Here is a 57,671-nt window from a genome sequence, read left to right on the forward strand (position 1 = left end):
ACAGGAATGTTCTATTCAAATGATGGTCAAACTCTATACATAGCAAACTTAGGAAATGATCTTTTGAAATTAGACTATAAATAACTGTGCCCAACAATGGCTATAAGTAATTGCTAGTACTCGCCTACTTACAAGAATCAAATGACCTTATACGAATTTAACATACTTAGCCTTGAAGAAAAACAAGCAACTGTTTGGGATAGGGGTACATTCTTAGACAACTACATTACCAAAGACATTCGCATTAACTGTTATGCCATTGATAAATTTTTTGTTGAGCTTGTTTATGATGCAGGACATAACACTATTACAGAAGTAAGAAGTTTTAAATACGGTAATAGTCTTGATAAGTATGCTCCAAAGTTTTAGCTAATCAATTTCTTTGCAATTGGAATGTCAGCTGGAGCAAGTTTCCAATTCAATAAATCATTTGGTTTTACCCATTCATATTTATCGTGGTCCGTGAGTTTAAAATTAGAAGTTTTATAAATGCATTTATATACTATTAATTCTATGGAGAATTTTTCATAATGATGTTCAGAAATAGTGAAGAAACTTTCTATTTTAACTTCCATCTCTAGCTCCTCTTGAAGCTCTCTAATGAGTGAATTTTCATTTGTTTCATAATCTTCCACCTTTCCTCCAGGAAACTCCCAATAGCCTTCTAGGAACTTCCCTGGCTTTCTTCTACATAATAGAATTTTATTATCCTTATAAATTACTCCGCAAACAACCTTAATCAAACCCATGGCTTTTTCTATGGTATGAAAGATTATTGGTATCAATCTGATGTTTCTTATCAACCAATAAATCACCTGTCACTTCCCCCATCAATTTATAATCATCTGTAATAGCAAAAGAGCCTTTATCAAACATGACATGGTGATTTGGGCACATGCAAAGAAGGTTTGCAAGGCTATCATCCCCATTATGAGGTTTTCCTAATGGACGAATATGTGCTCCTTCAGAATAAAACCCACTTGGAGTTTTTATAGCCGTTCCGCAAACTTGACATTTATATTTATATAGGTTTTTAACATCAAGTGCAATCTTGGTATCTCGTACTATCCGTAAAACTGTTCCTGCTATTCTTTTTTTATCTCGAACACCGTGGTCCAATTCAGTTTCCTCTGCTGACTTTCTAGTATCGTTGGCTCCAGAATAAACTAACCTAAACCTACAGATTTTGTGTCCGCTTTTACCTTTTTCTTGCCAAGCATCAACCACACTATATAAACCAGCATATGTGTAACCACTTTTAGGGGAGAAGTCTGAATTATGCTTATGTCCTCGAATAACTCGAACAGGTAAACCTTCATTCATGCATTTAAGTAATCCTGCATTTCCTCTATTACTCCAAGATTGGTCCGCAACTTGCTTTCCTGTTTTGGGGTCATTACCACCTGCTCCTGTATATATTATTTCATCACCTAAATCTTTATCATCTTCATAACCACCTGAAAGTACAATTGCCGAAGTTCCTTCATTTCCATTACCATCTATTCCAGCACCCCAGCTTCTATGAAAACTTGTTGGCATCATTTCTTTTCGTCCTTCAAACCAATGTCCTTCTTCAATTCCAGGAATTTCACCGAATACTATTGCTCTAGGCATATCGTTATATTAAATTCTTAAAGAGTAAATTTAGAGAAATAGCTAACACTACACAAACCTGCTGGGTGTTTAATTAACTTAATAATATTTCCAAAATAACCCTATATTTAAATCATCATTACGAACCTCTTAAATAAGGTAGCAACCTGCAATAACAAGCAAAGGTGCTTTAACAATGAGCCATTATAAAGGAAAAAAGTGTTTTTTATTACCTCTTTCTTATCAATAGCTTTATTTAATCGTCATGGTAATTGATATTTAAATTATTTATTATGGACAATCAACTCATTAAATTAAAAGTAAAACAAGTATCCTCTGGGAAGCATAATTCCTTAAAAATTAAGGAGACCTTTATTGAAGCTTGTATAAAGCTAGATACTTCCATTTTTGAACCATTGATTGATGAAGACCAGTATTTTGAAGACTTAGATAAGTATAGATTTTTAAACTCAATGAAAAGTCAATTTGACTATTTAAAAAGCATCGGAATAGAAGAGGTCAAATTGGTAATGGGAACATGTAAAATGTGCTATGTTGGAGAGAGAGTATATGAGTTTTACATTGAACCTAATCAAGGTAAGCCAGCTTTTGCTTATAATATCAAAGAAGAAGATGGGAAAATAAATGATATTTTCAGATGTAACTATAGTGATGGTTATGAGCGAGATGCACATAATAATAGAAATCCAGATATCACATACCTTTTTTAATCAAAGCATAAACTAATAGTTTATGCGTTAACTATTCTTTAATATATCATTATACTTAGAAAGAATCTTATTTGAAAAATAAAAAATGGATATACGCACTCATGATTATTGTTCTTGTTGGAGCAACAAGCTTGATTCTGTTATATAAGAACAACGTTTTTTACAAAGTTGGAGATGTGGTGGACAGCTTTAATGGTATTAATGTGTATTACAACGCAAGTGTTAGTAATGTGGAAGGTAGAAATCTATCGAAAGATAATTACAACATCGGATTAAAGTATCAGTGTGTAGAGTTCGTAAAACGTTATTATTATGAGTATTTAAATCATAAAATGCCTAATAGCTATGGACATGCTAAAGACTTCTTTAATACAAAGCTTAAAGATGGAGAATACAACAAAGACCGAAATCTGATTCAATATTCAAATCCTAGTTTAAGTAAACCAAAGGTTAATGATTTAATCATTTTTGGGGCAACTAGATTTAATAGCTATGGACATGTGGCTATTGTCTCTAAGGTTATGGGTAATGAAATTGAAATCATACAGCAAAACCCTGGTAGGTATGGTAAATCTAGAGCAACTTTTGAACTTGTAAAAACCAACAATAAATGGAAAATTATTAGTAGCTCAGTTTTGGGAAGATTAAGAAAACCGTAAGAGGCAATAAATAATAAATATAAAGTGAACACCTACTTTAACTAAAAATTTTACTTAAAAACAGAAAACTGTAATTATGGTAAATGTGTAATACGCATGTAGAGAGCGTTTTTTAGGGCATTTTTTATTGCTAAAAAAAGCCAAAATAAGCCTTTTCTTGATACCTTGTCTTTCCTGCAGATAAACAAAAACTAAATATCATGGAAAGACAATTTTCAATAAAAAGAGCATTTCTGGATTTACTATTTATCAAAATTCAGCTTGAGAAGATATTCAAGGGAAATCAGAAATACAAGGAGCTAATAGATTTTATGATGTCCAATGATTTTTTAGAATCTGACGAACCAATACCTTCTTTAAAACAAATTGGTATCGACTTGGATTTAAAGCCCTATACTTTGAGAAAACTAATACAAGACTTATATAATGAGGTCTTTGATATTGAAAAAGAGAATTTCCTGGTATTTAATAAGACTGAAATATATTTCGACCTAAATTATTTTGAAAATGACAGAGGGTATTTTAAGTGCAATAATTTACCATATCTGCCAAGGGTAGGTGAAAATATTGATATTCCTTTTTTGCACGCACAGGTAGGTACAAACTATTTTTATGTAGACCATATTCGTCATAGTTTTGAGGCTGATATTCAAAGAATATTCATAAGCCTGAAATCAGGAATGTACAATAAGTACTTTCATTATGAAAAGTATAAAGCTTTTGAAGAAAGGAGAATTAGTTCTCATGACTTATTCTATAAAAATGATGTCACTATCAAGAGGAAATTGGGATTAAAATAATTTTAAGAAGATTAATTCTAAATTGAAAAAAACTTGTAATATACTGTAGGAATATACAGTGTAATTTTTATCTTTATTCCAGGCGTTAGTTTAAATAAGGCTCTATCTATCTCTCAAAGTTATGAGAATTAATATAGTTTGTGACTAATGTCATAAATTAACTATAGCAATTAACCTACATTTAGCAATCTTACTTTAATTTAAATATAGTAATGAGCAAACAACCAAAACCTGACTCGAAAAAATATACCGACCTAATATCTGAAATAGAAAAGGGTCATATTAAAATCCCAAAATTTCAAAGAAACTTTATTTGGAGTATAGATAAAACCGCCAAACTCCTGGATAGTATTTTAAAGGGGTATCCAATCGGTACATTTATACTATGGGAAACTAATGAGAGGTTAAATGATATCAAAAACATTGGGAATCTAAATTTACCTCCTGTTCCAGACGATATTAAGGTGCAATATGTTCTTGATGGTCAGCAAAGAATAACGTCCTTGTACGCAGCTTATTTAGGGGCACAAATACAAAAGGAAGGAGAGAAAAAAATTACGGATTATTCGGGAATTTATGTAGACTTGGAAGAAGATATTTATAGTAATGACCAACAAATTGTTGTCTCTGAAAAGCCTAATCAAGTTTATATTTCTTTAAATGAAGTATTAAATTTTAATGATAATTTATTGACCATAAAAGAGCGGTACTCAGACCAAGATTTTAAAAAAATTCACGAATACTCTCAAGCTTTTTCAACTTATGATTTTTCAACAATAGTATTAAGAAAGGAAGATATTGATTCTGCTATTGAAGTTTTTACAAGAATTAACACAGGAGGACAGACGCTTACTCTTTTTGAAATAATGTCGGCAAAGACCTATGATGAGGGACAAAATTTTGATATGGAAGATAAGTATCAAAAATTGCTTAAAGAGCTTTCTGCAATTAAATATGATACCATTTCAAGTTCTGTTATACTTAGCTCTCTTGCACTTGTTTTAAGTAAGAATAAAGAATGCAAACGTAAGGTTATTTTACAGCTAGATAAGCAGAGAATAATTGACGCATGGAACAATCTAATCTCCGCACTTAAAGAGAGCATTGATTTCTTCCGTTCAGTATATAGGATTCCCGTATCCGCTATTCTTCCATATGATTCGTTATTAATTCCTTATGTTTATTTTTTCTATATAAATAAAGAACGTCCTCAAGGAGAGCAAATCAAATACCTAGAGGAGTTTTTCTGGAGAATTGCTTTATCCTATCGTTATTCAAGTGCCACCGAATCAAAATTAGCACAAGATGTAAAAAGAATAGATGAAATAATATCTGGAAAAAGACCTATTTATGATGACTTTAAAGTCTATTTAACCTCGCCTAAAGATTTGATAGAAACTAGTTTTAGTGCAGGTAGCAGCTATTGTAAAGCCATTCTTTGCTTATTAGCTTACGAAGAACCTAAGGATTTTCAAGATAATGGCAAGGTAATTTTGGACAATTCTTGGTTAAAAGCCGCCAATAGTAAAAACTATCATCATTTCTTTCCAAGGGCTTACTTGAAAAAACATAATATTGGAAATGCAAACAGCTTGGTTAATATCACTTTGGTGAGTGCTGATATAAATAAACGTAAAATAAAGGCAAAGGCTCCTTCTGTTTACATTAGTGAGTTTAAAGATATTAACGATGGGCTTTTACCTACCCTTAAATCTCATTTGATTAAGGGTATTAGTGAGTTTGGTATAGGCAGTGATGATTATTCCATTTTTCTTAGGGAAAGAGCAACATTGATGTATAAAAAGCTTTCCGATAGAATTGATTTAAAACATCGAGTGAGTTCCAAGGAGCAGGGGATTAAGGAATTGATACTTACAGGTGAAAGTGATAAATTAGAATTTAAATCCACTTTAAGGTATGATTTAAGAGAAGGACAATTGAATAAGAAGCTAGAAAGCGTAGTTGCAAAAACTATATCTGCATTTCTGAATGCTGATGGTGGTATTTTGATAATTGGCGTTGATGATGATGGAAACATACTAGGGTTAGATAAAGATTTAAGTACACTAAGCAAACAAAACTTAGATGGATTTGAACTTTATTTGAAACAAGTTATTAAAAAGTTCCTTGGTGGTAATTTCGAAAAACATTTAAAAATCACTTTTCCAACAGTTGAGGAGAAGGAAATATGTTTAATAAATATTTCAAAATTCGGAAAGCCTGTGTTTTTAAATTTTGAGGGTAGAGATAGTTTTTATGTTAGAAATGGAAATTCTTCTATTCCATTAAATAGAGAAGAGCAGAGCAATTATGAAAAATTGCATTGGAATTAAATACATCAATGAGATTATATAGCTTGCAAAATTTCCTCAGCACCAGAGCTTTTAACTTGTGTCATGAAAACGACCTAAACTCTTTTGGAGACCTAATTAAATATTATTTTGAAAATGGTAATTTTTTAGCCTTAAGAAGGTGCAGAGAAGATTCTAATAAAGAGCTGATAGATTTATGTGAGAAGTATAAGCACATGTTTTTAAGAAACCAAAATAAAAAGGTTGAAGAGAACACTTTTGAAAAGATAGTGTTAAATCTTTCACCTAGTAGGAGAGACCTTATTGAGAAATTTATTGAAGTTAATTCATCCCAGTTGTCTCGTAGAAGCCAGAATGCTCTTCGACTTCATTTAAATGGAAACTTGACTCTTGCTTCTATATGGGCTAAAATATTATCAGTAAAACCCTTTGATTACAACAGTATTGAAAATGCAGGAACCAAATCAATTTCCGAAATAAAACATTATATAGAAATTATAAAGGATTTTATAATTAATACATATAATGAATCAGGTACTACAAATTTTAAATTGAAATCTTCTTTTGAAGAATTATTAGAAGGGTTGTCAGAAATACATATCAAACCTATTAATAGTTACATAAAATCCAATTTTAAAAACCTTTCTGTTAGAAGTAGTAATGCCTTGAGAAAAATGCTTAAGGGTGAAATTACCTTTTACTCATTTAGGAAACATATATTTTCAGTTAACGATTTTGATTTTTTAAATATAGATAATGTTGGGGTAAAATCGGCATCGGAATTAAATCAATTCACTGACAGGTTAAGGGAATTTATTAAGGAGGTTTCCACCAAATCAAATGAAAAGGAATTAAGGAATAAGAATAGAAATTTATTCTTTAAATATAACTTTGGTATTGAGAATATTCCTATCAATATTATTGAGAGCAATTCTTATTTCAAGGTTTGCGATTATATTCTCAAGTGTGATAATTTATTTGATTCAAAATTTTACCAGATTATAATGTCTGGAATAAAGATTTACAATGGTCAGAAAATACTATCCAACGAAGAAATAGGAATTTTGGTTAACCTAACTGCTGAAAGAGTTCGGCAGCGAAAGGAGACGTGCTTACATAGCTTACTTTCAATATTATATCCCTTAAAAAAATTAGATTATACCTTTAATCATTATAATTTAAGTTTAGAGCATGAAATAATATGTATAAGTAAAGAACAAGCAGAATTAATAAATAAAACCAGTAACACTAATTTTAATCAAAATTTTTGTGGTCTATTACTAGCCCCTTACTTAGATGATTCAATTGATATACTTGGCGTTCTAGAAGATGTTTTTCAAGAACGAGAAATAACTCATCGTAACAGACATGAATGGAAAAATATATATCTTATTAAGAAAAAACTAAATGTATTATTTGACTTTGTCAAGTTCCTAGATGAAATATCTTTAAAACTTCGTGAGCGTAATGAAGCAACGTACAACCTTTCGATGGAGAGTTGTTTTAACAAATTTAAAAAATGCGACTTCACTGAATTAAAGAAACAAATATTTATGGTTTGTGAATTTCTATTGATTTATGAACTAGGTGTTTTTTTTAATGAGGAGAACAATATTGTAATTCGTAGAAACACAAAATTAAAAGTTCATGAGTATGCTTATAAAGCATTAAAGAAACTTGATAAACCCTCTAAAGTAAACGATATATATGAATGTGTTATTCTTCAAAATCCAGATTATAAAACTAGCGTAGAAAGCATAAGAGCTTCAATGAAAAGAGAACATGGATTTGTGCCTATAGGAAGAACCAGTGTTTATGGATTAAAAGAATGGGAGGATGAAAAAATAAATTTTAAAGGAGGAACCATTAGGGAAATAGTTGAAGCTTTTTTAACAGGGCAACCTAAGCCAGTTCATATAAAAGAAATAACAAACCGTGTTGTTAAGTATCGACCCAAAACCAATGAAAATAGTATTATGACTAATTTGAAATTAGATGAATCAAATACTTTTTCATTTTTTAAGGGAGCTTATATTGGTATAGCCAATATGAAATATGGAGAGGAGTTTGAGTTAATTATTGAGTCCGAAACTAAACCAAAGCGAACTTGGATGGAAAGTTATGATAGCATTAGCAGTTTTGTAAAAACCTATAACAAGTTGCCTTCATCAAACAATTGTCCAGAATCAGAGCAAGTGCTTTATAGATGGCTATATGTGCAAAGAAAAAAATTAAAGGCTGGTGAGCTTAAAATTAAAAGAGCTTCATTAATAAAAGACTTGATTAAGAATTATGATTATGAAATAAACACAAGAGAACGTCTAAAATTTAGTCTTAATGACTTATATGGATTTGTTATTTCATATAAACGCTTGCCTAGTCCATCTATTGATGAAGAAAAACAATTATATCATTACTATTACAGGCAAAGAAAGTTATTTGATACGAAGAAGATGAGTACATATGATAAGAATTTGTATTCTTTAATTTTGGCTGAGTTGGACGATAATCAATGGTCATTATTTTAAGATGGATGAAACAAAAAACATAAAAGAAGAAATTGAAAAATCCATCAAAAAAGGGATTGCCTTTTTTCAAAAACTGTCAAGAAAACAAAAGGACAAGATTTTAACTTTATTACGTAGGGTTCAAGAAATACAGAATTCAAATTTAAGCGGCACGGAGAAAGCTAAAGAAATTAAAAAGATTATGTGGACAAAACAATCCGTTAAATCTAAGCTTTTTATAGGAGGATTTTTAGGGACAATTATAGGTATTGCTGTTTTTGGAACAGGGGGAATTGGTATAGCAGGTCTTGGAGGTGCAGTGGGAATCTGGGGCTTCTTAGCAGGAACTGCTGGTGGAGTTATAGTATCCTCACTGATACAGAATTTTGAAAAAGATTTTAATAATGATACTAAAGAAAATTAATTCAGAATTATTTGAAATAGATCTAGAGATTAAGCAAATTATTTTTGGAAATACATTTATTGATAAATTAACTGGATATGACAAAATCAATTATACGACATTAAAAGTTAAATGCACTGATTGCACAGTAATGATTTTTAAGAATGATATTAAATCCTTCTTTGGTATAAAGCCAGGTGATTGTTTTATAGTTATTGCTAAAAAATGGAAAGAGAATGTTTATAACTTTATAAAGTTTTCAGAAAAAGACGCTTCTAAATCAAAGATGTTAGATAGTAAAATCCTTTCAGCCTATGATAAATACATGGATGAGTTTTTTGATGAATTAGAGAAACATAATACCTATGAAGATAAAATGGGAGGAGGTTTTTCTTTTATTGACTTAAATGAACCTATGATGGATTATCCAAAATTTAAAGAATTGTATTTGAGTGGATATAAACCTAGAATAATGAAATGGTTTGGATAAAAGATTAAAAAATGAATACTTTTTTCCTTATTTATATTTTGAAGAAAGGCTACTATGTTTTCTGATTTAGATGACTGGCTTTAATAAAGATTGAGTTGTAATGAACGAACTGAAGAAAATAGAGAAGAAATGGAAAAATCAGTTCAAAGATTCTGATTTGGTGAAAGCTGGAATTTATCAACCGAATATTGCCAATCAGTTATTTCATGGTTTTGACGACGATTCTATTCATTTTAAAGATTTTCCTGTTGGTTTTGAAGATTTTAATGACGACTACAACCATTCTAATCCCCTAAATGAACTTGACACCGTTTTAAAATACCTATCCTTTATTGGTATCACTTTAACAAAAAGTAAGGTGGAAGATGTGATTTCTTCTGGGAAACATGATAGCCATACGTTTTTGAAAAAAACCTACTATTTACTTAAGCAATTATCACGGTATGGGGAAGATTTGAATACATCTGACCCTTATTATGACAATATAGGAGATTTATTTTTCTTTATGAGAATTGAAGGTAGCGAAACAGAAGCTAATCAGCAATTATCACTTTTTGAAGAAGTTGAACTTCCAGATTTTTATAATAAGTATATAGAACTACCAAAGAATTATTCGAATGATACAGTAGCTATTAATTTATTTAAAGAGATTGAAAAGTCTAACGAGTCCTATTTCATTACTGGTAAAGCAGGGACGGGAAAATCGACATTTATTCACTATTTCACTAAGGAAACCTCTAAAAATACTTTATTATTTGCTTTTACTGGGATAGCAGCAATAAATATTGGAGGACAAACATTACACTCTTTTTTTGGATTTCCCTTCAAACCTCTTTTACCTAAGGACAAGGAAATAAAAAAATACAATCCCAATTTTCAGAAATATAAAATATTACAAAAAGCAGATACCATAATTGTTGATGAAGTTTCAATGTTGAGGTCTGATTTATTAGAGGCTTTAGATTATTCATTAAAAATAAATGGAGGTGAGCAAAATAAGCCTTTTGGTGGCAAACAAATGTTATTTGTTGGAGATGCCTTTCAGTTACCTCCTATTGTAGAAAGAGGTGATTCTATACAAAAACATGTTTTTTCTGAAATATATGATAGTGAATATTTCTTTGATGCTCCAGCTTTCAAATCACTTCAACCTAAATTATTTGAACTTGAACAGGTTCATAGGCAATCAGAAGAGAATTTTATAAATAACCTTAATAAGATAAGAACTTATGAAGCTGACTCAAATGTTCTAAATTTCTTTAATAGAAAATATAATCCTCATTATTCTCCTGATATTAATGATTTTGTAATGATGCTAACAAGCAATAACTATATTGCTAATGAGGAAAACAATAGAAAATTATTCAAAATCCCCTATGGATTAAAAAGCTTCCAAGCTACAATATCTGGAGATTTTAAGGAAGACAGGTATCCAACTCTAGCTACATTAGAATTAAAAAGAAATGCACAAGTAATGTTTGTGAAAAATGATTCTTACTCAAATGGTAGAAGATGGGTTAATGGAACCATTGGAAAAGTAAACTTCATTAAAGAGAATAGTATTGAGGTTGAGTTAGCTAACGGACAAACATATGAGGTTGAGAGAGAAACTTGGGAAAATAGAAAATATCAATGGGACAAATCTAAGAGTTCAATTACATCTAAAGTTATAGGCACATTCACTCAATTTCCATTAAAATTAGCCTGGGCTATTACAATACATAAAAGTCAAGGATTAACTTTTGACAAGGTAAATATTGACCTGGGAAGCGGAGCATTTGTAAATGGTCAATTATACACAGCTATTAGTAGATGCAAAAGCATAGAAGGTTTAACTTTAAAAAGAAAAATAACAAATTCTGATATTATTGTTGATTCTAAATTAGTTGAATTCAATAAGTCAATTTCCAGAGGCAAAATAAATGATTTTAAAAGCCCCTCTTTTCTAAATAAGACTATCAAAAATGTATTTGATGTTTTCGAAAAAACAATTTCATCATCTAAAATAACAAAACCTAAAACTAAGCTTACCAAATATAGGTTAAATTCAGTTCTTGATTTTGGCATATACGAAGGAGAACAACTTGAAAATGCATTAAAAAAAGAGCCTAATTATATCTTAAATTTATTAGAATTAGAACATTTTGTTATAGCTCCATCTACTATTGAAATTATAGAAAAGAGGATAATAGATTTTAAAATTTCACTTGAAAAAATTGAAGAAATGAAATTAAAAAACAACTTATACTTAGAACAGAACAATTTATAATTTATGAAGGATAAAATTATTAATGAACTTACCATCTTAAGAAAAGAGGTGGATTTGTTGGAGAAGAATCAATCTTTTCGCAGAAAACCAGCGGAACCTACTAAGCCATACAATTATGAGTTCAAAATTATAAAAAAACCAAATTTTCTTGATTTGAAAGGTTTCGGTTGTGGGGCATCTATTGTTTTAGTGCTTACTCTTTTTATTAATTGGGTCTATTTTGATAGCAATTATGGCGTTGAGATTTTTTTTGTACTATTATCTATATTATTAATATACTCTTTATATCAGTATTCTGAAGCCCAATCTAGATTCAAAAAAAGATATAATAATCATAAAAAAGCAGTAGCCGATTATGAAAAGAAACTAAAGGAATATTTATTAGAAAAAGAGAAATATGATAGTTATGCAAAAAACAAAGAAGCATGTGAAGCAAAAAAAAGAGCTATTCAAAACAAAATCAAAGAACTTTATAAATACTGCTCGTTAGATGAGAAGAAAACCTATACAAGAGAATTTTTGCGAACTGAATATTATGCTCCAGAAAATACATTAAAACGCAGAACAAAAATAACCTCTGATAACCTTTTAAGGAATGACCTTGATATAGCTAATTTCTTGATTTCGAAGACAAATGAGGGCAATTCGGATAACAAAAAAGTAGTCAATATAATTAGAACTTACAGTGCGATATGTGCAGGTTTGGCAATTCAGCCTCTACCATTTGCAGATATATTTATCCTAACCCCAACTCAAGCCATTATGGGGAAGCAAATAGCTGATGTTAGAGGTTATAAAATAACTGAAGAAAGGAGTACGGAAATAATTAAAGAAATTGGTGGTGTTATTGGTTTAGGTGTAGCTGCCCAACAATTGGTCATTGGTGCTTATAAAACATTTCTACCTTTCATGGGAGCGGTAACAACAATTCCTGTTGTTTATGGATTAACATTTGGTATTGGAAAGGTTATGGATTATTATATTATAACTAAAAAAACTGGTAGAATTCCAGACAAAAATGAAATGAAGAAAATATTTACAAGAAGTAGCAAAGAAGGTAAGGAAGAAGGAGAGAAAAGGAAAAGTGAAATAAAGAACAATCGTAAATAATGGCGTTATACTGGGCGAAATTTCTAGAATCTAATGGAAACCTATATAGGATAAACACACGAATCTATCTGAACGATATTCAAGCACCATTAGAAACAGATAAATGTATAGGAGCTGTGGTTGGTAAAAATCCAGGAAGTGCAAAACCCAATGAAAACAATCAACTTGGCAAATTAAGAGAAATTAACCTTGAAAATGATAAGCTATTACCAACAGTAAGGAATATTATCCTAAAGTCTGTGGATTTCATTAAAAAAGGAGACTACATCCAGGTTTTGAATTTGTTTTACTTGTGCAATCCTGATTTGAACGAAGCCATATCTGAATTCAACAGAACTGAATCTCCTCTATTTTGTCCTAGTGAAAGCAGTAAATTTAATTGGGTTTGGTTTCTTTGGGGTGGCAGTAATACAGATTTAAACACACTTAAAACTAGATTCAAATCTATTAATTCACCTAAGCCATTTTTTTATGTGCAGAAGGAGAAAGTCCTTAAGCAATATGTACCTTTAGAAAATGATAAAGCTAGACACACTCAAGGAATGTCTCATGCAGATGTAATACCGCTTTTAAATAAAATAATAAACATTTAATAACATGGAAGAGTTTATTGAAAGAGTACATAGGCTGATTGACCAATGTTGGGAGAGTTTTACGGAGAAGGTTGGGAATGGCTTAATAGAAATAAACAAAGAGGCTTCAATGCAACTTCAGTATGCCTACTTACTAAAGAATTCTTTAGACCTCTATTTATTTAATGCAGATGAGAGTATAAAAATTGAATTAGAATCAGGCATACCAATAAATGGACGATTAAGAGAGTGTGATTTGCAGATTCATATAATTAAAGACTCAAATAAGTGCATATTGCCCATTGAGATGAAATGTTACAAAACCTTAAGTGCAAGTGGTAAACCACGAGGGGCTCAAGATTTATTTAAGTTTGGAGTTTATGAAGATTTAGAATTGCTTGAATCCTATGAGTCCGAAACAGAGAACAGAATGCTTGGAATTGAATTAGTTATGACAGACCATATAAATTTTGCATTTCCAAAAACTAAAAATGGAAAAAGCTGGGACTATGATATCTCCGATGGTAATATTATAAATAACGGTATTACACTTAATACACCTATTGGAGGTGTCCCTAAGACATTAGTTCTTAATTATAATTATAAATTTAATTGGATTAATAAAGGAGAGTATTTTTTCATGAAACTGAAAGGAACAAAAACATTAATTAAATAATAAATTATGGCTTGGTCAAAAAAATTTAGCAGTTGCCAATCATGCGGAACCAATGAATGGAATCATTTAGCAAGAGGATATTGTAAAAAATGCTACCCCTTAATTAAGGATTTAGAAACTATTAAGTGCTGGGATGTAAATAAGAATAAAACACTAATAACAGTTAGGGGAGTTAATCCAAAACCACATATAAATGACTCCCAATTCAAGAAGTATCAATCTAATTTTATTAACCAAATAGAATCTAGATTAGGCTTATATAAGTTATATAATAAAAGTAATGTTGAAGGTTTAGATATTGAAGGCTGTTTCAAAACAATTGCCGAAGATTATTGCACAGGTTCAAATAAAAGTTCTGATTTTCATGGTGCAGTGACTAAATATGATTTAAAGTTTAATGCTAGACAAAGAAAATTAATTTATAAAGACTTGTTATTATTAAGAATTAATAGGCAGTTCCGAGTAAATCACACACAAATATATTTTGATAATTACTAAATTAGAAACATTCTACAAAATAAAAAAATTAAAAATATTTAATTAGAAATGCTCTACAATAATATTTTTTACATATCTTTGTGAAAAATTTATTTAGAAATAGAGCATTTTTATGTTACGAAAACTTGGAAATATTTCAGAAATACAGTTTGGTTCTTACGACAAGCCTCAGAAAGAGGGCTCTGTTAAGTATCTGCATGCCAGTCATTTTGATAAGCTTTACAAGCCAAGCAGGTTTGAAGAAAGCTTTGTGCGACTAGATGGCAAGAATGATAAGTTTCTGCTACAGCCCAATGATGTTATTCTAGCAGGTAAGGGTCATCGTACTTTTGCCTGGGCTTACAATCCAGATTTTGGGCAAGCTATTCCCTCTTCCCTATTTTACATTATCAGAACTAATCCAGCACAGGTATTAGGTAAATATTTAGCACTGTACCTAAACTCAGAAAAAACACAATATACACTGAAACTTATTGGAGCAGGTGCTACTATCACTTCTATTCCAAAAAAGGAATTAGAACAGATAAATATTGCTATTCCACCTATTGAGGAACAACAAAAAGCAGTTAGCCTAATATCTCTATTAGATGAAAATATTCAATTCACCCAGGAATTACTTAACAAAAGAACAACCCTCAAGAAGGGACTCATTAATAAAATAATTAGCAACCAGATTAAATTCAAATAAAATCATGAGCAAAAAGTTAACACAACAAGAAATTAACAATAAGGTATGGGCAGCTTGCGACACCTTTAGAGGCACCATAGATGCCACACAATACAAAGACTATATATTAACCATGCTCTTTATCAAGTACATCTCTGATGTGAACAAAGAAAAGAGAGCGGATTATATGAACAAATATAATGGTGATAAGGAGCGTGTAGAGCGTGCAATGAAGCATGAACGCTTTAAAGTGCCAGAAGACAGCTCTTTTGATTACCTCTATGAACATAGAAATGAGGACAACCTTGGAGAGCTAATTAATATTTGCTTAGAAAACATTGAAGACGCCAACCGCTCTAAACTGGAGAAGGTTTTCCGTAATATAGATTACAATTCAGAACCTAACTTAGGGCAAACCAAAGACCGAAACCGTAGACTAAAACATTTGCTTAATGATTTTGTAGGTCTGGATTTAAGACCATCTAATTTAGAAGGCAATGACGTGATAGGTGATGCTTATGAATACCTTATTTCCAACTTTGCCTCTGACGCAGGTAAAAAGGCGGGGGAATTCTACACTCCTTCACAAGTATCTACATTGTTAGCTAAACTAGTGGAGCCAAAAGCTGGAGACCGAGTGTGCGACCCTACATGCGGTTCTGGTTCTTTATTGTTAAAGGTAGCTGATGAAATAGGCAGTAAAAATGTGTCTTTAAACGGTCAGGAAATTAATGGAAGCACCTGGGCATTGGCACGTATGAATATGTTCTTACACGAAATGGATAATGCCGATATCGAATGGGGAGACACACTTAATAATCCATTGTTAAAGGAGAACGATGCCTTAATGAAGTTTGATGTGGTTGTGGCAAATCCACCTTTTTCGTTGGATAAATGGGGAGCCGAAAATGCCAGTGCAGACAGATACCAACGTTTTCACAGAGGAGTACCACCAAAAAGCAAAGGGGATTATGCTTTTATAACGCATATGATTGAAACGTTAAATGAGCATGGAAAAGCTGGTGTTGTTTTACCTCATGGTGTTTTGTTTAGAGGCAGTTCTGAAGGTAAAATACGGAAGCAGTTGATTGATGAAAACCTGCTTAAAGCTGTTATAGGCTTGCCTGCAAACCTCTTTTTTGGAACAGGCATACCAGCTACCATTTTAGTATTTGATAAGAACAAAGGCAATAATACCGATATCTTGTTTATAGATGCGAGTAATGAGTACGAAAGTGCTAAAAACCAAAATAAGTTAAGTGAAGCTAATATTGATAAGATATTTAGCACCTATAAGAATTGGGAGACGATTGATAAATATAGTTATGTGGCGACATTAGAGGAAATACAAGAGAATGATTACAACTTAAATATTCCTCGTTATGTAGACACCTTTGAAGAAGAAGAACCTGTTGATATTAAGGCTACACAAGAAAAAATAAAAGCTATAAAACAGCAGATTGAGGAAGTGGAGAAGAAACTTGAGCAACACTTAACAGCATTAGGAATATGAGTAGTTTACAAGAATATTTTTTGGCTATTGATGACAAAATTAAGGGGTATATGCTGGAGATTGCAAGTTTGCATGATGTAAGTGTAAAGTTTACGGGTTATTATATTGAAAACAATAGAAGAACTGGAAGCTTTCCTCCTCAACCTTTTTATAAAACCTATAAAGAATATAGGGAAGAATGTCCTTATGATGATGTTACTCATATTAGATACTTTTTTGAGTTAACTAAAGGAGATAAGAAACACATAGCGACAGTACATTTAGGAGCACCAGATTTTTATGAAATCCACTTTTCTATCGAAGAGTTAGGTGGCGGAGTTGAAGTTAGAAATCCAGAAAGCTTACATCTTTCTGATTTTTCCCTATTGATATCATATGTAAAAAAGAAGTTTGATTATTCATGAATGAGACCTTAAAAATACATGCTGAAGAACTCGGAACCAAAATTGGTTTTAAGAAGACAAAAATAGGCTGGATTCCAGAAGATTGGGATGTAAAAAGTCTTCGGGATTGTGCTGAAATATTAGATAATAGAAGAAAACCTCTCAATTCTGAAGAAAGAAAATTAAGAAAAGGTGATATTCCGTATTATGGAGCAAATGGTGTAGTGGATTACATAGATGGTTATCTTTTTGAGGAAGATTTAATTTTAATTGCTGAAGATGGAGGTTATTTTGATGAGTTTCTAGACAGACCTATTGCCTATAGAGTAAAAGGAAAGTCGTGGGTAAATAACCATGCCCATGTTATAAGAGTTAGACAGAATTTTTCATATGATTTCATTTTCTATTGTTTACAGCATAAAAATATTTTAAAATATCTAAATGGCGGCACAAGGGCAAAACTTAATAAAGGGGAACTGGTAAAGTTACCAATCCAAATTCCATCATTTCTAGAACAACAAAAAATTGCTTTTATTTTATCTATTTGGGATGAAACAATTAGATTAAAAAAGGAACTATTAAATTCTAATATTCTACTTAGAAAAAGCTTAGAGCAAAATTTACTCAGTGGTAAAATACGCTTAAAAAAATTTGTTGAATGCAATGAAAAAGTCAAAACAAAAATCGGCGACCTACCTAAAGATTGGGAATTAAAACCACTTTCAGAAGTTTTAATTAGAGTTAAAGAAAGATTAGTTCCAATTAGTACTGAAAATTATCGTCAAATAGGAATTCGTTCTCATTGTAAAGGGATTTTTTATAAAGAGGAAGTCTCTGGACAAAGTCTAGGAAACAAATCTGTATACTGGATACAACAAGATTGTTTTATAGTAAATATTGTTTTTGCTTGGGAACATGCTATTGCAAAAACCACAATTAATGAAGTTGGAATGATAGCTTCACATCGTTTTCCAATGTATAAACCTAATGAGAGTTTAGAATTAGATTTTTTACTATACTTTTTTAAAACTGCAATGGGAAAACATCTTTTAGGGCTTGCTTCCCCTGGTGGAGCGGGACGAAATAAAACTTTAGGTCAGACTGAATTTATTAAACTCAAAATGCCTATTCCTTCATTAGATGAGCAAAAAAATATTATTTCGATTCTAAACACTTCGGATAATAAAATTGAGCTGCTTAAACGAGAAATTCGAGCTTTAGAAGAACAAAAAAAAGGCTTAATGCAACAGTTGTTAACGGGTAAAATTAGAGTTAAAGTATAATTATGGAATTAAAAGATATATATGGTGTTTGGAGGCATTCACATGGTAATGTAATTACTGATTTTGCAATTCGAACATTTAATAACGATACAGGAAGAGGTTTATCAAGATTTGGTATTCATGGCACTGATGATGCTGGAAACCAAATTGATTATGCCTGGGAAGGTGCTATAAAGGGAATAGTTGATAATCAAGATGGTACATTCAATATTACGGTGGAGGGCATACGTTTTTCAGTTGACAAGCCCCAATATCAAGAGTTAAAGGTTTGGATGCTTATGGATGAAGTAATGACATTAGAACTTGGAAATGGAGATAGAGTAGATTTTGAACGAATTAGATAGATAAATAATAATACATATGGAGGACATATATAAATACAATATTTACATTGATGAAAGTTGTCATTTAGAGAATGACAATCAGCCATTGATGTGCATTGGATACACTAAAATAGCTTCAGAAAATTATTCTCAATATAAAGAAGCAATTAAGGCAATAAAGCTAAAACACAAGTCTCCAACCGAAATAAAATGGAATAAACTTTCGTACTCTCGAATCGGACTTTATAAAGAGCTGATTGACTATTTTTTTGAAAGTGAGATGCAGTTTAGAGCTATTTTAGTCAAAAACAAGAATCAATTAGACCATTCGAAATATAATAAAGGCGACCATAATTCTTTTTATTACACTTTAGTTTTTTTACTATTAAGAAATCCTTGGGTCAATTACTTGGAAACGCCTCATAAAGTCATTTTAGATATAAAGGACACACGTGGAAAAGAACGTTTAAACAAACTGGATACAAGGCTAAATCTAGAATATAGAGAAAAGTATAACAGAAATTCGCCCTTTAATTTTTTTCAACATATAAGGTCTGATGAAAGTGAGTTTTTACAACTAGCAGATTTTTTTATTGGTGCTATAACTTACAAGGCTCGAAAGCTTCATAAAAAAATAGGTTCTTCACAAGTAAAAAAGGAAATAATTACCTATTTGGAGCAAAAATCTGGGTATGTTATTCACGATGGCACCCCTCCGTTTGAAGAAAAGTTTAACATTTTTGATTTTCAAATCCAAACCCAAAAGTAAGAGATGATAGATTATTTTGAGGAAGAACACGAATTGGATTTGGTTGAAGATTTATTTGAATATCTCGACATGGATGAGCCTACTTCAGACCAAATGTATAGGCTTTATGGAGTATTTAAAAAAGATTTGATTGATGAGCCTATTTATATAAATGAAATTCAGGTAGCTTATGATAAAAGAAAATCCAGACACCCTTTATTTCGTAACAAACCTGTAGGTTTTGAGCACGTTTGCACAAGAGAAAGCAAGCATTCAGGAAAAAGAAATTTTGACCCTGAGAGAGCAAATAAAATTCATTGGATTAAACCAGTTATACATTATAAAGAGGATGCTCGTATACGATATTTTGAGCGTGTACATGCTAATGGTAAAAACCAACAGTATTACTGGTTGCATGAGAGGGATTATGTAGTCATAATTCGTGAAATAACAACCTCTCTACAACTGGTTACAGCTTTTAAAGTGGATATTATTGAAAGAAGAAGGTTCCAAATTTGGTACGATGGATTCCAAAATTAAAGACATAAAAAAACCTCACTTCGTAAGTGAGGCACGTATCTTAAGGCAATACGACTGATGCAACAAGTGCTAAGCCAAGTCCTTTACCCTTTGGGTATTGACAGTACAAATTTAAACAAAATAATATAAAAAACAATGTTATTAACATTTTTGTTAACTATTAGAGTTCAAAAATAATACCAAAGCAGGATGAACACACCATCATTTTTAGAAGACCATATCTCACAAATACCAGCGATACAAATGCTTATAAATATGGGATACACCTATGTATCACCAGAGCAGGCATTAGAGTGGCGAGGTGGTAAAAAATCCCAAGTATTGTTTGAGAATGTACTTCAAACTCAACTGGACAAGATAAATAGTATCCAAAGAAAGGGAAAGACCTATAAATTTTCAGATGCAAATATAAAATCAGGCATTTTAGCTTTAAAAGACTTACCTATTCAAGATGGTTTTCTAAATGCTAACGCAGCATTTTATGACCTAATTACCCTTGGTAAAGCCATGGAGCAAACTATTGATGGTGATAAGAAGAGCCATACCCTACAATACATAGATTGGGAACACCCTGAAAACAACGCCTTTCATGTGACTGAGGAATATAGTGTATTAAGAGAAGGTCGCACAGACACCTACAGACCAGACATCATTTTATTTATTAATGGTATCCCAACGGTTGTTATAGAATGTAAGAGTCCATCTTTAGGAGGTACAAAAAGCCCTAATGAATTGGCTATAGAGCAACATATAAGAAACTTTAGTAAAACAGGAATTAGGTCGTTATATCAATATTCTAATTTATTGTTGAGTATTGCAACAAATGACGGTAGTTATGCAACGACTGGAACCAGTAAAGAATTCTGGTCTAAATGGAAGGAGCAGTTTCCAAATAAGGATGATGAGTCTAATTATTGGAACACTCTAACGGAACTTAAAAATAAACCTATTGAGCCAGAAGTTAAGGACGACTTATTTGCAGAACGAACCTTTGGTTTTAATTATGCCAGACGGTATTTTGATGGTTTGGAACAGGAAGAAAGAGCTTTAACCAAGCAAGATGAATTGTTATACAGCATATGCCGACCAGAGCGATTAATTGATATTATAAGAAACTTCACCATATATGATGAGGGTATCAAAAAAATAGCTCGTTATCAGCAATATTTTGCTGTTAAGGACACATTGCAACGAGTTACAGGATTTGACAATACAGGTAAACGAGAAGGTGGTGTTATTTGGCACACGCAAGGCAGCGGGAAGAGCCTAACTATGGTCATGTTAGCTCAAATGATAGCTTCAAGTTCGGAGATATCTAACCCGAAAATTTTATTGGTTACAGACAGAATTGATTTGGATGACCAAATTTCAGATACCTTTAAAAAATGCCAGAAGGAAGTTAAGCAAGCCAGAACAGGTTCTCATTTAACAGAGCTTTTAAATGACAATAGTGATGCTATTATCACAACAATCATTAACAAATTTGAAGCAGCCGTTAAGCAATCTAAAAAACCATTCTTATCGCCTAACATTTTTGTGATGATTGATGAAGGACATAGAACACAGTATGGAACTTTTAATGTGAGTATGCAGCGTGTATTCCCTAATGCTTGTTTTTTAGCCTTTACAGGAACACCGTTGATGAAAAAGGAGAAAAGCACTGCCAAGAAGTTTGGTGGTTATATAGGGCTTCCGTATACGGTAAAAGATGCTGTTGAGGATGGTGCTGTGGTGCCGCTTCTTTATGAAGGTAGACACAATTTAATTACTGTTGATGAAGACCCTATAAACCGTTATTTTGATAAACTAGCGGAACCGCTTTCAGATTATGGTAAAGCAAGCCTCAAAAAGAAATTCAATACTATAAATGAGCTTAACAAAGCAGAGAAAGTCATTTATGCCAGAGCCTGGGATATATCAGAGCATTACAGAGGATTTTTTCAAACTCAAGGTGATAAGTATAAACCTAAAGCTCAATTGGTTGCTCCAAGCATTAAAACTGCCTTATTATATAAGAAATATCTAGATGATATTGGAATAGTTAGTTCGGAGGTTATTGTAACGCAATCTGACCAGCGAGAAGGTACAGAAGATGGGTTTTACAATACTAATGAAGAAAAGCGAATGGAGGACACCTATTTTGATGCCATGATTGATAAATATGGCGACCTTAAGCGTTTTGAGAAAAGTGTGATAACACAATTTAAAAAAAGAGAACATCCAGAAATCTTGATTGTAGTCGCTAAGCTTTTAACTGGATTTGACGCACCAAATAACACTGTGCTCTATTTATGCAGAGCGTTAAAAGAACATACCCTTTTACAAGCCGTTGCAAGAGTGAACCGAGTATACCCAGGTAAGGATTACGGCTATATAATTGATTACTATGGTAACCTTGAAAACCTGGATAATGCATTAAGTACCTATTCAGGGTTGACAGATTTTGAAGATGATGACCTTGAGGGTACGTTAACAAATTTAAACGAGGAGGTAAAAAAATTGCCTCAAGCTCATTCTGAAGTTTGGGATATATTCAAAACCTTAAAAGATAGAAATCTAGAGCCAACTGCTTATGAAGAATTATTAGCTCCTGAGGATATTAGGAATAAGTTCTATGAGAAGTTAACTCATTTTGCCAGGTTATTAAAAATGGCATTATCCTCAGTTGACTTTGTTACTAATACAGATACTAGAAAAATTGAGATGTATAAGAGAGATGCCAAGTTCTTTTTGAAATTACGTGTAGACGTGAAAAGAAGATTTAACGATGATTTATCCTATAAGGAATTTGAACCACAAATTCAGAAATTGATTAACCAACATATTTCAACGGAGGGAGATATTTTAATAGTTACTGAGGAAGTCGATGTATTAAACAAAGAAGCTAGAGAGGCAGAGTTAGAAAAGATAACTGGTAAAGCAGCTCAGGCAGACCATATTGCTTCAAGAACTATCAAGGCAATCAATATGAAAATGCAAGAAGACCCTGTATATTACAAAAAGCTTGCTGACTTGATTAAAGAGACTATAGAAGAGTATTATCAAAAGAGAATTTCCGAGGCAGAATTTCTTAATAAAGCTAAAGCTCATGAAGAGAAGTTCCTTCATGGTCGGTCTGAAGATGCACCAAAAGAATTGGCTAATAATGATGCAGCATTGGCTTTTTACAATTTTAGTAAATCTATTTATGATAATTCTGAATTATTAAAGTCTTCATTCCATATTGAAGTAAGTTTATCCATTGACGACACTGTTAAAAAGCATATATATATTAATGGTAATAAAATAATTGACTGGCACACCAATGAAGATATAGCAGGAAAAATAAACATTGCTATAGGAGATGAATTGTATGAGCTTATGAAAAAACATGAGTTGGATACGGACTGGAATAAAATAGATAGTTTGATAGAGCAGTGTTTAAAAGTTGCCATTTTAAAATACAAGTAGATGAAAGATAAAGTCACTTATGGCACTACTGTTATTGAATATGACTTGGAGTACAAGCCAAGAAAAACTCTTGGCATTAAAGTATATCCTGATAAAACGATAAAAGTGTTGGCTCCAGAGGAAACCTCTATTGAAAAAGTTAGGGAAAAGGTTAAGAAAAAAAGTTCCTGGATACTAAAGCAACAAGACTTCTTTTTATCCTTTCATCCATTAACACCCCCACGAAAGTTTGTTAGTGGTGAGACGCATCTTTATTTAGGAAGGCAGTATAGATTAAAACTTCAAGACTCATCAAGGCAGAAGGTCAAATTAACTGGAAGACGAATCCATGTTTATGTGAAGGATAAAGAAGACAAAAAAGCAATTGAGAGGCTCTTAAAAGGCTGGTATAAGGATAAAGCAAGCAAACACTTTAAAACCCTATTTAATGAGCTTAAATCACTCTCAAAAAGCTTTTACGAAAGTGAGCCACAACTTACTTACAGATGGATGAAAAAACGTTGGGGAAGCTGTGATAAAAATGGTAAGGTTCATTTAAATTTAGAACTAATCAAAGCACCAAAAAAGTGTATAGAATACGTCATCGTGCATGAGCTTTGTCATTTAAAATATTTAAATCATAGTACCGCTTTTTTTGAACTATTGGAAAAGGTATATCCTGATTGGAAAGCAACTAAAGATAGGTTGGAGCGGTTGATGGTGTAATAATAATTATCAAATATTTAGAATAATGAAAAAAATCATCTATATCGATATGGATAATGTTTTAGTTGATTTCAAATCAGGAATAGAACAATTAGATAATGAAACCATTATGGAATATGATGGCAGGTTGGATGAAGTTCCCAATATATTTTCACTCATGGAACCCATACCTAGAGCTATAGAATCAGTTCATAAACTTTCAGACAAATACGACTTATACATACTTTCAACAGCTCCATGGTTAAACCCAAGTGCTTGGATACATAAGCTCAAATGGGTGCATCAATATTTTGGCAAAGAGAAAGACAGCTTATTCTATAAAAGATTAATTATATCCCATAACAAGAACTTAAACGCAGGAGATTATCTAATAGATGACAGACCAAATAATGGAGCAGAGGATTTCAATGGTAAATGGATTCACTTTGGAAGCCAGGATTTTCCAGATTGGGATGCGGTGACAGAGTTTTTATTGAAATAATAAACTATAAATGAAAGTTTGTATTTTACTGAGTAAAAATTAAATAATCTAAAACCTAAATGAAAAAGTTATTTTTATTGTTGTTTATCCCAATTCTTTCTTATTCGCAGGATGATATTGAAAGGTATAAATTGTATCCGACTGAAAATATGTATACATTCATAAAACTTGATACCTCAAATGGATTATTGTGGCAGGTACAATATGGGGTTGGAGATGTTGACGCATTTCAAAGCGTATTAAGTGACTGGAAAATTTCATTGAGTGTTGAGGAGATTACTGAAGAATACAATGAACGTTATAAATATTGGGAAGAAAATTATGAGAATAATACTGAATTAAGTTCGGAAGATATTGAATATTTTAAACCCCAAGATTTAGATGTAAGATTAACTTATGCACATATTGCAAAAATTGGTAGATATAAATTATATCCAACACAAAATATGTATAATTTTATTCTACTTGATGTAATTGATGGATATACTTATCAAGTACAATGGAGTATTGATAAAGATAAAAGATTAGTTTTACCTATTAGATAAATAATTAATTATCAATTTCTTACAATTCCGTTATTCGTAGATTTTATCTGTGACACATACTTCTCCTCTAATTCTATAATTATGAGAGATGGAGGTTTTCAAGCTATTATCCATTGCTTAACTTCAAAAAATACTATAATAAAAGGCAAGAAAGGTAACTCATATCTTAAAGTTTAGTTAAGCAAACAGCTTTATATTCCTTTATTAAAAGTATAGTTATTTACTAATTTAAGTTACCCTTCTTACCTCTCTCGAGTTACCTATTGAATAAAGAAGTCATATGATTAAATCGTATATTCCAATCTACAAGTTCGTCATGTATGGTTGCTTCGAAACCATCTGAATAATGAAGCCAGACATCTTCGATAAGCTCTAACTGGTCTTCTGAAAATATTTCTTTTGCTTTAAATTCTTGCCTATCTACTAGGTTGAGCACTTTAAGAAAGGTGCATGTTAATTGTGCGATTAAATCTTGTCTTTCCATCTTATTTAATAATTAAACGTTAATACTATAATTGTTTTATGTTATTTATAAATTTTATATTTCATCTTAGCTTCAAAGCCTAATTCTTCTCTCAATTTATTATTCATGAAATCATAAACTTTTTTCATATTATCTTCGGTAGTAATAATACAGTCATGTAAGGTTAATATTGGAATTTTTCTTCTGCACATGTTATTCAATTGTCGTGCAACAATATAAAGCATAAAATAGCTTTCAATTTGCAGCATCATATGAGAGAAGTATTTGTGATTCTCTTTTTTTAAAGCCATTATGAAGTAATTTATAGTTGGGAATTTCTTCCAAAAGAATATCTCTTCAACTAGAAATTTATTTGGTTTTGCATTGAACATAGACAACATGTTTTTCTTCACTACTGTTTCTAAATCCTTCAGGTCTCCATCAAATTCTCTTCCGCAAATTTTCTTTACGTTTTTCAAATAATACTCATCTGGTTCTAGTTTACCTATAATGTAATGAGCCTTATGAAAATCCTCAATAAAACCCTTGTAAAATGCCCCAGATAATATCTGTTTACCGAAAAGCTCAATCTCTTTCATATCAAGCCCTACGGAATTTTTTACTGACATATAATGAATAAAGTAGGCTTTACTACAAGTAATAACATTATTGATATGAGTATTATTAGTACTTATATTGGATAATAAAAAGTATAAGAAAGTAGGAACAGAAGAAGAGATGTCGATTTCGGCTAACCGTTTTCCGTCATAACGCAAGAACTTCCGTAAGTCTTTAGGGAAAGTGGTTATATTAGTATGTACTCGCCCATCCGTTTTGGGATTATAGCTTATAAAATACTCTTCATTTTGAAGGCTTAACACCTTAACGAAGTTTATGAGTTGATTTTTGTATTTTCTATCCCTTTTGTATTGGTCTGACAAGTATTTTAAGGCATCTTCAGTCTTTATTTTTAGCCTATTGGGGTCAATGTATCCGATTAGGAAATTATACGTTTTTTTGAGCTTATTTGGGACTGTAAATTCGGACTTTGCTTTAATTTTATTTATTAGACATTTATCTTTGAGGATAACTGTTTTAAGTGTTCCTTTTTCATAATAAGGTGCAAGCTTATAAGAATAACAAACTCCCTCTCTATAATCTTCTCTCCATAATATATTTCCTGCTCCTGGGAAATTTTCACACAGATATCTCATGTGTTTACGATAATTTCGATTCAGAGATTGTAAGTCATCTGCACACTGTTGAATATAAATATTTTCAAATTTTATATTGGGGTTATCCTTTTCTTGGAACTTATACGCAGTTTGTTTTAAGATATCGCTAATTACAAAATAGACGAAGTCCAAATTAAATTCAAAGTCAGGAGGATATTGCTTTAATCGCTCTTCTAGGTTGAGTCTTTTTGGTATTATTATATGGTATTCTTTCATAATTTACAGGTTTACAAAAGACATAGGAAGTGCAGGGTAATGTGAAAACACTACTTAAGTCTTATGATTATTAAAATTGGATATTGTTAAGAGTTGGTGCGCTAAAGGCACTCCCAATACAATAAGAAGTTGTATTGCTTATCCATTTAAATTAAGTGCTTACTAGCCTATAATTTCTAATAAGTCAAAATTATCCTGAATGTTAAATGTTAAATTCATCATGAGTCAAAGGTCTATAATTTGTGCCATGGACTTAATTGTATCGGCTTAATCTTTTTGGATAACGACGCATTGAGTCTATTATTTAGCTTTTTTTATATCCCATTTTTCTTAACATCATTTTCTCGGTCATATTAATCAAATCGTAAATATTCATTAACACATCCGTTATATGTGTTATATGTTTTGAGTCAATTAATTTTTGTTCAATTATGTATTGACAACCTGAGCCAAACTCAGCCACATTATCGTTCAGGATATTCCCTGTAATCCCTTTTTTGGATATTTCGAATATTGCATATTCTGATATGCCTAATTGATTAGCAGCAATAAAAAAATGTTGCATAGGCTCTGTGTATACGAATATTTCGTTGCTGTTAGAACGTAATCCAGATTTAATTATACTGGCTTTGTTTTTAATTGGTGAAATGTGATAGTAGTTCATAATTTATTTGTTTTAAATGTTAATAATTATTTTATTTAAAACAACAAGAATAGAAGTGATAGGATTAGTCTATGTTTTTGACGAATGTCCGCATTCTAAGCCACCGTGGATTGACCCTTACTCGGTTGGCACACAATTTAATGTGTTCTTGATGCTATGTAGTTGCAATTTATACTCTCGCTAGAGTGATTAAATTCTCTTTATCTATACATAAGCACCTCCTTCCATCGCATCATCAATATCCTTTCTTTTGTAATACACTCTGCTACCTATTTTTGTAGCTGGCAAAATACCCTCCTTATTATACTTCCATAATGTAGCATAAGAAATTTTAAGAAGGTCTTTAGCTTCATCTCTTGTTAGATAGTCCCTTTCATTACTAATTTGATTGTCAGTTAAATTATTTATTGGTGGGACAACTGACAAAACCACCTCTCTAATTAATTCAATAAACTCTTCTGTAGTTAATTGAAAAATATGTTGCTTATTACTCATTATATTTATTTTTATTATTAAACAATAAGCCCAGTTAGTTTTTCCTGAACTTTTTAAAAAGTTTTTGATGCACCTAAAACTTGTCTTACAAATATCCCTCTTAATATTGAAGTTAGCAATTTTTCTAAAAACTTTAACATACTGGTTTACAAGGCATTCCATCTCAGCTAAGATGAAAATCAGAGTTCATTACAAAAACATCATATATAATTGATTACCTGATATTTACATGAAATTTCCACCTTAGCTAAGATGAAAATTGGAAGAATTAACTAATTTAAGTCCATCTTAGCTAGTATGAAGTAAATATTTTAACAATTTGAAATAATATCTTACAAATATAAAGTAAGATAATACAACAAAATATTTGAAATTCTTCTAGCAGACCCATAAATAATAAAAAAAGGACTAAATAATAGTCCTTATAGGTAGTTGTTGAATATAAGTTTAGAAGCTTTTAAATAGGAATAGATGAAACCTGAAATGCATCTGTTGAAGTTATTTGTGAAACACGTTCTACTTTCGGATTTCGAATATATTTCATGAACTCCTTGAGTGTAGAATGACCTGAGAGTTCAAGTATAGAATGCACAGGAACTCCAGACTTATATTTTAATGTACAGAAGGTACGGCGTGCCGAATGCCCTTGTATTAATTGATGTTTAGGTATATGATTAACTTTTCGCTTCCCTCCCCTTGTGATTTCTACCCTAATCTGTGAATTAATTTTAGCTTTTTCGCCAACTATCTTTACATAATCATTTAACTTTTGTTCAGTAATCTTAGGAGGCAACATTCCACCATACCTTTGATTCATAATTGTTTCAATAACAGGTGTTATCTTACACAAGACCTCTTTTTTAGTTTTTTCTTGCTTTATCTTTATATATCTCTCCTTTTCGTGATTAACAATTTCTTGCTCTCTTAAATTATGGTAATCGCTAATCCTCTGACCAATCTCGCAACCAATAATAAAAACATCCCTTGCCAATTCCAAATGAGGAGATTCGCTTAAGTCTAATTCATACATGCTTTTTAGTTCAGCTATCTCCAAATAAATAGCTGTAGTAATCTCCGTTTGAACCTTAAACCTCTTATATTTTAAATTGGTATGGTATTCTTCCATCAGGGCTGCCCCCATAAAAACTTTTAGATTCTTAATTTGTTTCCCAATGGTATTGAGAGAATAATGCTTTTTCTCTTTCTTCCTAAATTGATAAGTCCTTGAGTTCATAAATTCAATAAAATCTGAATAGAACTCATTATCTAAATCAAAATCCAAAATACAACTATACTCTTCTTCATAATCCTTCAAATGCCCTAATGTCTGTTCATAGGATTTGATTGTATTATTCCTGTAGCCATTAACCGCTTTTGGTAATTCTTTTTCTTTTTGCTTAATATACTTTACTATATAGGGAATTAATGTTATAATCTCTTCTTCTTTGTCATCTTGAACTTCTTCCTCCTCATTTCTGAAATCATCCAAACAAGCTTTCATAATTGGGTTAGTCAGAGGAATTTGATTCGAATCACAATTTTTCACAAACTCCTTTAAGACCCTAGTAAAATCATCTATCCTTCCATTTATGGTATCTGCATTCTCGACTGCACGAACATTTTTAACTTTCCCCTTATCACTAACCCAATAATCTGGTTTAACCGAATAACCTATGGAATATTTGAATCGCTTTTTTCTCCCATATGAGTAGTCAAGAAAAATGGGCTTTTCTGATTTAGTTGATTCTTTAAGTCTGAAAACTGGTTCAGCTCCTTTAGTCCTTTTTGCGTAATTCATACAAACTATCTTTTCACAAAGATAATAAAAGAGATAACATTAGGGACAACATTAGGGACAACATTTTTGAATTCATATGAATTTAATAAATTCAATTAAATTTAAATATCCTTATATTTGCTGGGTTAATTATAAATATTAGAAATACTCAAAGCATATAAAATTCATAATTGTAGTACTGGAGGTACCACTTTAAAACCCTGAAACAGTAATGTTTACAGGGTTTTTTGTTTTATACCAAATACTTAATAATTCTGTTTCTTTTTTTACCGTTAAATATTATTTTAGCAGTATTGCTATGAGAATAACCTGTAACAATTATAAATCCAATGTTTCATGAAAAAAATAGTTTATTCACTAATAACATTACTTATAATTAGCGCTTCCTGTAAAGAAAACAAACAAAAACTCGATTTAATAACTGAAAAATTATATAAGAATCAACCTAATATAATTTTTATTTATGCTGACGATTTGGGTTATGGCGATGTAGGCGCATACGGAGCTACAGAAATAAAAACACCTAATATGGATAGATTAGCAAATGGAGGTGTTCGTTTTACTAATGGCTATGCATCTTCTGCAACATGTACCCCCAGTAGGTATGCTTTACTAACTGGAACTTATCCATGGCGAAATAAAAACGCCAAAATATTGCCGGGAACGGCACCACTTCTTATTGATACTGCACAAGTTACTATTCCTAAAATGTTAAAAGCTAATGGCTATCATACAGGCATTGTTGGAAAATGGCATTTAGGCTTAGGCAGCGGAAACCTTAATTGGAATAGCCATATCTCGCCAGGGCCCAATGAATTAGGCTTTGACTACAGTTATATTATGGCAGCCACCCAGGATAGGGTACCTACGGTTTATATAAAAAATGGTAATGTTGACAATCTAGACCTTAGTGATCCTATTGAAATCAATTACAACAAAAATTTTGAAGACCAACCTACAGGTAAAGACAATCCAGAACTATTAAAAATGAAATGGCACCATGGCCACGATAACTCCATAGTAAATGGCATCTCCAGAATTGGCTTTATGAAGGGTGGAGCATCGGCGAAATGGGTCGATGAAGACATGGCAGACACCTTTCTAAAAGAAGCTCAAAACTATATTAAACGCCAAAAGCATAACCCGTTCTTCCTATATTATGCCTTACAGCAACCTCATGTACCCCGTACACCACATGAAAGGTTTGTAGGCTCATCAGGTATGGGACCACGCGGTGATGTTATAGTTGAAGCTGATTGGTGTATTGGAGAACTATTAAAAACCTTAGAAGAGGAAGATTTAATGGATAACACACTTATTGTTTTTTCTAGCGATAATGGCCCTGTATTAAATGATGGCTACTATGATGATGCCGTGGAAAAATTAGGCAACCATAAACCGGCTGGAGTATTACGTGGAGGCAAGTACAGCCTTTTTGAAGCTGGCACAAGAGTTCCTTTTATAACGTATTGGAAAGGACATATAGAACCAACGGTATCTGATGCTTTGATTTGTCAAATAGATCTATTATCGTCTTTAGCTAAATTATTAGAAAGTAAGACTAGTGTAAAAGACAGTGAACAACTTTTAGATGTCATTTTAGGAAAAAGTAAAAAGGGTCGGGAGAATTTGGTTATTGAAGCAATTTCTAGAACAGCGTTGAGGAAAGGCGATTGGGTAATGATACCTCCTTATAAAGGCCCTACCAAGATTACGTCTGTAAATATTGAAATTGGTAACTCTAAAGAATTTCAGCTGTATAATTTAGTAGAGGACATAGGTCAAACCAATAACCTAGCCCAAAGTCATCCTGAAAAACTGGCTGAAATGGTAAAGACTTACGAAACTATTATAGGAATGGATTTTTCAAACATAAAAAAATAGAAACAAAACAATTGCTTACAATCTTGCATAAGTAACCTTACATGATTTCTATTTCAGCTACTAGATCTGTACTTGACACTAAAGTTTGGTATACCACACAATATCTTTCCGTTAATTTTAAAAGCTTATCTATTCTGTCTTTGCTTTCGGAGGTGCTCAATTGAAAATTTAAACGGATGTTCTTAAAACCAACTTTTGCTTCTTTATCAACACCAAGGGTTCCGCGAAAATCCAAATCACCTTCAGCCTTTACCCTACCACCAGCCATGTCGAACTCTAACGCCGTAGCAACCGCACTAAGAGTAACACCTGCACAGGCAACCAATGCCTCAAGAAGTAAATCTCCCGAGCATGATTGCATACCTGTTCCACCTGTAGCGGGATGAAGTCCAGCTTCAACCATAGCTTTTCCAGTATCGACCTTACAAGAAATTCCCTTACCAATTTCACCACTGGCCATTAAGGTAATTAATGCTTCATCTGAATTTTTACGATATTTTTCTTTTATGGGGGCTTGTATCTTTTTTAATTCTGCGGCTTTCATTTATATCTAAAATATTTATTTATTACAAAACTAAGATAGAAAATGTGAGTGAATTTTCATTATCCCTATTCCTTTACCAAAAATGTTGTTTTTTTCACAATTTCTACTGTCGTTTTGACTTAGCTTAGGTTTTTCAAAGGGTTTTTTAATAAAAATTTAGTAAAATTGCAACTCGCTTAATCTAATTAAACAGCTAAAAACAATAATAATGAGTAATTATCACATAAAACATTTAGAGGAATACTACCAAGTGTATAGAAAATCGGTGAGAGAACCAGAAAATTTTTGGGAAGAAGTAGCTGAAGAACATTTTATGTGGCATAAAAAGTGGGATAATGTGTTACGTTGGGATTTTACAAAACCAGAAATTAAATGGTTTGAAGGTGCACAGTTGAACGTTACCGAAAACTGTCTTGACAGACATTTACCTACACGTGGAAACAAAACAGCCATTTTATTTGAACCAAACGACCCAAAAGAGGCCGCAGAACATATTACCTATAACCAACTACACGAACGGGTTAACAAATTTGCAAATGTTTTAAAAAATCATGGTGTAGTAAAAGGCGACAGGGTATGTATATACTTACCCATGATTCCAGAGTTAGCTGTAGCTGTTCTTGCATGTGCTAGAATTGGTGCAATACATTCTGTAGTTTTTGCTGGTTTTTCTTCTACAGCGTTATCAACAAGAATTAATGACTGTGATTGCAAAATGGTCATTACTAGCGACGGTTCTTATCGTGGTGCAAAAACAATCGATTTAAAGGGTATTGTAGACGAGGCTTTGGAAAGCTGTCCCAATGTAAAAACAGTATTAGTTGCTAAACGCATCCTTTCCAATATTAGTATGAAAGAAGGTAGAGACCAATGGTTACAACCTCTTTTAGATGAAGCATCTACCACATGTAAGGCTGAAGTAATGAATGCCGAAGACCCATTATTCATTTTATACACTTCTGGATCAACAGGTAAACCTAAAGGTATGGTACACACTACAGCGGGTTACATGGTTTATTCTGCCTACACCTTTAAAAATATATTTCAATACAGGGAAAATGACATTTATTGGTGTACTGCCGATATAGGTTGGATTACAGGGCACAGCTACATCGTCTATGGTCCTTTAGCCAATGGAGCCACAACCGTTATGTTTGAAGGTGTACCAAGTTATCCCGACTTCGGCCGTTTTTGGGAAATTGTCGAAAAACATAAGATTAATCAGTTTTACACGGCCCCAACCGCTATTCGTGCTTTGGCCAAACAAGGCCTTGAATTAGTTGAAAAATACGACCTATCATCATTAAAAGTTTTAGGGTCAGTAGGTGAACCAATTAACGAAGAAGCTTGGCATTGGTACAACGATAATATTGGTAAAAAACAAAGTCCAATAGTGGACACTTGGTGGCAAACTGAAACTGGAGGTATAATGATTAGCCCTATTCCTTTTGTTACACCAACAAAACCAACCTATGCCACCTTACCATTTATAGGAATTCAACCAGCACTAATGGATGAAAATGGCAATGAGCTCAAAGGCAATCAAGTAAGCGGAAGATTGTGTGTTAAATTCCCTTGGCCCAGTATAGCCAGAACGATTTGGGGAGATCACCAACGTTATAAAGACACTTATTTTTCGGCATTCGAAAACAAATACTTCACCGGAGATGGAGCCTTAAGAGATGAAGTAGGTTATTATAGAATCACAGGGCGGGTAGACGATGTTATTATCGTATCTGGACATAATCTTGGCACTGCTCCTATTGAGGACGCCATTAACGAACACCCAGCTGTTGCAGAATCGGCCATTGTTGGTTTTCCACATGACATCAAAGGCAATGCACTTTATGGTTTTGTTATCTTAAAAGATGTTGGGGAAACAAGAGACCAAAACAACCTTAGAAAAGAGATTAATCAAATTATCACCGAACATATAGGACCAATAGCCAAATTGGACAAAATCCAATTTACCGTAGGTTTACCAAAAACACGCTCTGGTAAAATTATGAGACGCATTTTACGTAAAATTGCCCATAACGATATAAGCAACCTAGGGGACACCAGTACGTTGCTCAATCCTGAAGTAGTACAAAGTATTATTGATGGTGCAAATTCTGAAAGTACTAATTGATACTAAAACGTCAATTTTCGAAAAACAATGTTACCCTATTCATAATCGAATAGGGTATTTTTATATATAAACCATTTACCGTTCAACTAAAAAATAATGTTAAGTAATTAGGTTTTTTTCGACAACAAGGTTTAGATTTTTATCTTTAAACAAAATATTTTTATGCAAAAAACATATTATGACCCGGCTGATTTAAGAAAATTTGGAAAAATCACAGAATGGAGTGAAGAACTTGGTAGAAAATTTTTTGACTATTATAACAGTGTATTTGAAGAAGGGGCATTAACCGCTCGTGAAAAATCGTTAATTGCTTTAGCCGTTTCCCATACCGAGCAATGTCCCTATTGTATAGATGCCTATACCAAAGACACCTTAGAACGGGGTGTAACTAAAGAAGAGATGATGGAAGCCATACACGTTGGTGCTGCCATTAAAAGTGGTGCCGCACTAGTTCATGGTGTGCAAATGATGAATAAAGTAAATAAGTTAGACGGATAGTATTTTTAGATTCAAATAGATGATATGGTCTAGTGATACAGTATTGCTTTTTATCATATCGACTGTAATCGAGAAGCCTTTTAAGAAATATGACAACAAAATCCCTTCACAAACGCAATAGCACATTAGCCAATAGCAAACGCCAACTGGAAATTTTATCCAATGGTATTTTCCAAAATGACAAATTGCCTACGTTTAAAAATAAAATTAGTGAAACTGGTCAATTCCCTTTGAAAGCGAAAAAACTTGAAATTCTTCAGATTAATTTAGGCTATATGTGCAATCAAGTTTGTGAACATTGCCATGTTGATGCGGGGCCAGACCGAAAGGAAATCATGGCCAAAGAAATCATGTTGCAATGCTTGGAGGTTATAAAAAAAACTGGAGCACATACTTTAGATTTAACAGGTGGTGCCCCAGAGATGAATCCCAATTTTCGTTGGTTTGTTGAAGAAGCGGCAAAAGCAGGTATTAAGGATTTTATTGTTCGTTCCAACTTAACTATTATTCGTGCCAATAAGAAATACCATGATTTACCTGAGTTTTTCAAAAAGCACAACATCCATATAGTTAGCTCTATGCCACATTGGACACGAGGTAAAACTGACAAACAACGTGGAGAGGGTGTTTTTGACGCTTCAATTGAAACTCTAAAAATGTTAAACAAAATAGGCTATGGCATGCCAGGAAACAACTTACGTTTAGATTTGGTGTACAATCCATCGGGTGCATTTTTACCTGCCAATCAAAATGCCTTGGAAAAAGATTTCAAAAAAGCACTATTAAAAGATTTTGATATTCATTTTCATAATTTATTCGCCATAACCAATTTACCTATTAGTAGATTTTTAGATTATTTAATTGCCTCGGAAAATTATGAAGACTACATGTATGCTTTAGTAGATGCCTATAATCCAGTTGCCTTGGAAAACCTGATGTGTACCAATACACTATCGGTTAGTTGGGATGGCTATTTATATGATTGTGACTTTAATCAAATGTTGGAATTACCTGTAAATAGCAAAGCAAAACATATTTCGGATTATAATGAGTTACTACTTCAAGGCAGAGAAATAGTTGTTTCCCAGCACTGTTACGGTTGTACAGCAGGTGCAGGAAGTAGTTGCCAAGGAACAGTTGCCTAATTAATTTTGTATGCAAATAACTAATCACTTTTCACACCATAGGCCATGTCAAAAAACAATGGGAAATCTCATGGTTTTGGTATTGCTATTTGTATTCAAGTCCTATTCTCAAGAAACACTATCAGAATTATTAAACATCTATAATAATAAAAGCGTACCTTATATTTCGGTTCAAGAATTGGCCACGTCCAAAACAAAAACCATAGTCCTTGATGCTAGGGAATTAAAAGAATTTGAAATCAGTCATATTAAAGATGCCATTCATGTAGGTTTCGATAGTTTTAATCTTAAAAGTACAATCCAAAAATTTAATGACAAGCAGCAAACCATTGTGGTCTACTGTTCGTTAGGAGTCCGTTCTGAAGATATTGCTGAACAATTAAAAAAAGCTGGCTATAGTAAGGTTAAAAACTTATACGGTGGTATTTTTGAATGGAAAAATAACGGTTTTCCTATTTACAATTTAGAAAATAAAGAAACCGATAGCATACACACATTTTCAATGAAATGGAGTAAATGGCTAAAAAAAGGCATCAAGGTATATGACTAAAAGCTTACTCATTGTTTTTGTAAAAAACCTAAAATTAGGTAAAGTAAAAACCAGACTGGCCAAAACTATTGGTAATCAGGCTGCTTTTGAAGTTTATTATGAACTCGTTAAAATTACTGAACAGGTAACACAAACTATTCCAATAGACAAACATATTTACTTTTCTGACTTGGTTATTGAAGACAAATGGTCAAATGAGTATAAAACAGTTCAACAAGGAAACGATTTGGGTGAACGCATGAAAAACGCCTTTAAAAAAGGATTTGAAAAAGGATATGAGCGCATTGTTTTAATTGGATCTGATTTACCTGATATTAGTTACAAAATAATTAAAGAGGGCATTGACCTACTAAACGAATTTGATGTTGTTTTTGGCCCTGCCAAAGATGGCGGCTATTACTTGATTGGTTTAACCAAAATGCATAATTTCATTTTTGAAAATAAACCTTGGAGCCAACAAAACTTAATGGAAGAAACACTGAAAGAATTAAACATACAAAATATTGCATATTCTACTTTATCGACATTAAACGATATAGACACCATCGACGATTTATTTGCTTCAAACTTTTACGAACAAAACTTAAAATTACAAGAAAAACTAAAACAATTAAATGATTAAATATATAGAAGAAACCGTAAACTACCTTAAGGAAAAAGGATTTGAAAACCCAGAAGTAGGTATTATTTTAGGTACTGGACTCGGGCAACTCATTAATGAAATTACAATTATTAAGGAAATTAGTTATAACCATATTCCCAACTTTCCAACTGCAACAGTAGAATTTCATAAAGGCAAACTCATTTTTGGTGAGTTAGAAGATAAAAAAGTAGTGGTTATGCAGGGACGTTTTCACCTCTACGAGGGTTATACACTACAAGACGTTACCTTTCCAGTTCGCATTATGGAACAATTGGGCATAAAAACCCTATTAGTTTCCAATGCTGCAGGTGCTATAAACCTCGACTACAAGCGAGGAGAACTTATGCTTATTGAAGACCATATTAATCTTCAAGGTAGTTCACCCCTGGCCTTTAAGGGTGTCGATCAACTTGGCGAACGCTTTACCGATATGAGTACACCTTATGATACACAAATAAATACAACATTCAAGACCATTGCCCAAAATTATAACATCACCTTACACGAGGGTGTTTATGCCAGCGTTGTCGGGCCACAACTGGAAACACGGGCCGAATACCGAATGCTAAAAATTATTGGTGCTGACGCCGTTGGCATGAGTACCGTACCAGAAATTATTGTGGCCAATCATTTAAAATTAAAGGCGGCGGCGGTGTCAGTTTTAACAGATGAATGCGACCCAGATAACCTTAAGCCCATAGATATTTCTGAAATCATTGCAATAGCAGGCAAAGCAGAACCTAATATGGTCATTTTATTTAAAGAACTAATAAAAAACATTTAAGAAATAAGACCTATATAAATAAGAATCCAAGTATTTTTTTAAAAACTTTTAAAATCGTGATTCTTATCTTGTTTCTTTTGCCTAATGTCTAAAATAATATGAGTTACCTAGAAACGACACAAAATGTATATAAAGAAGCAGCACTAAGACCAAATATTGGACTGTGTTGTACCACCAACCCTATTTGGGAACTCCCAGGATTAAAAATTCCTAAGATTATGCAGGAAATGAACTATGGTTGCGGTTCTACGGTTCATGCACGCGACTTAACTAACAATCCTAAAATTCTGTATGTAGGTGTAGGTGGTGGTATGGAGCTCTTGCAATTTTCTTATTTTTCTAGACAAAAAAATGGAGTTATTGGGGTGGATGTAGTTGATGAAATGCTGGAGGCTTCCAGCAGAAATTTTATTGAAGCCGAAGCTCAAAATGATTGGTTTAATTCAGATTTCGTGAACCTTCGTAAAGGTGATGCTCTCAACCTTCCTGTTGATGATGGCAGTATAGATGTAGCTGCGCAAAATTGTCTATTCAATATTTTTAAGGAAGACGATTTAAAAAAAGCAGTAGCCGAAATGTATCGGGTTTTAAAGCCTCATGGCCGTTTGGTTATGAGCGATCCTACTTGCGAGCAACCTATGAACAATACATTACGTAACGATGACCATTTACGTGCTCTATGCCTAAGTGGAAGTTTGCCCATCAAAGAGTACATAAAATTGCTCACCGATACTGGTTTTGGCACTATTGAAGTCAGGGCCAGAAAACCTTACCGCATATTAGACCCAAAGCATTACCCAACAGATGAGATGATCTATATAGAATCGATTGAAGTAGCTGCCATAAAAGACCCAATGCCCGAAGACGGCCCCTGTGTATTTACTGGGAAAGCTGCCATCTATTTTGGGGAAGATGATTATTTTGATGACAAAAAAGGACATGTTTTATTAAAAAATCAACCCTTGGCCATTTGCGATAAAACAGCAAGTACCTTAACTGCATTGAACAGGGATGATATTTTTATTAGCGATTCGACATTTCATTATGATGGTGGAGGCTGTTGTTAATTTTAACTAATTATTGGTTAATAGTTGTGTTATTAAGGCTTGTATTTGAAGCTCAATAATGACTAAAAATTCTTAGGTAATTATACATAGATGAAGGTTATAAAATTACTTTTCATTGCAATGTTATTATGTGATTGTTCTGGCCCTAAGCGGACCATTGAAAACAACTCTATAGCGATTATCCAAAGAGATGTTAAAAATGATAGCGTTACTGTAACCGTTACAGCAGTTAAAGAGACATCTTCTGCTCCAAATACTATAGCTGCAAAAGAGACCAAGCCCATTGAGCAAGACAATGTTTCAAACGATGCTAAGGAAGCTTATTCTAAAAAGGAAGCATGCCCTGTTCATAACACTTGGGATGAGCTGTTAAAAAAACACGTTTCAGATACTGGAAACGTTAATTATAAAGGCATCAAAACCGATTGGAAGACACTTCAAGATTACATTGTGTATTTGGGGAATACGTTGCCCAAAGACACTTGGGCAAAAGAAGGCAAATTAGCCTATTGGATCAACGCTTATAATGCCATGACTATAGACCTCATCCTCAGGCATTATCCCCTTAAAAGTATTAAGGACATTAATGACCCCTGGAAACAAAGACATTGGAAATTAGGTGACAAATGGTATAATTTAGATGAGATTGAACATCAAATCTTACGAAAAATGGATGAGCCGCGTATACACTTTGCCATTGTTTGTGCCTCTTATTCCTGTCCTAATTTACTGAACGAAGCCTATATTGCTTCAAACTTGAACGAACAATTAACACTAGCAACAAAAGCATTTTTAAACGATCCAGAAAGAAATTCCATTTCAAAAAATCATTTAGAACTTTCAAAAATCTTCAAATGGTTTCCTGAAGATTTTAAGAAAAATGGAGGTTTAATTGATTTTTTAAATCAATATTCAGAAATTGAAATTTCAGAACAAGCCAAAATAAAATATAAAGATTATAATTGGGCACTTAATGAATAGAGCCTATGCAACATCAAATTTCAATTATAATTCCTGTTTTAAACGAAAAAGTGCATATTGGCAAACTACTTAAGCATTTGCAAACTGTTTCGTCTAGGGAAAACATATCTGAAATCATTGTTGTTGATGGGGGTAGCACTGATGGCTCTCAAGATATTGTAAAAGCAATATCAGGTCTAACGCGGTCACTAAGCTTATGCAAAATAGAGTCGAGACCTCATGATGACCTCTCGACCCCACTAAAGGTAACGTCGGTACTACTTTTAGAATCGACAAAAGGTCGTGCAAAACAAATGAACCTTGGTGCTAAACGGGCGTCAGGCTCTATTCTTTATTTTTTACATGCCGATTCCTTTCCACCAAAACATTTTGACCAACTTATCATTTCCGAAGTTAAAAAAGGACATAATGCGGGCTGTTTTAGAATGCAATTCGACAGTACGCACTGGTGGCTAAAATTAGCTAGTTGGTTTACTAGATTCAATTGGAAATCTTGTAGGGGTGGTGATCAAAGTTTATTTATAACCCAATCGTTATTTCAAACTATAGGCGGCTACGACGAGCGTTACACTATTTATGAGGACAATATTTTAATCAAAGAACTATACAATAGAAAGCAATTTATTGTAATCAATAAAAAACTGAAATCCTCTGCTAGAATGTACCGAAAACATGGCGTTTGGAAACTGCAATACTATTATTGGCGTATCCATTTGAAGCAGTGGTTTGGTGCCGATGCCAATGCCCTGTATCGTTACTACAAAAGAAAAATCTGTTAATTTAGTTCTTATTTATTCCTTCCTTTTTCATTAGGGTATAAGCTCGGCAATGCATCGCTTTGAAAAACAGTTTTGGAATTAATATCTATCGCCGACAATCTTCCCGTAAAAGCTGCTCCAGTATCAATATTCCATACATTTATGGCATGCATTGGGACTTCCACACCATAATTAAGGGTAGGGGTATGACCAATATAAATTTCGCTATAATGCTTTAATCGGTTAGGATATATAGCGGAATTCGTTTCAATACGCTTATCCATGGTCAAGGCCATTTCCCAAAGCGTTCGGTCAAAATAAAATACGGCTTGGAACACTTCTTTTTCCACTCCATGCATTGAGGTAAAACCAGCGTGTAAAAATAAACGATTGGAATTGTCAATATAATAGGGATTCATATTTTCAAAAAATACTAAGTGCTCTTGCTTTTGATTTTTTGAAAAAGGGTCATAGCTTTCTATCGTTTCCTTTCCTCCATGCATATACCAAACTGGATCTACTGCCCCATTTCTTAACCACGCTTCACACCAAATATCATGGTTCCCTTTTATAAAAATGCAGTTGAATTTTTGCGACAATTCTATTAAAAATTGAATCACTTGCGCCGACTCGCTCCAACCATCAACATAATCACCCATAAAAATAAGACTGTCTCCGTCTTTAAGCTCCAACTTATTTAATAATTGGATTAAAGCCTTTAATCCACCATGAATATCCCCAATAGCAAATGTTCGCATACTTGATTTTTCAATCAAAAATAAGCTATTATTTTAATAAATAGAAAACCTTAAATATAATCAATTGTTACTGGATACTCCTGTGAAAATTTGAGTTTCATCAATTTTAATTCACTAAATAATACTCAATCTTAATTTATAAAAATGTATGTCAACTTACACTTTTAAAAAACTTAAAAGTCTTAAGATTTTGAAAGTCCCTACACAACTAATCCAATTTAAAGTAATTCTCAATTATTGATCAAATTAAGTTTTTATCTTTAACTTCGACCTAATACATATAATTCAAAAAAGCATGGAGCACATTGTAATTATAGGAAATGGCATTTCGGGCATTACTGCTGCTCGTCATATCAGGAAATTATCTAATAAAAAAATAACTGTTATTTCTGCTGAAACCGATTATTTCTTTTCGCGTACTGCGCTGATGTATGTATATATGGGTCATATGACATTTGAACACACCCAACCTTATGAAAATTGGTTTTGGAAGAAAAACAACATCAATCTTAAAAGAGGTTATGTAAAAACGATTGAAACCAAAAGCAATACACTACATTTTGAAAATGGCAATGCCGTGTGTTACGACAAACTTATTATAGCCACAGGTAGTAAGCCTAATAAATTTGGCTGGCCAGGACAGGATTTAGATGGTGTAATGGGCCTATATCACAAACAGGATTTGGAAAACCTTGAAAAATACGCCCCAAATAACAGGGCTTGTAAAAGAGCTGTTATAGTTGGTGGCGGATTGATTGGTATTGAACTTGCCGAAATGCTTAACAGCAGAAACATTCCCGTTACGTTTTTAGTTCGGGAATCCAGTTTTTGGAACGGCATACTACCCGAAGGAGAAAGTGCTATGATAAACCGGCATATTAGAAACCACAATATTGACTTGCGATTAAGTTCCAATCTGAAAGAGATTAAGGCAGATAACAACGGAAAAGTAATGTCTGTCATTGTTGAGGAAACTCATGAGGAAATACCTTGTGATGTGGTTGGGTTAACCGCAGGTGTATCTCCTAATATTGATTTTTTAAAAGGCTCTGATATTGAAACGGGGAGGGGCGTAAAAGTGAATCGGTTTTTAGAAACAAATATTCCCAACATTTATGCCATTGGTGATTGTGCCGAACAAGACGAACCAATAGGTAACCGAAAATCCATTGAAGCAGTTTGGTACACTGGACGCATGATGGGTGAAACTGTAGCACAAACCATTTGTGGCAACCGTATGCCTTACAATCCTGGCCATTGGTTTAATTCGGCCAAATTTATAGATATCGAGTACCAAACCTATGGTTGGGTGTTTGCCAAACCTAAAAAAGAGGAAGCTCATTTCCATTGGAAGCATGAAGATGATACTAAATGTATTACAGTATGCTACAACAACAAAACAAATGAGTTTTTGGGAATCAATACATTTGGTATTCGTATGAGACATGAAGTTTTTAACAGATGGCTTACCGAAAAAAGAAATGTTGATTACGTGATACAACACCTAGCTGAAGCCAATTTCGATCCCGAACTTTTTTACAGGTTTGAAAGTCAAATTTTAAAAACCTACACTAACCACCAACTTCAGTCCATATAGTTATGAATCAAAAACTAAATTATAGTATGTCTTTAGCAAAACCTGATGCTAACCATTTATCTTCAGTTCAAAAAATTGCTGTTTTATTAGGCATGATTGGTCTATTTATTTTAGTTCTTGCCCTCTTTAACACCCCCTCTTCTCAAAAAACCTTAATATTAACAGTCTCATTAAGCCTAATTACTATAGGAACAATTATTTTTTCTAGGGATGCTTATCTAAAAAAAATGAAAGGCATAAAAAATGATAGTATTTGGTTTAAATCTATTTCTTCTAGAGGCGTATTAGGCTGGTTAACGGGCATTGTACTTACTGGTTTTTATATTGTCCTTTATTTTTTTCCGAAATATTTAGGGTTAGGCTCTAATAACAATGAAAACACTGGGCTCATTGCTTTATTTGACCCCTTAAGCTATTTATTCAGTGGCAAACCAGCTAGTCAATGGTTTGTTTACGGCACACTTTATACGGTTGCTATTCTCATTTTTGGATATAAGTTTATATTGAAATACCGCCATAATCGTTACCAACAGTTGAGAACCATTTCGGTTATGTTTTTTCAATTGGGTTTTGCGTTTTTGATTCCAGAATTTATGGTAAGACTAAATGAAAGCCCTAATTATAATCTCCCTTATTACGACTTAAAAAGTATTTGGCCTTTAAACTATTATATTTTTGACAGTTGGTCCATTAATGGTTTTTTATCCTCAGGAACTTTAGGACTATCCCTTTTAATATTTGGAATATTATCCATTTTCGCTATATCACCCATACTCACCTATAAATTTGGAAAACGCTGGTATTGTTCTTGGGTTTGTGGTTGTGGGGCTCTAGCAGAAACCGCTGGAGATGCTTTTAGGCAGTTATCCTCCAAAAAGTTTATCGCCTGGAAAACCGAACGTTGGTTAATTCATAGTGTATTGGTGTTTTCAGTTATCATGACTACAGCTGTTATATATACCTATTTAAGTAGCGATCCTAATAAATTTTTGTTAACAAGAAAAACTTTTCTATTAAGTGTTTTTGGCTTTTTAACAGTCTTGTTCATTACTGTTATGGTTTTTAAACGTAAGGAACTAGGTAAAGATGCCCGCTATGGTGCTATAGGATATTTTGCCATTATTGTTTCATTATTCCTATTATATTATACAGGCACATCAGATCAAGTGTTTTTTATAAAATCGAGCAGTTTACGTTCAGTCTATGGTTTGTATATCGGTTCTATTTTCTCTGGAGTTATTGGCACAGGGTTCTACCCTATTTTAGGAAATCGAGTTTGGTGCCGATTTGGTTGCCCTATGGCTGCCATTTTAGGATTTCAACAACGTATGTTTTCTAAATTTAGGATCACTACTAATGGAGGCCAATGCATTTCCTGTGGCAACTGCTCTACCTACTGCGAAATGGGTATCGACGTCCGTTCTTATGCCCAAAAGGGTGAAAACATTGTGCGCTCCAGTTGTGTTGGTTGTGGTATTTGCAGTGCCGTTTGTCCGCGAGGAGTTTTAAAATTGGAAAATAACACTATAAAAGGACGTATCAATCAAAATGACATCCTTCTAGGAAATAATGTTGATTTAATGAATTTAGTACATGGTAAATAAAAAGAATATTCTGTTATAAGCCCTATTATTAATGCATTTTTCTGCTTCATTCCAAAAGACTCTCATAAACATTAGCATGATAACACCTTTAAAATTAAGAGGATTGGACAGAAAACAACATACCAAACCTTAATTAAATAAACGTTAATGCTGCTAAATTCCTTAAATTAGTAGTTCCATATGAATTGTCTAGGTCTCTTTCTTTTTAAAGTATAATGCTGACTAAAAACAAAAATATCACTATTGCCGTTTTACCATTTCAAATTACGAGTAGTGACAATAGAATAAAACAACTCTTCTTAGGTTTTGTTGAAGATCTTATTACTCATTTTTCAAAGTTTATAGGGCTTTCCGTGATATCCTCATATTCAACATTAAGAATAAAGGACATATCAAACCAAAAAGAAATAAAAAAACTGGGAGCCGATTTTCTTATTTATGGCACCGTCCGTAATCTAAAAAACACGCTTAGGATATCCATTCAACTTATAAAAGATCAAGACCATAGTTTGGTTTATGGTAACCTGTACAATGAAACATTAGATTCACTATTGGAAACCCAGGACGATATAATACAGCAAATAGTTACCGTACTTCAGGAAAAAATTAATTATAATCTATTATCCCATTCATATAAAAAAAATGCAGTCGATTTAGCGGCCTATGAAAACTATATCATGGGTATGCACACCCTACAAAAAGGAACTGGGGACAACGATATTAAGGCGCGTGAATACTTTAATGCCTCTTTAAAAATTAACCCTAATTACTCTTTGGCCTATACAGGCCTGTCATTAAGTTACTTTAACTTTTGGTCCTGTCTTATTTGGGATCGTTGGGATATTAGTATGCAAGGTGCGCATAAATACGCTTTAAAAGCCATAGAACTTGATGCTAATGATTATATCGCTTTGGGTGTTTTGGGAAGAACATATGTTTATATGGGTGAATATGAAAAAGCCGAGCATTATTTAAGAAAATCGTTGCGGATGAACTCCAATGACTGTTCACACCTACTCAGGGTTGCTTTTTCCTTAATGTTTTTGGGTTATGCGGAAGAATCTATAAAACTATACCTAAAAGCCATTGAATTGAATCCGTTTCATAACAATCATTATTACGCACATGGTTCGAATTACTATTTGGCCGTTGGTGATTTTGAAACCGCTATTGCACTAAGCAAAAAAACCAATTTTAATTGTTGGACAGATTTCCCTGCATTCATAGCTGCAGCTTATTTACAACTTAAAGATTACAGTAACATGTGGCGTTGCTGGGATATTTATTTATCTCAATTTAAAAATGCTGTTTATTCAGGAAAAAAAATGCTTGAAGAAGAGGCCTTAGAATGGCTTATGATTGTAAATCCATTTAAGGGATTCACCTATTTAGCCCCTTTAGTTGATTTTATAAAGTCTGAAAAGCGATTATTAAAAGCACCTTCGAAAACTTCAATTAACCACACACATAATTTGTTTCAATTAAAAGGAAATATTTGGGAAATGAGTTATTTGGGCCATTCCGTTACCTTAAAAGATGCGAAAGGGTTTTACGATATCCACAAGCTATTAAGCCATCCTAAAAAAGAATTTCATTGCTTAGATCTTATGAATGCTAGCGTTGATGAGAGCAAATCAATTGAAGTTTTAGACCATAAAGCAAAACAAGCCTATCAAAAGCGATTAAAGGAACTTAAAGAAGATATTGCTGAAGCCGAAACCTTAAATCAAATTGAAAAAATTAATCCTCTTAGGGAAGAATATGATGCCATTCTTGATCATCTTTCACAATCTTTGGGTTTGTCTGGAAAAACCCGAAAAATAGGTTCTACTATTGAAAAGGCACGTTCGGCGGTAACCTGGCGCATTCGTAATTGTATTAAAAAAATAGAGCTTGTGCATCCAAATTTGGCAAAACATCTCTCTATATCCATAAAAACAGGTACTTACTGTTCCTACTCACCCGAAATCATAGTACATTGGACCTTATAAAAGAGGAACTTACCTCTTATTTTTAAAACTTACATCGTAAGGCAAAAACTTACGCCTTTAGAAGTAAGAACAAAACTATTAAAAACTATTATTATGCCAACACCATTAGAAATTTTATTGGACCCCATCTCATTAATTGCTTTAGCAATGTACTTTATTCTAATTATTTGGGAAGCTTTATTTCCGGCCAGAAGATTGCCTAAAGTTAAGAACTGGAAACTTAAAGGGCTTATTTCCTTTGGAGTGTATTTTTATTTATCGTCATACTTACCATTACTCACAGATCCATTTTTATCTAAATATCAATTTTTTGATTTAACAAACCTAGGGCACCTTGGTGGTGGTATTTTAGCAATCATATTATACGAATTCGGAGTATTTGTATGGCATAGAGCCATGCACAAGAATGATACTTTATGGCGTGTATTTCACCAAATGCACCATAGTGCAGAGCGCATGGACACATACGGAGCCTTCTACTTTAGCTTGTTCGATATGATTGGCTTTACATTCTTAGGAAGTATTTGTTTGGCACTATTGATTGGTGTCACACCACAGGCTGTTACTATAATGTTATTGGCCACCATGTTTTTGGGTATCTTTCAGCATACCAATATTAAAACTCCGCAATGGCTTGGCTATATTATTCAACGCCCAGAAAGCCACACAATTCACCATGCTAAAGGAATTCATAAACACAATTATTCCGATTTACCCATATTCGATATCATTTTTGGATCCTTCAAAAATCCAAAAACCTATCAATACGAGACAGGGTTTTATGATGGAGCTTCTTCAAAAATCATTGAAATGCTCACGTTTCGTGATATAAACAAATCAAAATCTTAGAATTATGACTATTACTGAAAAGCTAAATGCGTCTATCTTTTTAACCGATGGAGGTCTTGAAACCGATTTAATATTTAACAGAGGCATCGATTTACCCCATTTTGCCGCATTCACTTTATTGGACCACCCAGAACATGAAAATACTCTAATTGAATATTATGATGATTACATTACCATAGCCAAGAAACATCAAACGGGGTTTATTTTGGAAAGTGCAACATGGCGTGCAAATCCAGATTGGGGATACAAATTAGGTTACAACGCTACCGATTTAACTAAAATGAATCAAAAAGCAATCAAACAACTCATTACTTTAAGAGACAAGCACAAGGATTATATTGGAGCTTTTATAATCAGTGGTTGTGTTGGCACAAGAGGAGATGGTTATTCTGTTAATGAATCTATGACCACAGGCGAGGCACAAAAATACCATAGCCTTCAAATTGAAGCGTTAAAAGCAGGAGGTGCCGATATAATTTCGGCCATTACCATGACCTACAGTAACGAAGCTATTGGAATTGCTAAAGTGGCAAAATTCTTTAATATCCCTGTAGTAATATCCTTTACTGTAGAAACCAATGGACATCTCCCTTCTGGCGAAACTCTAAAAAAGGCCATCTTAAAAACAGATGAAACTACAGGGAATTACCCCATTTACTATATGATTAATTGTGCCCATCCAACACACTTTATGACTGCTATTGAAAAAGATGAAATATGGAAATCGAGAATAAAAGGAATAAGGGCCAATGCCTCTTGTAAAAGTCATGAAGAACTAGATCAATCCACTAAAATTGATGTAGGAGATAAAGATGAACTGGGGAAACTTTATGCCCAACTTAAATCCCTCTTACCTAACTTAAATGTGTATGGTGGCTGTTGCGGCACAGATGCCTCACATTTAGCGTCAATATGTGACTATACACTGTAAGATTCCTCTATGTATAAAGCCCTATACAATTCTATTAGTTAGTCATTGTAAAATCGACTCAGGTTGTTGTACTTTTGTAATTCAATATTACTACATGACTAAGATTAACGTCATTATTCCTGCTTTTAATGAAGCAGATTCCATTTCCTATGTCATTAGGGATATTCCCAAAAAAGTAGATGAAATTATTGTGGTTAATAATAATTCAACCGATAATACCGAAATTAACGCCAAACAAGCTGGTGCTACCGTGTTAACCGAAAACAGTAAAGGCTATGGCTATGCCTGTTTAAAGGGTATGGAATATGTTTCAAATAAAACAGAAAGACCAGATATTATTGTATTCCTAGATGGTGATTACAGTGATCATCCCGAAGAACTAACCAAAATAGTAGCTCCCATTATAAATAACAACATCGATTTTGTAATAGGGGCACGGGTTAAACGACTACGTGAATCTGGCGCTATGACTGTTCCTCAAATATTGGGCAATTGGCTTGCCACAACTTTAATGAAACTCTTTTTTGGAGCAAGATTCACCGATTTGGGTCCTTTTAGAGCCATTAAATACCATAAGCTTTTGGAATTAAACATGGAAGATAAAACTTATGGTTGGACTATAGAAATGCAATTAAAAGCTTTAAAAAAAAATCTTACATACACCGAAATACCAGTAAATTATAGAAATAGAATTGGTGTTTCAAAAGTTTCTGGTACAATAAAAGGTGCTATATTTGCAGGTGTAAAAATATTGGGTTGGATATTTAAATACAGCTTTAACAAATGATTCTAGAAACAACTGTAATAGTTATATATTCTATTGCGCTTTTGATGATATTTCTATATGCTTTAGCACAGCTTAATTTGTTAATCAATTATTTATCCTCAAAAAAAGCGAAAGTAGATTGTGAAACGTTCGATCTTTCTAACCCAGATGAAACTCCGCATGTAACTATTCAGCTTCCTGTATATAATGAAATGTATGTTATGGAGCGTTTATTGGATAATATAGCAGAAATTGATTATCCCAATGACAAACTTGAAATTCAGGTGCTTGACGATTCCACCGATGAAACAGTTGAATACACTCGTGCACATATTGAAAAACTTCAAGCTACAGGATTAGATATTCAGCATATTACCCGAACCAACAGAATAGGATTTAAAGCAGGCGCCCTGAAAGAAGGCCTTAAAATTGCCAAGGGTGAATTTATAGCTATTTTTGATTCCGATTTTTTACCTAAAAAAGATTGGCTAAGGCAAACCATACCTCATTTTAAGGATAAAAATATTGGTGTAGTGCAGACCCGATGGGGGCACATAAATAGAAACTACTCGATACTTACTAGAATTCAAGCTTTTGCATTAGATGCACATTTTACTTTAGAACAAGTAGGAAGAAACAGTAAAGGACATTTTATAAACTTTAATGGTACAGCAGGTGTTTGGAGAAAAACTTGTATTATAGATGCAGGTAATTGGGAAGGTGATACCTTAACTGAAGATTTGGATTTAAGTTACCGTGCCCAATTAAAAAACTGGAAGTTTAAATATCTTGAAGATGTGCAAACCCCTGCAGAGCTCCCTATAGTTATTAGTGCTGCCCGTTCCCAACAGTTTAGATGGAATAAAGGAGGTGCCGAAAACTTCAGAAAAATGCTTTGGCGGGTTTTAAAAAATCCGAACATTTCGACAAAAACCAAGGTGCACGGCCTACTTCATTTATTAAATAGCACCATGTTTTTAAACATATTCATTGTTGGTGTTTTAAGTATCCCTATGCTATATATAAAGAATGAATACGCTCACCTTAAGCCTTATTTTTTTGCAATGAGCTTTTTTGTAATTAGTACAGTTATATTCTTTATTTGTTATTGGCATATGTACAAAAACATATATGGAAACGGCTTAAAAAATTTTATAGGATATATAGGGATGTTTTTTGTGTTCTTTTCAATAGCCATGGGCTTTTCGCTACACAATTCCATAGCTGTTATAGAAGGTCATTTGGGAAAGAAAAGTGAATTTGTGCGTACTCCAAAATTTAACATAAGTAGGTTTAAAGACAACTGGAAAAACAACAAATATATTAAAGGAGCCATATCTAAGCATGTCGTTTTTGAAGGTTTGCTTATGCTCTATTTTGGTTTTGGAATGTATAGTGCCTTTATTGTTGGCAACCAAGGTGGAGATTTTGGATTGTTCCCTTTTCACCTTATGTTGTTTATAGGTTTTGGTTATGTGTTTTTTAAATCTATAACCTCAAAAGTTTAATCAGGTTTAATACCCTGCAACCTGACCATCTTTTCTGCTTTCTGAAGCACCTCTGTACACCTTGTTCTTGGCATCCCACAAAATAGCTTGATAGCCACCATAATATCCTAACCCATAGCCAACCTTATGCCCTTTAAACATAAGTCCCCTAACCGTTTCATAGGGAATTCCCGATTCTATATGGATCTCGCCTATACCCTCTGCCGCCTCGCCTGTTGGAGAAGACGACCCGCTATGGTCCCAACGTGGTGCATCACCAGCCTCTTGCAGGTTCATCCCAAAATCCACAATATTCATAACAATTTGCGTATGGCCTTGTGGTTGAAAATCGCCTCCCATAACCCCAAAACTTATGAAAGGTTGACCATCTTTAGTAATAAAAGCTGGGATAATGGTATGGAAAGGTCTTTTTTCAGGTTCATAGGTGTTATTATATCCTGGTTTTAAATTAAATAATTCACCACGATTCTGAAGCATAAAACCTAGTTTTGGAGGTGCCATTCCCGAACCCATCCCTCGATAGTTGCTCTGGATAAAAGAAACCATATTACCATATTTATCAGCTGTAGTTAAATAAATAGTCTCTCCCGAACTTATTTTACCAGCTTTATATTTGGAAGCTCTTTCTTTTATAAGTTCCCTTCTCTTAGCGGCATAGTTATCGGAAATTAATGTTTCAACAGGTACTTTAGCAAAATCCGTATCGGCATAGTATTTAGCACGATCTTCAAAAGCTAGCTTTTTGGCTTCGGTAAAAAGGTGCAAATGCTCAGTGCTGCCAAATTCAATTTCCGAAAAATCATAACCTTCTAAAATCTGTAACATTTGCAATGCAGCAATACCTTGTCCATTAGGCGGTAATTCCCAAATATCATAACCTCTATAGTTCACCGAAACGGGTTCGACCCATTCAGATTTGTGTTCAGCTAAATCTTCCATTGACAAAAAGCCACCTTGTGATTTGATAAAATCCGTAATAGTTTTGGCTATGTCTCCCTTATAAAATGCATCCCTTCCTCCATCGGCTATTTTTTTATAAGTATTGGCTAAATAGGAATTTTTAAATAATTCCCCTTCTTTAGGAATGTTACCATCCCGTAGATAGTTATCTTCTATATTAGGGAATCCTTTTTCCAAATATTTCGAAATACCTATATTGAAATAAAAGGCTATAAGTTCTGTGAGCGGAAAACCATTTTGAGCATAATTAATAGCCGGTTCCAAAATGGTAGTCATTGGCAACGAACCAAATTTATTATGTAAAGTAAACCAACCATCTACAGTACCTGGCACACTAATCGGCAAAGGCCCATAAGAAGGTATTGTACTTAGTCCTTTTTCCTTAAAATAGTTCAAAGTTAACCCTTTTGGCGAACGACCGCTGGCATTAAGACCATATAATCTTTGGGTTTTGCCATCCCAAAGAATCACAAATAAATCACCTCCAATACCACAACCCGTTGGCTCCATTAAACCTAAAGCTGCATTAGCTGCAATAGCTGCATCTATAGCATTACCACCTCGTTTTAAAATATCTAAGCCTACTTGTGTTGCTAATGGATGACTTGTCGCAACCATACCATTTTGAGCTATGACTTCAGATCTGGTTGCAAAAAGTTCACCTGTTACGCGATCTTGAGCCTGACCATTAAATATTGAAATAACGAAGACGTTTAATAGAATAATTTTAAACTTCATATGGATTTTTTTAGTTGATTTTCAGAAACCTAACGAAGTTAACAGATTAAATTAAGAATATCAAGTAAGTGTTTTAAAAGAAAAACAATTGACAAATCATTTATATTTGGTATATGCAATTATCTTCAGGTGTTTTAAAGTTGAACAAACTTTTAGTAATATTAATTTTAAGTAACCTATTAATTTATTACTTATTCGCTTACCATTTGGTACGCACCGATTATTTGCTTTTGCTTTGTCTTTACTTTAGTTTGTTCACCCTATTTTATAGGTCCATTATTAGTTTTAAGAATAATACAGAAGCATTAACCTATATTGCTTTTAGTTTTCGGGCCATCTTTATACTAGCCATTCCCAATTTATCTCAGGATTTTTATCGTTTTATTTGGGATGGCAGAATGATTTTAGAGGGGTTCAATCCTTATTTATATACACCTGAGTCATTTGTCAGTCAAGGTAAATTTCCTATCGCCGAAGCTCAAGAATTATTTAATGGTATGGGGGTGTTAAATGCTAGTCATTTTACCAATTACCCACCTTTAAACCAATTATGCTTTGCCATTGCTGCTCTATTTACTAATAAAAGTCTTTTGGGATCGGTAGTGTTGATGCGACTGCTTGTTATTGTTGCCGATTTTGGAACGTTACATTTTGGAAAAAAACTATTGAAAAAACTTAAATTACCCATGCATGCTATTTTTTGGTATGTTTTAAATCCGTTCATCATTATAGAATTCACTGGAAACTTACATTTTGAAGGCGTTATGATTTTCTTTTTGGTGTGGAGTCTATACTTAATGCACATGGGTAAATGGCCATGGGCTGCCATAGTTTTGGCATTTTCCATTTCAGTGAAATTAATCCCCTTAATCTTTTTGCCTTTATTTTTTCAGTGGTTCGCTTCGAGTAGCCTTAGCAACTGTACTTCTACAACCCCAGTAAATGTTTCCACCAATTACGGGAGAGATTCTTCGCTATTGCTCAGAATGACAAGACTTATTTCATTTTATGCCATTGTAATCAGTGTTGTCCTATTACTCTTTACACCTTTTTATTCTTCTGAATTTATTAATAATTACACCGAAACCATAGCTTTATGGTTTAATAATTTTGAGTTCAACGGTAGTTTATATTATATCGCTAGGGAAATTGGTTATTGCTTTAGGGGATATAACGAGATTGCAATAATAGGAAAAACGATTCCATACCTCATCTTACTTTTTGTTTTGTTATTGACATTTTTCAGAAAAAACAAAACAACCCAACAACTCATTACAGCCATGTTATTGGTCCTGTCGTTTTATTACTTTACAGCTACAACAGTTCACCCTTGGTACATTTCAACACTTTTAATTTTGTCTGTATTTACTCACTATAAATATCCTTTAGTATGGAGTTTCATTATCATACTAAGCTATTTGGCTTACTTAAATACTAACAAGGCTGATAAGTCTGAAAATTTATGGATAATAGCCTTAGAATACCTTATTGTTTATGGCGTTTTTATATGGGAAATATTTATAAAAAACTTCCAAAAACGGAAGTCTAAATCCATCCTTAAATTAGATTAACCAACTTGGAAATAAACAAATCAATCACTTCAATAATAATTAATATAATTATAATCCATTCTAGTTTACTACTCTCTTTATGGTCCATAATATCCTTAAAGAGTTCTAAGTTCTCTTTAATAATTTCTATACGATCGTGAATTAATCGGTACCTATCCTTTAAATCAAAAGATTGCTTTAAATCTAGATTAAGCTTGCTAAGTTGTTCTCTTTCCCACGTGATTTCGGGAGAATCGAAAATATACAAGTTCTCCGAAATCTTATTTTTTATGTTTAAAATCTTGCCTATAAATCTTTTTAACTTGTTTCCAGAAATATCCAGCTTTCCTCTTTGTTCAAGATACAAGGTGTGTTTATTAGTTTCGACAAGCAGTTCTTCGGTTATTTCAGAATACCTATCCAGTGCTACTGATTGTGAAGTATTTAGCATCACCAAACGAATCATTTCTTCATCAAAATTAGGAAGCACAACTCTATCAAATTCTACTTTTAGAGTATTAGGTTCTATAGCAACTGTCACAGAATCTGACAATTTTTGTTTAAAATAATTAACACTTAGTGGCTGTATGTAACGCAAGGTCATTTTTATTTCAGCTTTGGACATGTTGAAAAAACTCACTATACCATACTGAAATATATATACAAATTTCTCTGGTGTAGTGGAAAAATAAAGCTCGTCGCTATCATGAAACAACAATTGCCAAGGTAACTGTTGCCTACTGTATTTGATATTGATGGCACTAGCAACCTGATAAGCAACTACAGCGTACATTTAAAAAGTAAATACGTCGTTTGAATCTTTAAAACTTTTAAATTCCAACATATAATCATTAGGGTCTTTTACGAAAAAAGAATAGTGCTCACCCGCTTTGTCTTTTAAAAAAACAGACCCGGTTACCAGATCCAATTGTAATTCCCTAAACTTGTCATAAACATTTTTCCATGTTGTATGGTCCAAAATAATCCCAAAATGGAAGGACGGCAATATCTTCCCTTCGAACACATAGTTTGGGCAATTAAAATTAAATTTTCCAGCTTTAATGAACGTTATTTGGTGGCTATAAAAATTGACATCAACCCAACTTAGTGTGCTTCTACCAAATGTAGCTCCAATACTCGTGTAAAATTGCTTTGTCTCCTTGACACTCTGGCAAGGCAGTGACATGTGAAATGAGGTTTGCATAGGCTATAATTTAAAAGTGAATTATAGAGGTTTTAAACTTTCAACTCTGTAAATAACATCATCTCCATCTTCATCTTCCACAAAGGTTATCCTAAATTCCTTGTCGATTAAACTTTTATCGTTTTTTAAATCGAATTGTTTTAATACGCGAGGATGCACTTCCTCAAAGGCCAATTCGTCACCGTTATCAAACCAAAATGTATAATAGCCTTTTTTATACGCTTTAAAAGTAGCTGTCCTCATTGCCCTTCTACTGTGTTAATCGTTATCATCGTCTGCTTCTTCATCACTTACATCAGGATCCTGAACCGCTTCTGGATCATCATTGTCAAAATCTTCATAATCATCTTCATCATAATTTTCCATAGTTATGGCCAGTTTTTTACTAACTTTCACTAAGTACTTGGTGTCTGATGTGGTAACTTCAACAGCTTCAATAATTTCGTTATGCTGATTTTTAAATGATATAATTTGATCGTCATCGTAACCATCGGGATACTTTTCTACCAATAAGGCCAATATCTCAGGTGTTAACTTTTTAAAGTCTACAATGACACGTTTTAAATTATCATTTCTGTTTTTCATATAAATCTTTTTTATGGTTGGTTTGGTTTATTGACCCAAAAGATATGCAAAAATTAAAGGCGCCACAATTGTTGCATCACTTTCAATAATAAATTTTGGCGTATCGATATCTAGCTTACCCCAAGTTATTTTTTCGTTAGGTACGGCTCCTGAATAAGATCCATAGCTGGTAGTAGAATCACTTATCTGGCAAAAATAACTCCAGAATGGGGTATTTGTACGTTCCATATCCTGATATAGCATTGGCACTACACAAATAGGAAAATCGCCTGCTATTCCACCTCCTATTTGGAAGAAACCAATACCATTTTCAGAGTTATCGGTGTACCAATCTGCTAAAAAAGTCATATATTCTATCCCCGATTTCATGGTACTGGCTTTCAACTCACCTTTAAGTACATAACTTGCAAAAATATTGCCCATTGTACTATCTTCCCATCCCGGACAGATAATAGGCAAGTTCTTTTCGGCAGCGGCATACATCCAAGAATCTTTTAAATCGATTTCATAGAATTCTTCTAGAACCCCAGACAATAGCATTTTATACATAAACTCATGTGGCAAATAGCGCTCGCCTTTATCGTCGGCATCCTTCCAAATTTTAAAAATGTGCTTTTGCAAACGTCTAAACGCCTCTTCTTCTGGGATACAGGTATCGGTAACCCTATTCAATCCTTTTTCCAGCAAGTCCCATTCTTCTTTTGGCGTCAAATCGCGATAATTTGGAACACGTTTGTAATGCGAATGGGCAACTAAGTTCATAATATCTTCTTCTAAGTTAGCTCCAGTACAAGATATAATCTGCACTTTATCCTGACGTATTATTTCTGCCAAACTCTTCCCTAACTCTGCCGTACTCATAGCCCCTGCTAAAGAGATGAGCATTTTAGCACCATTATCTAATTGAGCTTCGTAGCCCTTTGCAGCATCCACTAAAGCAGCAGCATTAAAGTGCAAATAATGTTTTTCTATAAATTGGGATATTGGCCCTTTAGTATTCATCATCGTCATTAAATTTATTTACATTACTTTTTTGTTTCGATACATCGTAAGTATTATCGTAATCGTCATCGATGGCTTCGTTCATAAATTTATAACTTAACATCTTATAATACAATTTCGCTGCCAAAAAGTCGGATGATTTTTCTTTTGAATTCGGACACAACTCAACGATATCAAAGCCTACAACATTTTTTTCTACAAACACTTGCTTTAAAAAGTCTAAGGTTTCGTACCAAAATAGACCACCAGGTTCTGGCGTTCCCGTACTTGGCATTATAGATGGGTCTAAAGCATCTAAATCGAAAGTGATGAATACATTATCGGTCATTTGATCAATAGCCGAGTCCATCCACGTATCGTCAACAGCCATTTCATGTGCAAAATAAGTTTTATCGGTATCTATGACGGTTGTTTCCATAATATCCATAGAACGAATACCCACCTGAATTAGATTAGTGGTCTGACTAGCTTCATATACGGCACAAGCATGGTTACAGGATGTGCCTTCGTAACT

Annotated in this window: 58 protein-coding genes and 2 riboswitches (1 of these 60 running past the window's edge); of the genes, 42 read left to right on the top strand and 16 right to left on the bottom strand. The window is 33.1% G+C overall.

From position 1 onward, the window contains the following. Window positions 1–141: 141 nt before the first annotated feature. Window positions 142–369 carry a hypothetical protein gene (locus K7G79_RS07020; protein WP_223550498.1) on the top strand — a complete coding sequence of 76 codons (228 nt, stop codon included), beginning with the start codon at window positions 142–144 and terminating at the stop codon, window positions 367–369. Here K7G79_RS07020 and K7G79_RS07025 read toward each other — a convergent pair. Then, the gene (locus tag K7G79_RS07025; protein ID WP_223550500.1) at window positions 366–749 is read right to left on the bottom strand and encodes a (deoxy)nucleoside triphosphate pyrophosphohydrolase; all 384 of its coding nucleotides are present in this window, start codon (window positions 747–749) and stop codon (window positions 366–368) included. The two genes, K7G79_RS07020 and K7G79_RS07025, sit on opposite strands and share 4 nt — an antisense overlap. Then, the gene (locus K7G79_RS07030) at window positions 736–1,614 is read right to left on the bottom strand and encodes a YDG/SRA domain-containing protein (RefSeq protein ID WP_223550502.1); all 879 of its coding nucleotides are present in this window, start codon (window positions 1,612–1,614) and stop codon (window positions 736–738) included. The genes K7G79_RS07025 and K7G79_RS07030 overlap by 14 nt, the downstream gene beginning before the upstream one ends. A 110-nt stretch (window positions 1,615–1,724) precedes the next feature. Next, window positions 1,725–1,822, top strand: a riboswitch (SAM-I-IV-variant riboswitch). A gap of 64 nt (window positions 1,823–1,886) precedes the next feature. On the opposite strand from K7G79_RS07030, the gene K7G79_RS07035 reads away from it, so the two are divergent. The 23 genes from K7G79_RS07035 to K7G79_RS07145 all read left to right on the top strand — a co-directional run bounded on the left by K7G79_RS07035 (window position 1,887) and on the right by K7G79_RS07145 (window position 25,258). Continuing rightward, a complete protein-coding gene (locus tag K7G79_RS07035; RefSeq protein WP_223550504.1) occupies window positions 1,887–2,324 on the top strand; it encodes a hypothetical protein in 438 nt (145 codons plus the stop codon). A gap of 71 nt (window positions 2,325–2,395) precedes the next feature. Next, a complete protein-coding gene (locus tag K7G79_RS07040; protein ID WP_223550506.1) occupies window positions 2,396–2,983 on the top strand; it encodes a CHAP domain-containing protein in 588 nt (195 codons plus the stop codon). Between the two features lie 200 nt (window positions 2,984–3,183). Continuing rightward, entirely contained in the window at window positions 3,184–3,783 is a 600-nt protein-coding gene (locus K7G79_RS07045) for a hypothetical protein (protein ID WP_223550508.1), read from the top strand. A gap of 212 nt (window positions 3,784–3,995) precedes the next feature. Continuing rightward, window positions 3,996–6,116: a DUF262 domain-containing protein gene (locus K7G79_RS07050; RefSeq protein ID WP_223550509.1), complete on the top strand. Its 2,121-nt coding sequence runs from the start codon at window positions 3,996–3,998 to the stop codon at window positions 6,114–6,116. After that, window positions 6,107–8,623 carry a hypothetical protein gene (locus K7G79_RS07055; RefSeq protein WP_223550511.1) on the top strand — a complete coding sequence of 839 codons (2,517 nt, stop codon included), beginning with the start codon at window positions 6,107–6,109 and terminating at the stop codon, window positions 8,621–8,623. The genes K7G79_RS07050 and K7G79_RS07055 overlap by 10 nt, the downstream gene beginning before the upstream one ends. Window position 8,624: 1 nt before the next feature. Beyond that, the gene (locus K7G79_RS07060; RefSeq protein ID WP_223550513.1) at window positions 8,625–9,026 is read left to right on the top strand and encodes a hypothetical protein; all 402 of its coding nucleotides are present in this window, start codon (window positions 8,625–8,627) and stop codon (window positions 9,024–9,026) included. After that, on the top strand, window positions 9,007–9,495 hold the full coding sequence (locus K7G79_RS07065; RefSeq protein WP_223550515.1) for a hypothetical protein: 489 nt from the start codon (window positions 9,007–9,009) through the stop codon (window positions 9,493–9,495). The genes K7G79_RS07060 and K7G79_RS07065 overlap by 20 nt, the downstream gene beginning before the upstream one ends. Before the next feature lie 100 nt (window positions 9,496–9,595). Continuing rightward, entirely contained in the window at window positions 9,596–11,764 is a 2,169-nt protein-coding gene (locus tag K7G79_RS07070; protein ID WP_223550517.1) for an ATP-dependent RecD-like DNA helicase, read from the top strand. 3 nt (window positions 11,765–11,767) lie between these two features. After that, window positions 11,768–12,874: a YcjF family protein gene (locus K7G79_RS07075; protein ID WP_223550519.1), complete on the top strand. Its 1,107-nt coding sequence runs from the start codon at window positions 11,768–11,770 to the stop codon at window positions 12,872–12,874. Next, window positions 12,874–13,467, top strand: a complete 594-nt coding sequence (locus tag K7G79_RS07080; RefSeq protein WP_223550521.1) for a hypothetical protein — start codon at window positions 12,874–12,876, stop codon at window positions 13,465–13,467. Before K7G79_RS07075 ends, K7G79_RS07080 begins: the two co-directional genes overlap by 1 nt. Before the next feature lie 4 nt (window positions 13,468–13,471). After that, window positions 13,472–14,122, top strand: coding sequence for a hypothetical protein (locus K7G79_RS07085; protein WP_223550523.1), 651 nt, complete (start codon window positions 13,472–13,474; stop codon window positions 14,120–14,122). A gap of 6 nt (window positions 14,123–14,128) precedes the next feature. Further along, window positions 14,129–14,620 carry a hypothetical protein gene (locus tag K7G79_RS07090; protein ID WP_223550524.1) on the top strand — a complete coding sequence of 164 codons (492 nt, stop codon included), beginning with the start codon at window positions 14,129–14,131 and terminating at the stop codon, window positions 14,618–14,620. A 112-nt stretch (window positions 14,621–14,732) separates the two neighbouring features. Further along, window positions 14,733–15,308: a restriction endonuclease subunit S gene (locus K7G79_RS07095; protein ID WP_223550526.1), complete on the top strand. Its 576-nt coding sequence runs from the start codon at window positions 14,733–14,735 to the stop codon at window positions 15,306–15,308. 4 nt (window positions 15,309–15,312) lie between these two features. Beyond that, a complete protein-coding gene (locus tag K7G79_RS07100) occupies window positions 15,313–16,800 on the top strand; it encodes a type I restriction-modification system subunit M (RefSeq protein ID WP_223550528.1) in 1,488 nt (495 codons plus the stop codon). Further along, window positions 16,797–17,204, top strand: coding sequence for a hypothetical protein (locus K7G79_RS07105; protein ID WP_223550530.1), 408 nt, complete (start codon window positions 16,797–16,799; stop codon window positions 17,202–17,204). Before K7G79_RS07100 ends, K7G79_RS07105 begins: the two co-directional genes overlap by 4 nt. Continuing rightward, window positions 17,201–18,466 (top strand): restriction endonuclease subunit S, encoded by a 1,266-nt coding sequence (locus tag K7G79_RS07110; RefSeq protein ID WP_223550531.1) that lies wholly within the window; start codon window positions 17,201–17,203, stop codon window positions 18,464–18,466. The genes K7G79_RS07105 and K7G79_RS07110 overlap by 4 nt, the downstream gene beginning before the upstream one ends. Before the next feature lie 2 nt (window positions 18,467–18,468). Next, window positions 18,469–18,810: a hypothetical protein gene (locus tag K7G79_RS07115; protein WP_223550533.1), complete on the top strand. Its 342-nt coding sequence runs from the start codon at window positions 18,469–18,471 to the stop codon at window positions 18,808–18,810. A 16-nt stretch (window positions 18,811–18,826) separates the two neighbouring features. Next, window positions 18,827–19,558 (top strand): DUF3800 domain-containing protein, encoded by a 732-nt coding sequence (locus K7G79_RS07120; RefSeq protein ID WP_223550535.1) that lies wholly within the window; start codon window positions 18,827–18,829, stop codon window positions 19,556–19,558. A 3-nt stretch (window positions 19,559–19,561) separates the two neighbouring features. Next, on the top strand, window positions 19,562–20,077 hold the full coding sequence (locus tag K7G79_RS07125; RefSeq protein WP_223550537.1) for a hypothetical protein: 516 nt from the start codon (window positions 19,562–19,564) through the stop codon (window positions 20,075–20,077). 189 nt (window positions 20,078–20,266) lie between these two features. Continuing rightward, window positions 20,267–23,527: a type I restriction endonuclease subunit R gene (locus tag K7G79_RS07130; protein WP_223550538.1), complete on the top strand. Its 3,261-nt coding sequence runs from the start codon at window positions 20,267–20,269 to the stop codon at window positions 23,525–23,527. Next, a complete protein-coding gene (locus K7G79_RS07135; RefSeq protein WP_223550540.1) occupies window positions 23,528–24,232 on the top strand; it encodes a M48 family metallopeptidase in 705 nt (234 codons plus the stop codon). A gap of 25 nt (window positions 24,233–24,257) precedes the next feature. Then, window positions 24,258–24,713 carry a hypothetical protein gene (locus K7G79_RS07140; RefSeq protein ID WP_223550542.1) on the top strand — a complete coding sequence of 152 codons (456 nt, stop codon included), beginning with the start codon at window positions 24,258–24,260 and terminating at the stop codon, window positions 24,711–24,713. Window positions 24,714–24,772: 59 nt separating this feature from the next. Further along, window positions 24,773–25,258 carry a hypothetical protein gene (locus K7G79_RS07145; RefSeq protein ID WP_223550544.1) on the top strand — a complete coding sequence of 162 codons (486 nt, stop codon included), beginning with the start codon at window positions 24,773–24,775 and terminating at the stop codon, window positions 25,256–25,258. Between the two features lie 256 nt (window positions 25,259–25,514). Here K7G79_RS07145 and K7G79_RS07150 read toward each other — a convergent pair whose 3' ends face one another. From K7G79_RS07150 to K7G79_RS07170, 5 genes are all read right to left on the bottom strand, one after another. Beyond that, window positions 25,515–25,742, bottom strand: coding sequence for a hypothetical protein (locus K7G79_RS07150; RefSeq protein ID WP_223550545.1), 228 nt, complete (start codon window positions 25,740–25,742; stop codon window positions 25,515–25,517). A 41-nt stretch (window positions 25,743–25,783) separates the two neighbouring features. Further along, a complete protein-coding gene (locus tag K7G79_RS07155; RefSeq protein WP_223550546.1) occupies window positions 25,784–27,172 on the bottom strand; it encodes a hypothetical protein in 1,389 nt (462 codons plus the stop codon). Window positions 27,173–27,476: 304 nt separating this feature from the next. Continuing rightward, complete coding sequence (locus K7G79_RS07160) at window positions 27,477–27,836, bottom strand: hypothetical protein (RefSeq protein ID WP_223550548.1); 360 nt, start codon at window positions 27,834–27,836, stop codon at window positions 27,477–27,479. 63 nt (window positions 27,837–27,899) lie between these two features. Next, window positions 27,900–27,996: riboswitch (SAM-I-IV-variant riboswitch) on the bottom strand. 44 nt (window positions 27,997–28,040) lie between these two features. Further along, window positions 28,041–28,331: a helix-turn-helix domain-containing protein gene (locus tag K7G79_RS07165; protein ID WP_223550550.1), complete on the bottom strand. Its 291-nt coding sequence runs from the start codon at window positions 28,329–28,331 to the stop codon at window positions 28,041–28,043. A 457-nt stretch (window positions 28,332–28,788) separates the two neighbouring features. After that, window positions 28,789–30,129, bottom strand: a complete 1,341-nt coding sequence (locus K7G79_RS07170) for a phage integrase SAM-like domain-containing protein (protein WP_223550552.1) — start codon at window positions 30,127–30,129, stop codon at window positions 28,789–28,791. A 336-nt stretch (window positions 30,130–30,465) separates the two neighbouring features. On the opposite strand from K7G79_RS07170, the gene K7G79_RS07175 reads away from it, so the two are divergent. Then, window positions 30,466–32,013 carry an arylsulfatase gene (locus tag K7G79_RS07175; RefSeq protein WP_223550554.1) on the top strand — a complete coding sequence of 516 codons (1,548 nt, stop codon included), beginning with the start codon at window positions 30,466–30,468 and terminating at the stop codon, window positions 32,011–32,013. Between the two features lie 37 nt (window positions 32,014–32,050). On the opposite strand, the gene K7G79_RS07180 is transcribed toward K7G79_RS07175, so the two are convergent. Next, window positions 32,051–32,557: an OsmC family protein gene (locus K7G79_RS07180; protein WP_223550557.1), complete on the bottom strand. Its 507-nt coding sequence runs from the start codon at window positions 32,555–32,557 to the stop codon at window positions 32,051–32,053. Window positions 32,558–32,765: 208 nt separating this feature from the next. Here K7G79_RS07180 and acs point away from each other — a divergent pair, with 208 nt between their 5' ends. The 9 genes from acs to K7G79_RS07225 all read left to right on the top strand — a co-directional run bounded on the left by acs (window position 32,766) and on the right by K7G79_RS07225 (window position 41,135). Further along, a complete protein-coding gene (gene acs, locus K7G79_RS07185) occupies window positions 32,766–34,688 on the top strand; it encodes an acetate--CoA ligase (protein WP_223550558.1) in 1,923 nt (640 codons plus the stop codon). A 162-nt stretch (window positions 34,689–34,850) separates the two neighbouring features. Then, window positions 34,851–35,186, top strand: a complete 336-nt coding sequence (locus tag K7G79_RS07190) for an arsenosugar biosynthesis-associated peroxidase-like protein (protein WP_223550560.1) — start codon at window positions 34,851–34,853, stop codon at window positions 35,184–35,186. Between the two features lie 89 nt (window positions 35,187–35,275). Continuing rightward, complete coding sequence (gene arsS / locus K7G79_RS07195; RefSeq protein ID WP_223550562.1) at window positions 35,276–36,331, top strand: arsenosugar biosynthesis radical SAM (seleno)protein ArsS; 1,056 nt, start codon at window positions 35,276–35,278, stop codon at window positions 36,329–36,331. 58 nt (window positions 36,332–36,389) lie between these two features. After that, window positions 36,390–36,881 (top strand): rhodanese-like domain-containing protein, encoded by a 492-nt coding sequence (locus K7G79_RS07200; RefSeq protein WP_223550564.1) that lies wholly within the window; start codon window positions 36,390–36,392, stop codon window positions 36,879–36,881. Continuing rightward, window positions 36,874–37,503 (top strand): TIGR04282 family arsenosugar biosynthesis glycosyltransferase, encoded by a 630-nt coding sequence (locus K7G79_RS07205; RefSeq protein WP_223550566.1) that lies wholly within the window; start codon window positions 36,874–36,876, stop codon window positions 37,501–37,503. The genes K7G79_RS07200 and K7G79_RS07205 overlap by 8 nt, the downstream gene beginning before the upstream one ends. Then, entirely contained in the window at window positions 37,496–38,308 is an 813-nt protein-coding gene (locus K7G79_RS07210) for a purine-nucleoside phosphorylase (RefSeq protein WP_223550568.1), read from the top strand. The genes K7G79_RS07205 and K7G79_RS07210 overlap by 8 nt, the downstream gene beginning before the upstream one ends. Window positions 38,309–38,406: 98 nt before the next feature. Further along, window positions 38,407–39,375: an arsenosugar biosynthesis arsenite methyltransferase ArsM gene (gene arsM, locus K7G79_RS07215; RefSeq protein ID WP_223550569.1), complete on the top strand. Its 969-nt coding sequence runs from the start codon at window positions 38,407–38,409 to the stop codon at window positions 39,373–39,375. Window positions 39,376–39,465: 90 nt separating this feature from the next. Then, on the top strand, window positions 39,466–40,356 hold the full coding sequence (locus K7G79_RS07220; protein WP_223550571.1) for a DUF547 domain-containing protein: 891 nt from the start codon (window positions 39,466–39,468) through the stop codon (window positions 40,354–40,356). A gap of 5 nt (window positions 40,357–40,361) precedes the next feature. Continuing rightward, window positions 40,362–41,135, top strand: coding sequence for a TIGR04283 family arsenosugar biosynthesis glycosyltransferase (locus K7G79_RS07225; RefSeq protein ID WP_223550573.1), 774 nt, complete (start codon window positions 40,362–40,364; stop codon window positions 41,133–41,135). An 8-nt stretch (window positions 41,136–41,143) separates the two neighbouring features. Here K7G79_RS07225 and K7G79_RS07230 read toward each other — a convergent pair whose 3' ends face one another. Next, window positions 41,144–41,872, bottom strand: a complete 729-nt coding sequence (locus K7G79_RS07230; RefSeq protein ID WP_223550575.1) for a metallophosphoesterase family protein — start codon at window positions 41,870–41,872, stop codon at window positions 41,144–41,146. Window positions 41,873–42,167: 295 nt separating this feature from the next. Between K7G79_RS07230 and K7G79_RS07235 the strand changes: the two genes are divergently transcribed. The 7 genes from K7G79_RS07235 (at window position 42,168) to K7G79_RS07265 (ending at window position 51,118) form a co-directional block, all read left to right on the top strand. Then, window positions 42,168–43,469, top strand: coding sequence for an NAD(P)/FAD-dependent oxidoreductase (locus K7G79_RS07235; protein ID WP_223550576.1), 1,302 nt, complete (start codon window positions 42,168–42,170; stop codon window positions 43,467–43,469). Window positions 43,470–43,471: 2 nt separating this feature from the next. Further along, window positions 43,472–45,073: a 4Fe-4S dicluster domain-containing protein gene (locus K7G79_RS07240; protein WP_223550578.1), complete on the top strand. Its 1,602-nt coding sequence runs from the start codon at window positions 43,472–43,474 to the stop codon at window positions 45,071–45,073. A gap of 215 nt (window positions 45,074–45,288) precedes the next feature. Then, window positions 45,289–47,064, top strand: a complete 1,776-nt coding sequence (locus K7G79_RS07245; RefSeq protein WP_223550580.1) for a hypothetical protein — start codon at window positions 45,289–45,291, stop codon at window positions 47,062–47,064. A gap of 93 nt (window positions 47,065–47,157) precedes the next feature. Further along, the gene (locus tag K7G79_RS07250) at window positions 47,158–47,913 is read left to right on the top strand and encodes a sterol desaturase family protein (protein WP_223550582.1); all 756 of its coding nucleotides are present in this window, start codon (window positions 47,158–47,160) and stop codon (window positions 47,911–47,913) included. A 4-nt stretch (window positions 47,914–47,917) separates the two neighbouring features. Beyond that, the gene (locus K7G79_RS07255; protein WP_223550584.1) at window positions 47,918–48,844 is read left to right on the top strand and encodes a homocysteine S-methyltransferase family protein; all 927 of its coding nucleotides are present in this window, start codon (window positions 47,918–47,920) and stop codon (window positions 48,842–48,844) included. 94 nt (window positions 48,845–48,938) lie between these two features. Continuing rightward, window positions 48,939–49,631 (top strand): glycosyltransferase family 2 protein, encoded by a 693-nt coding sequence (locus K7G79_RS07260; protein ID WP_223550586.1) that lies wholly within the window; start codon window positions 48,939–48,941, stop codon window positions 49,629–49,631. Beyond that, the gene (locus K7G79_RS07265; RefSeq protein WP_223550588.1) at window positions 49,628–51,118 is read left to right on the top strand and encodes a cellulose synthase family protein; all 1,491 of its coding nucleotides are present in this window, start codon (window positions 49,628–49,630) and stop codon (window positions 51,116–51,118) included. Before K7G79_RS07260 ends, K7G79_RS07265 begins: the two co-directional genes overlap by 4 nt. 6 nt (window positions 51,119–51,124) lie before the next feature. On the opposite strand, the gene ggt is transcribed toward K7G79_RS07265, so the two are convergent. Beyond that, window positions 51,125–52,816 (bottom strand): gamma-glutamyltransferase, encoded by a 1,692-nt coding sequence (ggt, locus tag K7G79_RS07270; protein ID WP_223550590.1) that lies wholly within the window; start codon window positions 52,814–52,816, stop codon window positions 51,125–51,127. 113 nt (window positions 52,817–52,929) lie between these two features. Between ggt and K7G79_RS07275 the strand changes: the two genes are divergently transcribed. After that, on the top strand, window positions 52,930–54,387 hold the full coding sequence (locus K7G79_RS07275) for a mannosyltransferase (RefSeq protein WP_223550592.1): 1,458 nt from the start codon (window positions 52,930–52,932) through the stop codon (window positions 54,385–54,387). Here K7G79_RS07275 and K7G79_RS07280 read toward each other — a convergent pair. The 6 genes in view from K7G79_RS07280 to speB are tightly spaced (at most 27 nt apart) and all read right to left on the bottom strand, a layout consistent with a single transcriptional unit that may run on beyond the window. Next, window positions 54,374–55,159, bottom strand: coding sequence for an RMD1 family protein (locus K7G79_RS07280; RefSeq protein ID WP_223550593.1), 786 nt, complete (start codon window positions 55,157–55,159; stop codon window positions 54,374–54,376). The two genes, K7G79_RS07275 and K7G79_RS07280, sit on opposite strands and share 14 nt — an antisense overlap. After that, window positions 55,160–55,570, bottom strand: a complete 411-nt coding sequence (locus K7G79_RS07285; RefSeq protein WP_223550595.1) for a VOC family protein — start codon at window positions 55,568–55,570, stop codon at window positions 55,160–55,162. It abuts the gene before it with no gap. A gap of 21 nt (window positions 55,571–55,591) precedes the next feature. Then, window positions 55,592–55,813: a hypothetical protein gene (locus K7G79_RS07290; RefSeq protein ID WP_223550596.1), complete on the bottom strand. Its 222-nt coding sequence runs from the start codon at window positions 55,811–55,813 to the stop codon at window positions 55,592–55,594. A gap of 15 nt (window positions 55,814–55,828) precedes the next feature. After that, the gene (locus K7G79_RS07295) at window positions 55,829–56,155 is read right to left on the bottom strand and encodes a hypothetical protein (RefSeq protein ID WP_223550598.1); all 327 of its coding nucleotides are present in this window, start codon (window positions 56,153–56,155) and stop codon (window positions 55,829–55,831) included. Window positions 56,156–56,182: 27 nt separating this feature from the next. Then, on the bottom strand, window positions 56,183–57,157 hold the full coding sequence (locus K7G79_RS07300; RefSeq protein WP_223550692.1) for a deoxyhypusine synthase family protein: 975 nt from the start codon (window positions 57,155–57,157) through the stop codon (window positions 56,183–56,185). Beyond that, window positions 57,147–57,671, bottom strand: partial view of an agmatinase gene (speB, locus tag K7G79_RS07305; protein ID WP_223550600.1) — the 3' portion only. Its footprint extends 414 nt past the window's final position; only the last 525 of its 939 coding nucleotides appear in the window; the start codon falls outside the window, past its right edge; it ends in the stop codon at window positions 57,147–57,149. The genes K7G79_RS07300 and speB overlap by 11 nt, the downstream gene beginning before the upstream one ends.

It is taken from the genome of Aestuariivivens sp. NBU2969 (assembly GCF_019931125.1).
GTDB lineage: Bacteria > Bacteroidota > Bacteroidia > Flavobacteriales > Flavobacteriaceae > Aestuariivivens > Aestuariivivens marinum.

What these genes read in the sequence shown, in the direction of transcription:
- K7G79_RS07025 (WP_223550500.1), bottom strand. Translation starts at nt 749, where the DNA reads ATGGGTTTGATTAAGGTTGTTTGCGGAGTAATTTATAAGGATAATAAA.
- K7G79_RS07065 (WP_223550515.1), top strand. Translation starts at nt 9,007, where the DNA reads ATGATACTAAAGAAAATTAATTCAGAATTATTTGAAATAGATCTAGAG.
- K7G79_RS07235 (WP_223550576.1), top strand. Translation starts at nt 42,168, where the DNA reads ATGGAGCACATTGTAATTATAGGAAATGGCATTTCGGGCATTACTGCT.
- K7G79_RS07105 (WP_223550530.1), top strand. Translation starts at nt 16,797, where the DNA reads ATGAGTAGTTTACAAGAATATTTTTTGGCTATTGATGACAAAATTAAG.
- K7G79_RS07165 (WP_223550550.1), bottom strand. Translation starts at nt 28,331, where the DNA reads ATGAGTAATAAGCAACATATTTTTCAATTAACTACAGAAGAGTTTATT.
- K7G79_RS07205 (WP_223550566.1), top strand. Translation starts at nt 36,874, where the DNA reads ATGACTAAAAGCTTACTCATTGTTTTTGTAAAAAACCTAAAATTAGGT.
- K7G79_RS07085 (WP_223550523.1), top strand. Translation starts at nt 13,472, where the DNA reads ATGGAAGAGTTTATTGAAAGAGTACATAGGCTGATTGACCAATGTTGG.
- K7G79_RS07230 (WP_223550575.1), bottom strand. Translation starts at nt 41,872, where the DNA reads ATGCGAACATTTGCTATTGGGGATATTCATGGTGGATTAAAGGCTTTA.
- K7G79_RS07035 (WP_223550504.1), top strand. Translation starts at nt 1,887, where the DNA reads ATGGACAATCAACTCATTAAATTAAAAGTAAAACAAGTATCCTCTGGG.
- K7G79_RS07060 (WP_223550513.1), top strand. Translation starts at nt 8,625, where the DNA reads ATGGATGAAACAAAAAACATAAAAGAAGAAATTGAAAAATCCATCAAA.
- arsM (WP_223550569.1), top strand. Translation starts at nt 38,407, where the DNA reads ATGAGTTACCTAGAAACGACACAAAATGTATATAAAGAAGCAGCACTA.
- K7G79_RS07020 (WP_223550498.1), top strand. Translation starts at nt 142, where the DNA reads ATGACCTTATACGAATTTAACATACTTAGCCTTGAAGAAAAACAAGCA.
- K7G79_RS07150 (WP_223550545.1), bottom strand. Translation starts at nt 25,742, where the DNA reads ATGGAAAGACAAGATTTAATCGCACAATTAACATGCACCTTTCTTAAA.
- ggt (WP_223550590.1), bottom strand. Translation starts at nt 52,816, where the DNA reads ATGAAGTTTAAAATTATTCTATTAAACGTCTTCGTTATTTCAATATTT.
- K7G79_RS07260 (WP_223550586.1), top strand. Translation starts at nt 48,939, where the DNA reads ATGACTAAGATTAACGTCATTATTCCTGCTTTTAATGAAGCAGATTCC.
- K7G79_RS07050 (WP_223550509.1), top strand. Translation starts at nt 3,996, where the DNA reads ATGAGCAAACAACCAAAACCTGACTCGAAAAAATATACCGACCTAATA.
- K7G79_RS07125 (WP_223550537.1), top strand. Translation starts at nt 19,562, where the DNA reads ATGATAGATTATTTTGAGGAAGAACACGAATTGGATTTGGTTGAAGAT.
- K7G79_RS07045 (WP_223550508.1), top strand. Translation starts at nt 3,184, where the DNA reads ATGGAAAGACAATTTTCAATAAAAAGAGCATTTCTGGATTTACTATTT.
- K7G79_RS07110 (WP_223550531.1), top strand. Translation starts at nt 17,201, where the DNA reads ATGAATGAGACCTTAAAAATACATGCTGAAGAACTCGGAACCAAAATT.
- K7G79_RS07210 (WP_223550568.1), top strand. Translation starts at nt 37,496, where the DNA reads ATGATTAAATATATAGAAGAAACCGTAAACTACCTTAAGGAAAAAGGA.
- K7G79_RS07095 (WP_223550526.1), top strand. Translation starts at nt 14,733, where the DNA reads ATGTTACGAAAACTTGGAAATATTTCAGAAATACAGTTTGGTTCTTAC.
- K7G79_RS07170 (WP_223550552.1), bottom strand. Translation starts at nt 30,129, where the DNA reads ATGAATTACGCAAAAAGGACTAAAGGAGCTGAACCAGTTTTCAGACTT.
- K7G79_RS07255 (WP_223550584.1), top strand. Translation starts at nt 47,918, where the DNA reads ATGACTATTACTGAAAAGCTAAATGCGTCTATCTTTTTAACCGATGGA.
- K7G79_RS07070 (WP_223550517.1), top strand. Translation starts at nt 9,596, where the DNA reads ATGAACGAACTGAAGAAAATAGAGAAGAAATGGAAAAATCAGTTCAAA.
- K7G79_RS07190 (WP_223550560.1), top strand. Translation starts at nt 34,851, where the DNA reads ATGCAAAAAACATATTATGACCCGGCTGATTTAAGAAAATTTGGAAAA.
- K7G79_RS07240 (WP_223550578.1), top strand. Translation starts at nt 43,472, where the DNA reads ATGAATCAAAAACTAAATTATAGTATGTCTTTAGCAAAACCTGATGCT.
- K7G79_RS07245 (WP_223550580.1), top strand. Translation starts at nt 45,289, where the DNA reads ATGCTGACTAAAAACAAAAATATCACTATTGCCGTTTTACCATTTCAA.
- K7G79_RS07295 (WP_223550598.1), bottom strand. Translation starts at nt 56,155, where the DNA reads ATGAAAAACAGAAATGATAATTTAAAACGTGTCATTGTAGACTTTAAA.
- K7G79_RS07290 (WP_223550596.1), bottom strand. Translation starts at nt 55,813, where the DNA reads ATGAGGACAGCTACTTTTAAAGCGTATAAAAAAGGCTATTATACATTT.
- K7G79_RS07220 (WP_223550571.1), top strand. Translation starts at nt 39,466, where the DNA reads ATGAAGGTTATAAAATTACTTTTCATTGCAATGTTATTATGTGATTGT.
- K7G79_RS07180 (WP_223550557.1), bottom strand. Translation starts at nt 32,557, where the DNA reads ATGAAAGCCGCAGAATTAAAAAAGATACAAGCCCCCATAAAAGAAAAA.
- K7G79_RS07100 (WP_223550528.1), top strand. Translation starts at nt 15,313, where the DNA reads ATGAGCAAAAAGTTAACACAACAAGAAATTAACAATAAGGTATGGGCA.
- K7G79_RS07225 (WP_223550573.1), top strand. Translation starts at nt 40,362, where the DNA reads ATGCAACATCAAATTTCAATTATAATTCCTGTTTTAAACGAAAAAGTG.
- K7G79_RS07030 (WP_223550502.1), bottom strand. Translation starts at nt 1,614, where the DNA reads ATGCCTAGAGCAATAGTATTCGGTGAAATTCCTGGAATTGAAGAAGGA.
- K7G79_RS07135 (WP_223550540.1), top strand. Translation starts at nt 23,528, where the DNA reads ATGAAAGATAAAGTCACTTATGGCACTACTGTTATTGAATATGACTTG.
- K7G79_RS07080 (WP_223550521.1), top strand. Translation starts at nt 12,874, where the DNA reads ATGGCGTTATACTGGGCGAAATTTCTAGAATCTAATGGAAACCTATAT.
- K7G79_RS07200 (WP_223550564.1), top strand. Translation starts at nt 36,390, where the DNA reads ATGGGAAATCTCATGGTTTTGGTATTGCTATTTGTATTCAAGTCCTAT.
- K7G79_RS07155 (WP_223550546.1), bottom strand. Translation starts at nt 27,172, where the DNA reads ATGAAAGAATACCATATAATAATACCAAAAAGACTCAACCTAGAAGAG.
- K7G79_RS07090 (WP_223550524.1), top strand. Translation starts at nt 14,129, where the DNA reads ATGGCTTGGTCAAAAAAATTTAGCAGTTGCCAATCATGCGGAACCAAT.
- K7G79_RS07140 (WP_223550542.1), top strand. Translation starts at nt 24,258, where the DNA reads ATGAAAAAAATCATCTATATCGATATGGATAATGTTTTAGTTGATTTC.
- K7G79_RS07075 (WP_223550519.1), top strand. Translation starts at nt 11,768, where the DNA reads ATGAAGGATAAAATTATTAATGAACTTACCATCTTAAGAAAAGAGGTG.
- K7G79_RS07145 (WP_223550544.1), top strand. Translation starts at nt 24,773, where the DNA reads ATGAAAAAGTTATTTTTATTGTTGTTTATCCCAATTCTTTCTTATTCG.
- K7G79_RS07265 (WP_223550588.1), top strand. Translation starts at nt 49,628, where the DNA reads ATGATTCTAGAAACAACTGTAATAGTTATATATTCTATTGCGCTTTTG.
- K7G79_RS07250 (WP_223550582.1), top strand. Translation starts at nt 47,158, where the DNA reads ATGCCAACACCATTAGAAATTTTATTGGACCCCATCTCATTAATTGCT.
- K7G79_RS07280 (WP_223550593.1), bottom strand. Translation starts at nt 55,159, where the DNA reads ATGTACGCTGTAGTTGCTTATCAGGTTGCTAGTGCCATCAATATCAAA.
- acs (WP_223550558.1), top strand. Translation starts at nt 32,766, where the DNA reads ATGAGTAATTATCACATAAAACATTTAGAGGAATACTACCAAGTGTAT.
- K7G79_RS07275 (WP_223550592.1), top strand. Translation starts at nt 52,930, where the DNA reads ATGCAATTATCTTCAGGTGTTTTAAAGTTGAACAAACTTTTAGTAATA.
- K7G79_RS07160 (WP_223550548.1), bottom strand. Translation starts at nt 27,836, where the DNA reads ATGAACTACTATCACATTTCACCAATTAAAAACAAAGCCAGTATAATT.
- K7G79_RS07175 (WP_223550554.1), top strand. Translation starts at nt 30,466, where the DNA reads ATGAAAAAAATAGTTTATTCACTAATAACATTACTTATAATTAGCGCT.
- K7G79_RS07300 (WP_223550692.1), bottom strand. Translation starts at nt 57,157, where the DNA reads ATGAATACTAAAGGGCCAATATCCCAATTTATAGAAAAACATTATTTG.
- arsS (WP_223550562.1), top strand. Translation starts at nt 35,276, where the DNA reads ATGACAACAAAATCCCTTCACAAACGCAATAGCACATTAGCCAATAGC.
- K7G79_RS07115 (WP_223550533.1), top strand. Translation starts at nt 18,469, where the DNA reads ATGGAATTAAAAGATATATATGGTGTTTGGAGGCATTCACATGGTAAT.
- K7G79_RS07130 (WP_223550538.1), top strand. Translation starts at nt 20,267, where the DNA reads ATGAACACACCATCATTTTTAGAAGACCATATCTCACAAATACCAGCG.
- K7G79_RS07120 (WP_223550535.1), top strand. Translation starts at nt 18,827, where the DNA reads ATGGAGGACATATATAAATACAATATTTACATTGATGAAAGTTGTCAT.
- K7G79_RS07285 (WP_223550595.1), bottom strand. Translation starts at nt 55,570, where the DNA reads ATGCAAACCTCATTTCACATGTCACTGCCTTGCCAGAGTGTCAAGGAG.